This is a genomic window from Acidobacteriota bacterium (genome assembly GCA_016208495.1).
Lineage (GTDB): Bacteria > Acidobacteriota > Blastocatellia > Chloracidobacteriales > Chloracidobacteriaceae > JACQXX01.
Genome location: JACQXX010000007.1, coordinates 1 through 57,671 on the forward strand (window position 1 = coordinate 1; position 57,671 = coordinate 57,671).

Annotated in this window: 33 protein-coding genes; 28 read left to right on the top strand and 5 right to left on the bottom strand. The window is 51.4% G+C overall.

Annotated elements, in window-relative coordinates; all coding sequences use genetic code 11:
- Positions 1–1,035: 1,035 nt before the first annotated feature.
- The 9 genes from HY774_01055 (at position 1,036) to HY774_01095 (ending at position 19,919) form a co-directional block, all read left to right on the top strand.
- Positions 1,036–3,306: a hypothetical protein gene (locus HY774_01055; protein ID MBI4747050.1), complete on the top strand. Its 2,271-nt coding sequence runs from the start codon at positions 1,036–1,038 to the stop codon at positions 3,304–3,306.
- 284 nt (positions 3,307–3,590) lie between these two features.
- Complete coding sequence (locus tag HY774_01060; GenBank protein ID MBI4747051.1) at positions 3,591–6,665, top strand: hypothetical protein; 3,075 nt, start codon at positions 3,591–3,593, stop codon at positions 6,663–6,665.
- Between the two features lie 148 nt (positions 6,666–6,813).
- A complete protein-coding gene (locus HY774_01065; protein MBI4747052.1) occupies positions 6,814–7,332 on the top strand; it encodes a hypothetical protein in 519 nt (172 codons plus the stop codon).
- Between the two features lie 505 nt (positions 7,333–7,837).
- A complete protein-coding gene (locus HY774_01070) occupies positions 7,838–10,921 on the top strand; it encodes a hypothetical protein (protein MBI4747053.1) in 3,084 nt (1,027 codons plus the stop codon).
- Positions 10,922–11,271: 350 nt separating this feature from the next.
- Positions 11,272–14,247: a hypothetical protein gene (locus tag HY774_01075; GenBank protein MBI4747054.1), complete on the top strand. Its 2,976-nt coding sequence runs from the start codon at positions 11,272–11,274 to the stop codon at positions 14,245–14,247.
- A 251-nt stretch (positions 14,248–14,498) separates the two neighbouring features.
- On the top strand, positions 14,499–17,177 hold the full coding sequence (locus HY774_01080) for a DUF1016 domain-containing protein (GenBank protein MBI4747055.1): 2,679 nt from the start codon (positions 14,499–14,501) through the stop codon (positions 17,175–17,177).
- A gap of 45 nt (positions 17,178–17,222) precedes the next feature.
- A complete protein-coding gene (locus HY774_01085; GenBank protein ID MBI4747056.1) occupies positions 17,223–17,723 on the top strand; it encodes a DUF4365 domain-containing protein in 501 nt (166 codons plus the stop codon).
- 29 nt (positions 17,724–17,752) lie between these two features.
- Positions 17,753–18,673: a hypothetical protein gene (locus HY774_01090; protein MBI4747057.1), complete on the top strand. Its 921-nt coding sequence runs from the start codon at positions 17,753–17,755 to the stop codon at positions 18,671–18,673.
- Between the two features lie 70 nt (positions 18,674–18,743).
- Positions 18,744–19,919 carry a hypothetical protein gene (locus HY774_01095; GenBank protein ID MBI4747058.1) on the top strand — a complete coding sequence of 392 codons (1,176 nt, stop codon included), beginning with the start codon at positions 18,744–18,746 and terminating at the stop codon, positions 19,917–19,919.
- 153 nt (positions 19,920–20,072) lie between these two features.
- Here the strand turns inward: HY774_01095 and HY774_01100 are convergent, their stop codons facing one another.
- The 3 genes from HY774_01100 to HY774_01110 form a co-directional block, all read right to left on the bottom strand.
- Positions 20,073–21,764, bottom strand: coding sequence for an asparagine synthase (locus HY774_01100; protein MBI4747059.1), 1,692 nt, complete (start codon positions 21,762–21,764; stop codon positions 20,073–20,075).
- A 171-nt stretch (positions 21,765–21,935) separates the two neighbouring features.
- The gene (locus HY774_01105) at positions 21,936–22,658 is read right to left on the bottom strand and encodes a zinc-ribbon domain-containing protein (protein MBI4747060.1); all 723 of its coding nucleotides are present in this window, start codon (positions 22,656–22,658) and stop codon (positions 21,936–21,938) included.
- A 123-nt stretch (positions 22,659–22,781) separates the two neighbouring features.
- On the bottom strand, positions 22,782–24,053 hold the full coding sequence (locus tag HY774_01110) for a PilT/PilU family type 4a pilus ATPase (protein ID MBI4747061.1): 1,272 nt from the start codon (positions 24,051–24,053) through the stop codon (positions 22,782–22,784).
- A gap of 319 nt (positions 24,054–24,372) precedes the next feature.
- On the opposite strand from HY774_01110, the gene HY774_01115 reads away from it, so the two are divergent.
- The 8 genes from HY774_01115 (at position 24,373) to HY774_01150 (ending at position 30,935) form a co-directional block, all read left to right on the top strand.
- Positions 24,373–25,758, top strand: coding sequence for an O-antigen ligase family protein (locus tag HY774_01115; GenBank protein ID MBI4747062.1), 1,386 nt, complete (start codon positions 24,373–24,375; stop codon positions 25,756–25,758).
- Positions 25,759–25,872: 114 nt separating this feature from the next.
- Entirely contained in the window at positions 25,873–26,406 is a 534-nt protein-coding gene (locus tag HY774_01120) for an NADH-quinone oxidoreductase subunit I (GenBank protein ID MBI4747063.1), read from the top strand.
- A gap of 142 nt (positions 26,407–26,548) precedes the next feature.
- A complete protein-coding gene (locus HY774_01125; protein ID MBI4747064.1) occupies positions 26,549–26,992 on the top strand; it encodes an NADH-quinone oxidoreductase subunit I in 444 nt (147 codons plus the stop codon).
- Between the two features lie 29 nt (positions 26,993–27,021).
- Positions 27,022–27,846 (top strand): hypothetical protein, encoded by an 825-nt coding sequence (locus tag HY774_01130; protein MBI4747065.1) that lies wholly within the window; start codon positions 27,022–27,024, stop codon positions 27,844–27,846.
- Positions 27,843–28,712: a DUF3037 domain-containing protein gene (locus HY774_01135; protein ID MBI4747066.1), complete on the top strand. Its 870-nt coding sequence runs from the start codon at positions 27,843–27,845 to the stop codon at positions 28,710–28,712. Before HY774_01130 ends, HY774_01135 begins: the two co-directional genes overlap by 4 nt.
- A 12-nt stretch (positions 28,713–28,724) precedes the next feature.
- Positions 28,725–29,009: a hypothetical protein gene (locus HY774_01140; protein MBI4747067.1), complete on the top strand. Its 285-nt coding sequence runs from the start codon at positions 28,725–28,727 to the stop codon at positions 29,007–29,009.
- Between the two features lie 172 nt (positions 29,010–29,181).
- On the top strand, positions 29,182–30,225 hold the full coding sequence (locus HY774_01145) for an agmatinase family protein (GenBank protein MBI4747068.1): 1,044 nt from the start codon (positions 29,182–29,184) through the stop codon (positions 30,223–30,225).
- A gap of 311 nt (positions 30,226–30,536) precedes the next feature.
- Positions 30,537–30,935: a hypothetical protein gene (locus tag HY774_01150; protein MBI4747069.1), complete on the top strand. Its 399-nt coding sequence runs from the start codon at positions 30,537–30,539 to the stop codon at positions 30,933–30,935.
- A gap of 167 nt (positions 30,936–31,102) precedes the next feature.
- Here the strand turns inward: HY774_01150 and HY774_01155 are convergent, their stop codons facing one another.
- Complete coding sequence (locus tag HY774_01155; protein MBI4747070.1) at positions 31,103–31,306, bottom strand: hypothetical protein; 204 nt, start codon at positions 31,304–31,306, stop codon at positions 31,103–31,105.
- A 523-nt stretch (positions 31,307–31,829) separates the two neighbouring features.
- Here HY774_01155 and HY774_01160 point away from each other — a divergent pair.
- The 3 genes from HY774_01160 to HY774_01170 all read left to right on the top strand — a co-directional run bounded on the left by HY774_01160 (position 31,830) and on the right by HY774_01170 (position 34,740).
- Complete coding sequence (locus HY774_01160) at positions 31,830–33,116, top strand: 2-isopropylmalate synthase (GenBank protein ID MBI4747071.1); 1,287 nt, start codon at positions 31,830–31,832, stop codon at positions 33,114–33,116.
- A 211-nt stretch (positions 33,117–33,327) separates the two neighbouring features.
- Entirely contained in the window at positions 33,328–34,398 is a 1,071-nt protein-coding gene (locus tag HY774_01165; protein MBI4747072.1) for a hypothetical protein, read from the top strand.
- A gap of 144 nt (positions 34,399–34,542) precedes the next feature.
- Positions 34,543–34,740, top strand: a complete 198-nt coding sequence (locus HY774_01170; GenBank protein MBI4747073.1) for a DNA gyrase inhibitor YacG — start codon at positions 34,543–34,545, stop codon at positions 34,738–34,740.
- A 68-nt stretch (positions 34,741–34,808) separates the two neighbouring features.
- Here HY774_01170 and HY774_01175 read toward each other — a convergent pair whose 3' ends face one another.
- A complete protein-coding gene (locus HY774_01175) occupies positions 34,809–37,637 on the bottom strand; it encodes a response regulator (GenBank protein MBI4747074.1) in 2,829 nt (942 codons plus the stop codon).
- 216 nt (positions 37,638–37,853) lie between these two features.
- On the opposite strand from HY774_01175, the gene lnt reads away from it, so the two are divergent.
- The 8 genes from lnt (at position 37,854) to HY774_01215 (ending at position 57,343) form a co-directional block, all read left to right on the top strand.
- Positions 37,854–39,509: an apolipoprotein N-acyltransferase gene (gene lnt, locus HY774_01180; GenBank protein ID MBI4747075.1), complete on the top strand. Its 1,656-nt coding sequence runs from the start codon at positions 37,854–37,856 to the stop codon at positions 39,507–39,509.
- A gap of 127 nt (positions 39,510–39,636) precedes the next feature.
- A complete protein-coding gene (locus HY774_01185; protein MBI4747076.1) occupies positions 39,637–42,753 on the top strand; it encodes a hypothetical protein in 3,117 nt (1,038 codons plus the stop codon).
- A gap of 164 nt (positions 42,754–42,917) precedes the next feature.
- A complete protein-coding gene (locus tag HY774_01190; GenBank protein ID MBI4747077.1) occupies positions 42,918–43,922 on the top strand; it encodes a response regulator in 1,005 nt (334 codons plus the stop codon).
- Positions 43,923–44,193: 271 nt separating this feature from the next.
- Positions 44,194–44,955 carry a response regulator transcription factor gene (locus HY774_01195; protein MBI4747078.1) on the top strand — a complete coding sequence of 254 codons (762 nt, stop codon included), beginning with the start codon at positions 44,194–44,196 and terminating at the stop codon, positions 44,953–44,955.
- Positions 44,956–45,196: 241 nt separating this feature from the next.
- Entirely contained in the window at positions 45,197–48,325 is a 3,129-nt protein-coding gene (locus HY774_01200) for a hypothetical protein (protein MBI4747079.1), read from the top strand.
- 154 nt (positions 48,326–48,479) lie between these two features.
- The gene (locus tag HY774_01205) at positions 48,480–49,697 is read left to right on the top strand and encodes a hypothetical protein (protein ID MBI4747080.1); all 1,218 of its coding nucleotides are present in this window, start codon (positions 48,480–48,482) and stop codon (positions 49,695–49,697) included.
- A 164-nt stretch (positions 49,698–49,861) separates the two neighbouring features.
- Complete coding sequence (locus HY774_01210; GenBank protein ID MBI4747081.1) at positions 49,862–53,563, top strand: Ig-like domain-containing protein; 3,702 nt, start codon at positions 49,862–49,864, stop codon at positions 53,561–53,563.
- 324 nt (positions 53,564–53,887) lie between these two features.
- Positions 53,888–57,343: a carboxypeptidase regulatory-like domain-containing protein gene (locus HY774_01215; protein MBI4747082.1), complete on the top strand. Its 3,456-nt coding sequence runs from the start codon at positions 53,888–53,890 to the stop codon at positions 57,341–57,343.
- Positions 57,344–57,671: the final 328 nt, after the last annotated feature.

Below are 57,671 nucleotides of genomic sequence, written 5' to 3' on the forward strand. Positions count from 1 at the left end.
AAGGATAGAATTCATCAAAACCGAAACCTCTGATAGGAGTTGTATGAAGTGACAATACAACTCCCGAGAGAAAAAGAGGTTGCAAGCAGATTCTGCTCGCAACCTCTTTGCTTTTTTTGCTACTCTTACCGAACGTCCTCAGTTAATAACCATTGAACCATCTAGTTCCAAAGACAAACGGCGATCTCTTACGCCTTCAGCCAGTGTACCGAGAGGCTCGAATTGGGCTTCCTGCCTGAATACATTCGGCCCCTCCTCACAACCCAAGCATCAGCACGGTGTATTTTTCTCCCGGTCTTGAACCCGCGAAGCGGGTGGATGGCTCGTCGCCCAGTGTAACCCCATACGCCTCAAGCTAAGGAAAATTTGAACCATCCGCTTGCTTTTTATGTCGCCGTTGCAGGGCTTGGGTGTCTCGCCCTGGCCGTGACCGTGGGCTTCGCACCACGGCTATTACACAACGACCCTGCGGGCCTGGAAACCCTTAGGGAGCGTTAAAAAACAACTTCCCGTTTTGGTTTGGGGGCAGGTATTTGGATTGAGCATCCTGAAAGGCTGCCGTTCACATAGCCGGTGGTTGCGAGGTTTTGGGAGCTACCACCGGGAAACGATTGTCTCCCCGGTCCATCCCTCCCCGCTTCGCCCGCGCCCCGCAGGGCGCGGGCGAAGCGGGGAGGGATGGGGGATAGCCCGTGGATCCGGTGGTAGGCCCAAAGCGGCCAACCGACCGGCTATCCGAACGGCAACGCTTCGCGGTGCAAAACCAAAACCTGGACGTGACAGAACGCCCGCACCCCAAGGGATTTATTTTTTAAGGCTCCCTTAGCTTGATGCACATGAGGGCTCGAAGACTCACCCTGGGCTAGCGTGCCTTCGTCTCCTTCGTAGACTGAGAACCAAAAACTGCTTCAACTCTTAACTGACTACTGACTACTAACTACTAACGACTGACTGTCATTATTCATGATGTTTTATCTGATAACCCTCACAAAAAAGCGCGGCGTCATCAATTCAATTTCCGCAATACATCTGGTGATGAGCAGGTGGGTTGTTGGGGGATTTCTGGCTCTGATACTGCTGGTATTGATGACACCACATTCGTCAGGCAGCCAGTTGACCCAAAAACCACACCAGCTCGAATTACCCTTCAATGTCAGATTCAAATCTTCACTGATTCAACCCCAGGTGATTTCAAGGGCACAGGTTCAGTCCCTGACCAGGTCGTCCACAAACATCAATCTGGCACCTCAGACAATTCAACCCGGCACGGCTCTGGATAAGGTGACATTTTATGGGAATGGAATTACCTCGCTCATCGCGGCGGCTGACACCAATAATGATCGGATTCCCGATGGGAATGCCCGCGAGACCTTTACAACTGGTGACCCTGAACTTGAAGAATTTACAGCCCTTGCCGTGAGCTCTCAGACCCAAAGAGTCTATGCCGGCTCCCTCGTTTTTGAAGGACCTGCGGCCAATGAGGGCATTTTGACCGTGTTTGACAATTCGAATGGAAGCTTCAAAGGCACGGTCCTTCGAAAAATACCGCTAGGCAAAGGCATGCCGGTTGGGATTGTGATCAAACACTCAGGCGATGGGGATATAGTCATTGTCATGTCGGTTTACTATCAGGCCGCCTCCCCGTTTACCCTGACGGAAGGTGATTTTGTTTCAATTACTGCTTACTTGCCCGGCCCTGATGGTTCACCTGATGGCAACCGGAACGTAGATGTCCTCCCCGCCGGGCAATTAAAGCTTGGTCTGGATCTGGTGGCGTTTAGTTTTGGAGGGATTGCCCTCAGCCAGAACGGGAATTTGATTGCCAACCTGGTGGCGAAAAATGCCATAGACGGATTTGCTGGTGGCGCCGTCTTTGTTTTCACCGACAACAACGGAGATGGCATCCCTGATAACCTGGTTCCTCCAGCCCTGTTTGCCCAATTTAGTGACCAAAATATTGCCAATTTGATTGCTGCGACCAGCGTTGTGCCGCTGGCGGGCGGTAAAATTGGTGTCCTCAGCGCCGATATTTTTTCGGATTCGGAAACCGAAATTTTTGTCTTCAATGATGCTGATGGAGATGGAAAGGTAAGCGATACCGGTACCAAGATCTTTAATGAATCGCTGGCGTTTCCAGGGATTTTATTGCTTTTTGAGGGGACTTCCGGGTATGTGGTCAACCGCATGACTGGCGCCGGCGACAAGCTGATCTTCTCGTTTATCAATTTTCAAGGTGAACCGCGTGGTTCAGGGCTGGCTTCAGTTTCAATTGGTGGAAGCACCGCCGATAAAGCCTTTGATGTCAGCAATCCACAGGCCGAGATTGTGACGTGTGTGGCCAGCTTGTCAGGGAGCAGTCCTGATACGGTTCCTCCCACTGTGCAGGTGACCTCGCCAAACGGTGGCGAAACTGTCCGCCCTGGGACGGAACTGGAAATTCGATGGACTTCTTCCGATGACAAAGGCGTGGTGACCCAGGGCATCAGTCTTTCGGGTGACAGTGGTACCTCATTTGGGTTCACAGTGGCGACCGGACTGGCTGGTGAGACCACTTCGTTTCGGTTTGTGGTGCCAAATGGTCTTGGAACTCAAAATGGGCGGATTCGGGTTACTGCCCGAGATAGTGCCGGAAATATTGATGCTGACCTGAGCGACCAGGATTTTGTGATTTTGGGAGCAACCGGAGTTGATACCCGTCCCCCAGAGGTCACTGTGTCCGCACCAGCGACCGGAGCCGTTTTGACCGGAGGAACTTCCGCCACGGTTGCCTTCAGTTCAACTGATAATGTCGGGGTGAGTTCGCACAGTCTGGCGTTTGCCGCGGATGGTTCAACCTTTGATACACCGCTGGCGACTGGACTGCCAGGTGACATCACTTCATTTGATGTGACCTTGCCAAACCAGACCACCTCGACCGGGGTCATTCAAGTGCAGGCTGCCGATGAAGCGGGGAATGTCGGGGCGGGTTTCAGTGGTATGTTTACGGTCAATGCTGATACCGTAAAGCCAGCGGTCACTGTCATTTCACCCGGTACTACCCTCAAAAAGGTCAAGCGCGGCGAGCCAATCAACGTGACCTGGACTTCGACAGATAACGGACTCGTTGTCAGGCACGACATTGAGTTGTCCACTGATAACGGTGCGACGTTCGGGACGGTACTGGCGGCAGGCTTACCAGGGACAGCCCAGTCATTTCTGGCCACGGCGCCAGGTATCAAAGTCAAAAAAGCGATTATCAAAGTGATTGCAACTGATGGGGCTGGGAACGCGGGTGAAGGCCGTTCAACCCCATTTAAGGTGAAGTAGGAGCAGGAGTCAGGAGTCAGGAGTCAGGAGTCGAGTGTTGGGATTTTGAATTCTCTGTCAAGTGTATTTGGTTCGATTTGAGTCATTTAGGAACAATTCTTTTCAAGAATTCCATGGATTTAACGATTCGGGTTTGGACTACTGACTACTGACTTATCATCTACTGACTACTGACTACTGACTTATCAACGACTGACGACTGACTCGGTAGACGATACAATCGCAATTCTTCCAAGCAGAACTCAATCCCAAATTTCTGATTTTCATTTTGTGAAGGGGGATCTATGAATCGAGCAAGGTGGAGGTTTACCAGTATCCGACATGTAAGCCTGTGGATCTTGGCATGTCTGGTCATTGGAGCTGGAACCGCTGTCCTGCCGTTGAATTGGGCACAGGGCGACACATCCCAACAGAAAAAGGTGCGGAAATCGCCCGCTACCCATACTTCCCAGGCCGGCAAATCAAGTTTACGTCACACATCCAAACCATCCTCAGAAGGGACCCGCCTCCCAGTTTTCCCTGGTGGCAAACCAGGTTCCATTCAGGAGAATAACCAGACACCATTGAAGCCCGAAGAGCTTCCAGGCTATGGCGCCCGCCAGGTGTCTGGTGTGCCGGGTATTTCCACCCAAATGGCAGTTGATGATTTCCTGGAAATTGCCCAGGCGGAAGCTGAGGGCCGATGGGTGAAAAAACCTCAGGTGGTCAAACCCCGGGTCAAAAAGATTCCAACACTTCTGAAGCCATACCCGAATGATGAAATTCTGGTGAGTGAGCCGGCTGCGATTATGTCGCCCAATCAGCCCACTCGCGTTCCTTCACCCGCCCCAGCCTCAACCTTTCTGGCGCTGGATGATAACGGCGCGGGGATCCCTCCCGATACGCATGGTGCCGTTGGTCCCAATCACCTGGTTGTGGCGACCAATCAACAGGTTCGCATTCAAAGTCGGACCGGAAGCAACATCAGCACCGTTTCGCTCGATGCGTTTTGGCGATCTCTTGAACCCTTTAGTTTTACCTTTGATCCAAAGGTTTTATATGACCCCTTTTCCAACCGGTTCATGATGACGGTCATGATTGATTTTGGCTCACCGAATTCTTCGGTGTTGCTGGCGGTATCAAAAACCAGTGATCCAACGGGTCAGTGGAACTTTTACAAGGTTGACACTGACTCAACCGATGCCCTTTCAGCCGACTACCCGAGCATGGGATTTAACAAAAACTGGATTGCCGTCCAGGTCAATATGTTTAGCCCTTCCTCAGGCCGGTTTACCGAAGCCAAACTTTTTGTTTTTGACAAGGCTGATGTCTATGCCGGTGGTTCAGGTCGCGTCACCACCATTCGCTCGCCAGAGTTTGTGCTTGTTCCGGGCCTGACCTATAGCGATACCCAGGAAACCCTGTTTTGCGTTGGAGGGAGCTTTAATTCAGCGATTCGCATTTCAACGATCACGGGTGCCGTTGGGTCTGAAACCCTGACGGTTGGCCCGGTTGTGAACGGCGGGTCAGATGGCTGGTCTTTTAACCAACCAGGATTTCAGGATTCAGCGCCTCAAAATGGTACTGGGGTCAGAATTGATTCGGGTGATGCTCGAATGCAAAACGTGGTTTTCCGAAACGGTTCGATCTGGTGCGCCCATACGGTTTTCCGACCTGGAAATTCGGCTACGCGAGCGGCTGTCCAGGTCTGGCAATTGTCAACCAGCGGCAATGTGTTGCAGCGCATCATTTTGGAAGATCCAAACGGCACCATTTTCTATGCCTACCCGACGGTAGCGGTGAATAAGAACAATGACGCCTTGATTGGCTATTCAAGGTTTTCACCCAGCCAGTTTGCCAGTGCCAACTATGCCTTTCGGGCTGGTTCCGATGCTCCCAATACGCTTCGGGATGATACCGTTTTAAAGGCTGGGGAAGGTGCGTATGACAAAAACCCGACGTTTGGCGCCAACCGCTGGGGAGATTACAGCAACACGGTGGTTGATCCGGTCAATGACACTGACATGTGGACCATTCAGGAATTTGCTGCTCCTGGGAACCGGTTTGGCACCTGGTGGGGACGAGTGGCCCTTGATCCTGGCGCGGGTGATACCACTCCACCAACGGTTCAGCTCCAGTCTCCAAATGGCGGCGAGTCGGTGAAAGGGAGTGAACGCACCACCATCAAATGGGCTTCGAGCGACAACAATGGTGTGATCCAGCACGATTTACAGCTTTCAACCGATGGCGGAACCTCCTTTAGTGCTCGGATTGCCACCGGTGTTAGCGGTTCGGTTCAGGAGTTTTCGTGGTTGATCCCACTGGTTGAAACCACTCGCGCCCGGGTTCAAATTACCGCGCTCGACAGTTTTGGCAACGAGGCAACCGATGCCAGCGATGCTGATTTTTCGATTGCCCGCCCGGCACTTTCACCTGCCCAGAATGTAACGGCGACTGTCAACGGTCAGGCCGTCCAACTGGCCTGGGAAGCTGCCCGCCCAACGCCTGGCGCCAATATCACCGGGTATAGCATCTATCGGTCACGAACCTCCCCAGTTGCCGTTGCAGCGGCCAATCGGCTGGGGACGTTTAGCATCCAGACCCGGACATTTTCCGACCGTCCAACTCCGGCGGACGGAAAAACCCAGTATTTCTATGTGGTGACAGGGGTTTACAACACTGGGGAAAGCGGTCCATCCAACGAAGTCTCAGCTATACCAGAATCCAGCAACGACACCAAACCACCAGTGGTCCAGGTCATTGCTCCGAATGGTGGCGAGTCGGTCAACAATGGAGAGCCGCTCCAGATTCGGTGGCAATCATCTGATGCTGGCGGCACGCTGGCCTCGCATACGGTTGATCTTTCAGTTGACGGCGGCACCACGTTTGGCACATCAGTGGCGGCTGGACTTGGGGCCACGGCCCAATCGTTTGTGTTTCAGATTCCAACCACCATTGCTTCACCAACAGCCCGGATTCGGGTGTCAGCCCGCGACGCGGCTGGAAATGTCGGCACTGATCAATCCGATGCCAATTTCACGATCAAATCAACTGATGCGGTTGCACCAACTGTGACCGTAACGGCACCTGCCGCCGGTCAAAAGGTCAAGGTGACGGGCTCAAGTTCATTTACCGTCACCTGGACCAGCAGTGACAATATCGGGGTGGCGAGCCATGACGTGTTGCTGGCCAAGGATGGAACGACCTTCCAAACTCTGGCGACGGGACTTTCAGGTACAATCACGACCTTCAGCTTGACTCAATCACTGGTTGGACCTGCTGGAAAGAACAAGGCGGCGAAACTTCGGATTGTGGCCAAAGACGCTGGCGGAAATAGCGGCACGGGCGAAACCGGCGCCTTTAAACTCATTGTCAAATAGACAACACAGTTGAGAACTTTTGTTCATTCTGAGGAGGACACTCCAGGAACACAGAGGAAAATCAAGATCCCTCCGTCTTCCTGAGGTGTCCTCTCTTTCTTTTCACACTGTGAGGAGTCTGATTCTTCTGCTTGATGAAGGGGGTTATATGCGTCTTCGCTCGAATCTGCTGATTTGTTTTTTTGGCTATCTGGTGTTGATTGCCAGACTGGGATCAGGTGCGGTCAGTGCCCAGGAGAAAACAGCCTCACAACCGACACTGGCTGAACTGGCCTTCATTGCTGGCACCTGGCAGGGCGAATTGGGCGGAGGTGCGACCGAGGAACAATGGAACCCACCCTCGGGCGACAGCATGATGGGCATGTTTCGCTATGTCCAAAACGGTAAAGCCGTGTTTTACGAGTTTATGTTGATCGAACAAACACCAGATGGTCCGGTGTTGCGGCTCCGGCACTTCAACCCGCGACTGGTTGCCTGGGAAGACAAAACCGGCACCTTGAATTTCCCGCTGGTTGAATTTCGAAAAAACTACGCGGTTTTTGACCATGACAGCAAGGAACGCCTGATCTTTCACCGCAAGTCCGCTGATTCATTGACCATTACTCTTGAGAAAACCAAAGATGGTCAAAAAACAGCCGAAGCTTTCAATTACAAGCTCAAAAAATAGTGGATTTGGCGTGCGCCGACTGGTCGGCGCGTTCAATGGTGCCACCTTTCCGTTTTCTGAAAATCTGGAAAATATTGGCTGACCAGATTCGTCACATTTCCAAAGAATGTGTACAATACTGACGAACTGTTCTGTTCCCACCGCGCACAACGCTTTTTCTAAAAAAATTAAAAAGTTTTCTTGCTTTGCTTCCGCGGCAAGCAGCCAAACAACCCAACCCAACTTTTCTGCTACCGGCTGACTCTCAGCCAATGAAAATTTGCAGCCGGGCGGAAACAGGATCTTTGGCAGATGAGGAAACCCAGGCCCTCTTCAACCGGTGTGCGACCATTCAAAACCAAATCAAATCTTCAACGTCATTGACTGACGAGCACAAGGTACCAAAACCATACTCTAAAGAGCATCTGTGATCTGAGTTGTTAGAAAAATCCCTGGTTCAGATCCAGCATTGTCACCAAAACAGTGGTAACCCGGCTTGTCTCATTTCACAAGAAAGAGGTGCAGTATGAATCAAGGGAAGTGGAGGGCAACCAGCGGTCTTCGGCTCATTACCCTCACGTGTTTACTGGCACTTATTGCCATAAGTGTCTCAATCCGGATTGGTCAGTCGTTGACGGCGTTTGCCGACCAACAGCCAGCCAGTCCTCAGAAAAATCCAACCGCCACCAGTGCCCCGAGTCAGTCGTCGCCGAATGCAATTGTGCCGGTTGGGGCTTTATCGCGTGTCCCGTTGCGTCCGGGTGAAATGATGCGCCGTCAGGATGGCGCAAAATTTATTGAGATTCGACAGGAAGAATTTCCATCAACCGGGCAGCAAATCAAAGGTGAACCTGGAAAAGCCACGCGTAAAGCGGAGATTGATTTTTCTGAAATTGCCCGTGAAGAAGCTGCCGGATTGATTCAAAAGATACCGAAGCCGAAAAAGAGTACGGTCCGCATTTTCCCGGTGACGGACCCACATCCGGATAATGAGATTATTGTCAGCCCACCTGCCACCATTCTTCCTCCGAATCGTGAAACTGACAGCAAATTGAGCGTGCAGCCTCAAGTTCCATCCCCTGAACTGGCCGCCAATTTTCAGGCGTTGGGTGACAGCAATACCGGGATTCCGCCTGACACCCACGGGGCGGTGGGGCCAAACCACCTGATGGTCACCCTCAACACGGATGTTCGAATTCAGGATAAAACCGGGCGTCCCTTGAGCACCTCGACGCTGAGTGCATTTTGGGGCCGCCTGGGCAATCTTTCGACCTTTGACCCCAAAATTTTGTACGATTCAATTCAAAATCGCTGGCTGTTTGTCACGATGGCGGATCCGCTTGAGCCCACGGCAGCCATGTTGATCGGTGTTTCTCAAACCGATGACCCGACGGGCCGGTGGAATCTCTACCTGGTTCAGATTGACAGCAACGGCCAAAACTGGGCGGATTACCCGAGCATCGGTTTTAACAAAGACTGGATTGTGGTGTCGTGCAACATCTTCCCCAATCAGGGAGGCGGGTTCCGTGGCGCCAATATCTATGTGTTTGACAAAGCGGACCTGTATGCCAATGGAACCGGGAAGTTTACGTTGCTGCGTGGGCCGGATTTAACCCCCGTCCCAGCCATTACTCACGATCCAACCCTGGCAACGATGTTTGTGGTCACCAATCTCAATTCAGCCATCAAGGTTTCGACGATCACGGGCGCCGTTGGTTCAGAAGTTCTCACCCAGGGGGCAACCATCACGGGTGGCTCTGATACCTGGGCGTTTGCCACCTCAACTGACATTGGCCCGCAAAAGGGGACTTCAGTCAAACTGGATACTGGATTTTCCTGGATGCAAAACGTGGTGTACCGCAATGGGACCCTTTGGGCCTCACAAACTGTCAATCGCCCGGCCTCAAACCCAACCCGATCTGGTTTGCAGTTATGGAATCTTTCAACCAGTGGGGCGGTTTTGCAGCGGATCATTGTCGAAGACCCGACCAATGCCGTGATGTTTTGCTATCCAACTGTCGCCGTCAACAAAAACAGTGATATGTTGATTGGATATTCACGGTTGGGCGCGGATGAATTTGCCAGTGCTCATTATCGGTTCCGGGGCGGAACTGATGCGCTGAACACGCTTCGTGATGATACCCGGCTCAAGGTTGGCGAAGCACCCTACGACAAAACGTTTGGTGGTCCAGTGAATCGCTGGGGTGATTACAGCAGCACGATTATGGATCCCAACGACCTGGATATGTGGACGATCCAGGAATATGCCGTTCCCGCTAGCGGCGGATTCGACCGCTGGGCAACCTGGTGGGGGCGGGTCAATGCGCCACAAGGAAGCGACACCACGGCGCCGACGGTTCAGTTGACCTCACCCAATGGCGGCGAAAGTCTCACTGGGAGCAACCGGGTCACCATTAGCTGGACTTCCTCTGATAATTCGCTGGTTCTGTTTCATGATCTCAATCTTTCGACCGATGGCGGCGCGACATTTCCCGTGACGGTGGCTTCGGGCGTGGTTGGAACGGCAAAAACATTTGAATGGACCGTTCCACTGGTTGAGTCAACCCAGGCTCGCGTTCGGGTGACAGCGGCGGATCCGGTCAATAACCGGGCCAGTGATGCCAGTGACGCCAACTTCACGATTTCCCGTCCGGCGTTATCTCCACCGACTGATTTGAGTGTTGCCATCAATGGTCCTCAGGTCCGATTAAGTTGGAAGGCAGCCGCCAACACCCCAGGCGCCAGCTTAACTGGATACAGTATCTATCGGTCCCGAACCTCGCCGGTGTCTCCGATTGGCTCAAATCGCCTTGGAACTTTCCCGGCGTCGTTGCTGGCCTTTACCGACCGACCAAATCCAGCGGATGGAAAAACACAATTCTTTTATGTTGTGACGGCAATGTACAACACCGGGGAAAGTGTTCCATCCAATGAAGTTTCAGCTATTCCGGAACCCAACAGTGATGCCACTCCTCCACAGGTAAGAGTCGTTGCCCCGAATGGTGGAGAAACGGTCAACAATGGTGAACCACTCCAGATTCAGTGGCAATCGTCTGATCCAGGAGGCGGTTTGGCCTCTCACAACGTGGATTTGTCACTGGATGGCGGAACGACGTTTGGGACGTCAGTGGCAGCCGGTTTGGGAGCCACGGCTCAATCATTCGTGTTCCAGATCCCAACGACGATTGCTTCGGCCACGGCTCGAATCCGGGTAACAGCTCGTGACGCGGCTGGAAACAACGGCACGGATAGTTCCGATGCCAATTTCACGATCAAGTCCAGTGATGCCAGTCCGCCAACGGTGACGATCACGTCGCCAACGGCTGGACAAAAGGTGAAAATCACCGCCAGCGCCGGGTTTAACGTGACCTGGTCAACGGCGGACAACGTGGGAGTGACCAGCCAGGAAATCTTTGTGGCCAAAGACGGAACGACGTTCCAGAGTCTGGCCAGTGGGTTGTCGGGTAGCACAACATCATTTACCTTGACACAGGCACTGGTTGGTCCAAAAGGCAAGAACAAGGCCGCGAAGGTTCGGGTTGTGGCCCGCGATGCCGCCGGCAATAGCGGCACGGGTGACAGCGGCACCTTCAAGCTGATTGTGAAATAACCCTTTGAGCAAGTAGTGAATAGCGAGTCGTCAGAATGAGCAAGTCGCGAGTCGTCAACCTGTGACAAATTGAATTTATGGTTTGATTGCTCAGTATTCCATCGTTACCAAAGCGATAAGCTTAAATGACGTAACAGAAAAGAACCTCTTCTGACTACTCGCTACTCGCCACTCACTACTCGCTCTGGTTCACAACTTTGCTCTCTTCAATTCAATTCAGTTTCAAAAACGACACAGTGACACCAGGATAAGGGTGGTAAAAACACCTGTATTCTGAACCAGGGAGTTGTACACACATGAGGAAAGGTATTTGCTTTGCTCATCTTGCACTCATTTTCGTGAGTGTGGGGATGTTTGCTGCTGGAGTTGGGTGGACGATTGCTCACGCCGACTGGCAAAAGGTCAGAGCCCAATCGGGTCAAAAAAAATCGAAGGCACAGCGGTCTGAACCTCAGTCAAAAACCGCTCGCGGTGCCAACGCGCCAGCTTCAATCTTGAAACCCAGGTCAACCCGGCAGTCGTCTCAGGCTGATTTTCCGCCAGTCAAATTGCAGGATTTACCAGGCTATGGCCAAAAAACCATTGCTGGAATCCCTGGAGTTGCAATTCGGGCCGCCGAAGTGGATTTTACTCAGCTTGCGCTTGAAGAAGCCCGACGCCCGCTGGCACGTCGTCCAAAAATTGAGCGTGAAAAAGGACCCGTTCCGCTTGATGTCATTCGACCCGACGAAACTGTGGTTCCCAGTCCTCCCGCGACAAGTGTGACACCTGGTACCAAAGCCCTGGCACCCTCGCCAACCCCCGCTTCCAGTTTTCTTGGGCTCGAAGATAATGGTCCTTCGTTCCCACCTGACACGCATGGCGCCGCAGGCCCCAATCATTTGATGGTAACGCTCAATACTGAGATTCGAATCCAGGACCGCAAGGGGAAGGCCCTGCGAACTGTTTCCCTCGATGGATTCTGGAGTGCTGTCGGAAATCCTAACTCATTTGATCCAAAGGTATTGTACGACCCTTATCAAAACCGCTGGATGATGACGAGCACGGCAGATTCATTCTCGCCTACGTCATCGGTTCTGATTGGTGTAACCCAAACGGATGATCCAACCGGAAAATGGAATCTTTACAATATTGATGCCGACTCGACGGATGTGGCCTGGGCTGACTACCCCAGCTTTGGGTTTAACAAAGACTGGATCGTGGTCACGGTCAATATGTTTGGGAATGAAAGCGGTGGGTTTCGAGGGACAAACGCGTTTGTGTTTGACAAGGCGGATTTGTATGCGCGAGGCACTGGTCGCCATACCTTGCTCCAAACCCCAGCTTTTACCTTGACTCCAGCCATTACGCACAGCGATACCCTCGATACCATGTACCTGGTTCAAAATGTGGGTTCCGGACTCCGCTTGTATTCAATTACTGGCTCAGTCGGCGCCGAGCAACTCAATACACTTTCGATTGTCAGCACCGGCGATGGGTGGTCATCTTCAGAGCCAGGGTTTGAAGATTCCGCTCCTCAAAAAGGCACCACTCGCAAAATCGCGGCCAACGATGGTCGAATTCAGAACGTGGTCTTTCGCAACGGCACCCTCTGGGCAACCCACACGATTTTCCTTCCGGCTGGAGACCCAACCCGGGCCTGTGTTCAAATCTGGCAATTTGCTCCGAGCGGTGGCGTGATCCAGCGAATTGTTTTGGAAGACCCGACCAGCAAAATGTTTTTTGCCTTTCCATCGCTGGCGGTGAACAAAAACAATGACGTGCTGGTGGGCTATTCGCGGTTTTCTCCAGACCAGTTTGCCAGTGCGAACTTTGCCTTTCGGGGTGGCACCGACCCGCTCAACACCTTGCGCGACGATACCGTGTTGAAGAATGGCGAAGACGTCTATATCAAGTCCGGCGGAGGTGAGAACCGATGGGGAGATTACAGCAGCACCGTGGTAGATCCGGTCAATGATCTGGATATGTGGACTGTTCAGGAATTTGCCGCCAAACAAGCCAGTAACACCAGTAAATGGGGCACCTGGTGGGGGCAAATCCCGGCGCCGGTGAGTGGTGGCGATACAGTTGCACCGCTGGTCGAAGTGACAACCCCCAATGGTGGTGATCAGGTGAAGGGTGGCGACCGGCTGCGAATTGCCTGGACGTCAAGCGATAATCTGGGGGTTGTGCTCCACGATGTTGCGCTTTCAACCGATGGCGGCACCACGTTCACCACAAACATTGCGACGGGGTTGCCAGGGACAGCCAGCGAATTTACCTGGGCGGTGCCGTTGATCGAAGTTCCACAGGCCCGGATTCGAGTTTCGGCCTTTGATCAATTTTTCAATCAGTCAACTGACACCAGCAACGCCGATTTTACGATTGCCCGCCCACCATTGGCGCCGCCAACCAATTTGAATGCAACGGTTTGTGGTCAGGCTGTCGCGTTAAACTGGGATGCGGCGGCCAATACGCCTGGGGCGATTTTAACCGGGTACAACGTGTATCGGTCGCAAACATCCCCCGTTTCAACCCTGCCACTCAACCGTCTGGGAAGTTTCAGTGCTCAAACCAGAGCGTTCACCGACCGACCACCGATTGATGGTCAGAGTCGGTATTTTTATGCGGTGACTTCGGTGTTTAACACCGGAGAAAGCGGCCCCTCCAATGAAATTTCGGCCAATCCAGATGGTCGGAGCGACACTGAATCGCCAAAGGTTGTTCTGGTCAGTCCAAACGGTGGCGAAGTGGTCGAAGCGGGAAGTCAGCTCCAAATCCAATGGGAAGCTGACGATGATTTGTGTATCACATCGCAAAATATTGATCTTTCAACTGATAGCGGTGCGACGTTTACCCGAATTGTTGCCACGGGTTTGGCTGGAGCGGCACGGACGTTTGCTTTTCAGGTACCAACCGCGCTTGATACGACCACGGCGCGAATCCGGGTGATTGCCCGTGATGCCAGCGGAAAAACCGGTCAGGACGTGTCAGAGCGTGATTTTACGATCAAGGTCAATGACACGATTGCCCCAACCGTGACGATCACGTCTCCGAGTGCCAATCAAAAAGTGAAAATTCGCTCGACGACTCCATTTTCAGTGACCTGGAATTCATCGGACAACATTGGATTGGCGAGTCACGACGTGTTGCTGGCGCGGGAGAGCACAGCCCAGTTCCAATCCGTGGCAACTGGTCTGGGCGGTACAACTCGTTCATTTTCACTGACATCGGCCATTGTCGGAAGCGCGAAGAGTAAAACAGCCCGCATCCGTGTGGTGGCCAGGGACACAGTGGGGAATACTGGAACCGGTGACAGCGCTCCGTTCCGAATCAACTCGAAATAAAATCATACCAGTCCGTAGTCCGTAGTCCGTAGTCAATAGTTCACTAAGTTTATTTGATTGAATCACTTGACTATGCTCTAACACGAGGGGGGGGATTGCAAACTGGTATCATTCAGGGTTTAGAGATCTGAGGTTTCGAGGAGTAAGCCTTCCTAAACCAAAAAGGGCAGCCTGCCTGATAGCACGGTTGCCCTTTTTTCTTTGGTGTGGGAAATTCAGGAGCAGTAAATTCAAAGCAGACGAGGAATCCAATGACAGACGATTTGATCCCTGTAAATAGTGAGTACGAAACGTTTTTCCACGATCTCAAAGCACATATTCAGCAATCGCAAATTCGCACTGTCCTGGGTGTGAATCGAGAACTGGTTATGCTGTACTGGCACATTGGGTGTGAAATTCAGGAACGGCAAAAACGACAGGGGTGGGGCGCGAAAATCATTGATCGTCTAGCGGCGGATCTCAGCCGTGAATTCCCGGAAATGAAAGGCTTTTCGTCGCGAAACCTGAAGTATATGCGTGCTCTGGCGGAGGCTTATCCTGACGAACAATTTGTGCAACAGCTTGTTGCACAAATTCCCTGGGGGCATAATTTGCGCATTTTGGAAGGAGTCAAATCCCCGGTTGAGCGCGAGTGGTATGTCCGTCAAACCATTGAAAATGGATGGAGTCGCAATGTTTTAACTCATCAAATTGAAAGTCGTCTCTATCACCGCCAGGGACAGGCCATCACAAATTTCACGCACGCTTTACCCGCGACTCAATCAGAACTGGCACACCAAATTCTCAAGGATCCGTACAATTTTGATTTTTTATCACTCGGGAAAGACGCTTATGAGCGTGACCTGGAGCGTGGGCTGCTTGAATACATCGGAAAATTTCTGACAGAACTTGGCGTTGGATTTGCTTTTGTCGGCAGTCACTATCGTCTGACAATCGGCAACTTTGATTTCTATCTTGACCTGCTGTTTTATCACACCAAATTGCATTGCTATGTGGCCGTGGATCTGAAGATTGGTGAGTTTGAACCTGAATTTGCTGGCAAGATGAACTTCTATCTCTCGGCTCTGGATGATCGGGTCAAAGGGCCGGAGGATAATCCTTCCATTGGGCTCATCTTGTGTAAATCCCAGGATAAAACCATTGCTGAATATGCGCTTCGGGATATGGCAAAACCGTTGGGTGTTGCGACGTACCAGATTGTCGAAGCCATGCCGGAGCAATATCACCGATTACTCCCACAAGTTGAAGAAATTGAGCAGGGGCTGACTTCAGAAATTGACTGGGATGTATTTACACCTCGGCCAACTTACTGGTTTGAATCGGAAGTGGCATACGAAGGTCACGGTGAGGCGATTTTTTCAACCCCAGAAGGGAAAATCGAAGGGCCAGTGATTGTGCGGTTCAATGAATTTGGCCAGCCGTACGTCGAAATGAAGGTGGAAAAGATCGAAACTCCAGTTCCATTGACCTTTGGGTTACATGAACTGCTCAGTGGGCAATCTCCCATCCATCGCCCCAAAAAGATCATTTTGATGATGGGGGCACAGATCAATAATGTTTGCGTTCAACTGGATGTTAAAACAGCGCATGGTTTGTTCCATGCTGATGGGAATGTTCGGTATGGATATTCATCAGGTTTGACCGGAGGGACTGGCAAGGTCATTTTTTACCCTTCATGGTCACAGTATGATTCTACAACTGCTTCATCTCCAAGATATTGGGTGCTTCCACTCATCAATTTCCTGACAGATTTTGGACAACACCACGAAGCTCTTGACTCTCATCCACTTCGGGTTTTTCCCACTCCCCGTATTCCACCAGGGCTTTCAGCTCACGAGAAAGCAATGGCTCAATTTCAAGCCAATTCAAAAAACAAACTGGTTATTTTTGAATTCAGCGGAAGTTTAGGTTTTATCGAAGCATTGCCTGAGTACCAGGAAAAAAGCGATCAGCTTCTTGCCAAACAGGTTCCAATGGCGGTGACGGCCATGATGGTTGGGGAGCTTGGAACCCATTCAATTGACTTCCCAAGAACAAGTGAACAGAAGGTTGAATGGTTTCCAGGACGATTTCTTGATTTGCTTGGGCTCGCAACCGGTGTACAAGTTGGGATTCCCTGGGTTGAGTTTCGAGACTCAAACGGCAAACTGATCCGACGACTTCACCTGCCAGTCAATCCGGGTGCCTATCAAAGAGGTCAAAATGTCCTTGGACCACATAATTACCAGGGATTAAGTCATTTATTGACCAGGAGCTGGCTGGCAACGGATGTCCCAGGGGCACTGATCCATGTCAGCATCAGACACATTCTTTTGGGTGGAAGTTATGAACAACACCTTGAGGAAAAGATTCTCTTTTTACACCGTGCTGTCAGAAGTTTATATGACGGACTTTTGAAGTCTTCGGTCCCTCTGGTTGAAGCTCTTGATCCAAAGCAAAGCCAGAAGATCCAAAAACTTCTGGTTTCGACAGCAAAGAAAATCCAGTCAATGACCGATTCAGAGAGTGACCTCTCCAACCAGGCACTCACTGCGCTTGCGGCTTATCTGTTGGATATCAAAAACTGTAAAGAACCATTGGAACTCGTTTTAGCCCGGTTATTTGAACACTTTGACATTCCGGATGTTGAAATCTTAAACCGACACTATCAGGAAAACCCCCGTCCTGACGGTTTGCAGTGGCTCCAGGTTGTCGCCAAATACTGCATGGCCCCACTCGAAGACGGGTACTTTCACATTACGGAAAAGCGACATGACCTTGAGGATGTAGTGAAAATTGGTCAACACCTCCACGATATTCTGGTTCGGATCATGCTCAAGCTTCTGAAATATGACTTTGAGTACAACCCAACAGTCATCGCCAGCGTGGCTCGATTCCCTGTTGACTGGGTGAATGCTGAGACCACAGCCGAGGACCTCGGTTATGAATAGGTGTTTGGTTGTGTTGTTCTGTATTTGTTTGGGGGGAGTGTCGTTGTGTTAAACGAAAATGAACAGAAGGAAGAATTTAGCTTTGCATATATTCAAGCCATTGCTGCGACGGCTGGATATCAAGTTGAACGACCACAACGTGATAAACAAAGTGTTGATTTGAAAATTGTAGCTTACAGTGCACAGGGGTGGCCCCCAGATCTAGAAATTCTTATTCAAGTAAAATGTACCGCTTCCCAGACCGCTTTAGGTGATAAAGAGGTTAAATTTGTATTGAAAGCCAATAATTACAATGATTTGCGCAAAGATGGAATTCTTCCTCGGATTCTGATAGTTGTTTTAGTTCCTCAAAATATGGCTGATTGGGTTGAACCTTCAGAACAACAACTCATTTTAAGGCATTGTGCTTATTGGATAGATCTTCGAGGACGAGTGGAAATAAAAAACACTGAGTCAATAACCATTCATATCCCTCGCAAAAATCAATTTACAGTTCAATCTTTACAAGAAATAGTAGCTCGCTTTCAACAAGAGATGCAGGGATAATAGACTTATCAGGTGGAGGAAGACCGGTTATGCAATCAGCCATATTACCCAGTGAAATCCAAAATGTTGGGCCGCTCAATTTGAGTGACTATCTGAAAAAAACTGGATGGAAACAAGAGCGTGAACTCCCAGAAAGAGTGTCTTTTTGGGTGAACCATGATCAGGGGGCAACCCAACGTAGAATTTTACTTCCTTTGCAGGAACACTTCTTTGATTTTGAAATGTGTATAGAAAAAGCTTTAAAAACCTTGGAAGCCTTTGAGCACCGCCCTCAATCTGAAATTCTGCAAGATATTGTGTCACCTGGAATTGATGTGATTCGCATTCGGCTGGATCAACCTGTAAATTGGAGAAATGGTATTCCACTCCAGCAAAGCCTTGCACTCACACAAACCATCGAGAAAATGCTCAAGATAGCAGCTTTACAGGTAGTAGATTCTCAGATGGAAACGTCGTCTTCTGGTTCTGTACTTGCAAATGAGTTTCTGGATAGAATTCAGATCCAGATACACCATAATGAAAAACTCGAAATTGAATTAGTCTCTCCACTTCCTAAACCAGATTCTTCAATTCCCCAGGCAGTACCATTTGAGCGCAAGGTCGTGGATGTGCTTGCTGCGCAACTGACTACTTTGCAGGCTGGCATCACTCCATTTCCACCTCCTGAGCTTTTCCAAACTCTAAATGAAATGAGAAAAGTGGGTGTCACTCGCAACCTATGTGAAACCATTACTGGATTGGGAAATTTCAGTAGGGATGAGGTTGAGTTTGGTATATCCAGATCAAGAAAATTACCCGCCGAGAGCTACGTCAAAAAAACAATTCACTTTTCGAGTGATGATCTCCAAAAAATCAAAGAGTTGAATTCCTGGTTTGATTTATTTGAAAGAACTGCTTGCCCCAATAGTTTTCAAGCTGGAATGCCAAATGAATTTGGAGTTACTCATTAATGGTGGTTTAAGTTAGACATCAATGCCCCTTTAAAATACTACTTCCTCCAGCATAACTATTTAATTTTCTATGAAATGCAGCCGATGCGCGGTTGACAACAATCTACAGGACCGAACGGCTTCAAACGGGAAATGCAAGTCCTGTCAGCATCCCTTTACCTTTGATCCAAAGCAGCCGACGGCACTGAGTACCACCAACACTGAACTCCATTTTACTGATCCGTTTTTTCAAACAGCCCTGACCACTATTACTGCGAATGAATCACTCTTTTTTACCGTCAAGCAGTTCTATTACCAGATGAATCAGCGGTTTATCCGAAAGTCGCACCGTGAAACCGGCTGTCTGATCAATGGTTTAATCGTTGGGGGTGGGTTCTTTTTGTTCTTTATCTTCAGTGGTTTGGCGAAGGTACTGATTCCCGTTACGATTGTGCTTTTGATTTTTGCCCTGATTGGGTTCAACGTGTACTGGAGAACTCCCCACGTCAAACGGAAGTTCTTTTCAAATCGGAAACAGCGTGACCTTCCAGCCGCCCCCAAACTGGTCAAAGGCTGGCTTGATGCCTGGGCCCGAAACAACGGTCCGATTGCAAAATTGCTTCCGCCGCCGCCGCCGCCGACACAAATCATTGCTCCCGCCTCGGTGAATCCTGAAGTGACGGTCTATAGTTTTGACCGACTGGTGGTGACCGATACTCCGGTGATGGCTCAATTTTTGCTGGCCAACAACTTTCATTTTGAAAACAACTGCGCGGTACTTTGTATTGATAAATACCCGTACGACCTGTTCTGGACGGTGATGAAAATGCTGCGCCGCAACCCGGAACTCAAAGTGTATGCGGTCCACGATGCGTCACCGTTTGGGGTTCACCTGGTTCATCGGCTTCGCACGGAAGCTGACTGGTTTGCCAACCAGCCAAACGTCACGATTTATGATTTAGGAATTCTACCCAGGCAGGTGTTAGACCGCCCCGTGTTTGTCCAGCAATCTCCTGAATCGGCTCAGGCTGGTCGGAATATGGCTCAGCCAGTGCTGGCAGCCCTTGATGTGACTGAAATTCAATGGCTACGGGATGGGTATTTTGTTGAATTGGAATCATTTGCGCCGCAGGCGCTCTTGCGAATGATCACGATGGGCATTGCCCGGAGCCGTGATCCACGAGCTGGTGATTCATTGGTCCCGCTTGACCAGGATCCGCACTACACCGGCACGACCATGGTCTATGTGTCGGATTCGTTTGGCTAAGACACGAAGAAGCGGTTAGTGGTTAGTGGTTAGAAATCAATACTTTCGAAGACGAACCAAGAACCAAGAACCAAGAACCAGGAACCAAGAGCCAGGAACCAGGAACTAATCACTGATCACTAACCACTAACCACTAACCACTAGATGATTTCTTCATTCATTCACTTGCAGCCAGATTTCAAGCGTGACCAGCAGCCATAATTTCACACCGTAGCGATGCCAGATATCGCCCTGATAATCCAGCCATTGTTGAATTACCTGTGGATTCAAATAGTTGCGAATTCTGGCCTTCCGATTCATCAGCAGCGCGCGCGCGCGGATGTGCCATTTCTCGCGAAACCAGTATTGAACCGGCACCATCATTCCACTCTTCGGGCGATCAAGGATGCTTTTCGGGATCAAATCCGCCACTGCCGCTTTTAACACTGCCTTTTCTTCAGCTCCGTCCAGCTTGAACTCCGGCGGAATGTCCAGACTCATCTCAACCACCCGGTGATCAAAAAGCGGCGAATGGCCTATCAAACCCAGTGCGGTGGTGATGTTGTTGACTTTGGTGAGGATATGGTCGGCGCCTTTAAACTTGATGTTGATCATCAGCAACCGGTTGAGATAGTGCGCGGATCCAAACAGATCATCGGCAAAGACGGATGGTAACTGACTGGCAGCTTTCCAAACCTCTGGTAACAATAAAGTTGACAAATCGGTCGAACATTTTTGAAATGAAGCCAGATAGGCCGCCAGTTGATTTTCAGGTTTGTGTCCACCGGCTGGTCTGTACAGTTGATTGAGCAACATCGGCTGGTTTTTGGGGCCGCCGAAGCACGGGTCACCGCCTTCACCATTTAAAATGACGCCAACATCCTGTCGGGCAGTCTGCCCTAAAATCAGATTCGGAATGGTTAAGGGGTCTCCGACCGGGTCATCCATTATCGCCAGTGTTTGCGGGAGCAAATCCCACATCTGATCGGATGTAATTTCAATAATGTGGTGTCGAGTCTGGCAGTGTTCGGCGACGGCGGATGAAAACTCAAGTTCGTTGGGTGTTTCCGATCCGAAGTGGATGGAATAGGTATGAATCGGATCTGGATGCAGTTTTCTGGCCAGTGCCGTGACGCAGCTTGAATCCAATCCACCTGAGAGATACACCCCAACCGGCGATTGATCCGGCAAACAGGCTGAGACAACTGCTTCCAGTTTGCGGCGTAATCGGGCGGCATGCCAGTCAAGTGATTCAGTCAGAATCGGAAGTTCCTTTGCTTCCCAGTACTTCTGAAAGGTGAAGGCCGGTAGTTCAAGGATTGTTCCCGGACGAAGTTCAAGCACATCTTTCCACAGCGTCCGCTCTCCAGGCACAAAGGCACAGCATAAATAGTCGCGAAGTGCCACTGGATCAAGAATTCCTGAATGAAATGGACGGAGTTCACGCAACCGGGGTGAGAAGTGCCACAAGTCACCCGTGCTGGTGTAATACAGCGTGCGACCACCTGCCGGGTCACGAACCGCCCAGGCAGTTGATGACGCCGTCTCCCACACGACAAAGGTGAACATACCCTCAAGCAAAGACACTCCGGCGGGGCCCGTCTGCTCCCACAGATCAACCACTAGCTGTAAGTCCGATTGTTGGTGGGGATTGCGGATATCGAGTTTTCGGCACAATTCAATCCGGTTTCGAAGACACACTTCACCCACCACTGCATATTTCCCGCTCAAACTGGTCACGGGAGTGGTGTTCACCAGGCTGATTTGATGGCGAATTGTATCAATTGAAAGGTGCCAGGCTGGAGGAAATAAAAGCGGGGGAAGGCTGGGTGTGGGTAAAAACCTGGTCAGAAGGGAAGACCACATGGTTAAGGGCTGAGGGTTGAAGACTCGCAAGCTTGGGGCTGCAAAATCCAGGGTTTAGGGCTTGGGGCTGAAGACTCGCAAGCTCGGATCGCAGAAAGGGATGAGGGATGAAATAAAACCAATGTCTTCAGCCCTCATCCCTGGTTTTCTCATCCCTGGTTTTCAAAACGATTAGAAAGGTGAAAGTCCGGCTGCGGCGTTGTAGGGGCGATACAATTCGTTGAAATCTCGAATACTGCGGTCCAGAACATCACGAAAAGTGTCCAGGTCGGCTGAATTTACCGTCAGGTTCACCCCGTTGAGGAAGGCCATGTAAGTATCAAGCGTCTTAATCTGCGGTGAGACCAACACCAAATAAATTCGGCGGCGATATTTCGGCATCATCGAGCTAACGTGGCGCAATACGGTGATGCCTCCCTGGTTATTGGCGTCAAACTGAGGGTCAAGGATCACGATGTCCACCCGAATATCACGCATGATCTCGACCGCTCGGGTGGCCGCTTCACAGACCGTAAGTTCAAAATGGGCGGTATCAAGCTGGCTTTGCATTTTGCGGATGCTCTCGGCATCAGCCATGCAAATGATGGCATGGCGACGTTGCCAGCTTGCAGGTGCGGCTGATCCATCTGCCGCTCGACTGGCATTTAATCCCATAGCTGAAGAAAGTAAAGCCACTAACTGAGCCACCGCATCATTTCCAGCCGGAGCCTCTGAAGCTGCGGCTGGCCCTGGTCCTGGACGAGCCGAAGCTGGCAGCGCTGGATCGACTTTGGGCGGAGGATTCACTGTCAGTGTAAACCGGCAATTTGGGCAATTGACATTAAATGCCTGCGTCGGAAGATTGTGTTCCTCAAGGTTGAACTTGGTGTGACATTGGGTGCAGGTGACTTGCATGGCAAATCCTTTGGTGACAAGGGTTTGGGGTTTTAGGTTTGGGGTTCGGAAAAAGAGGGAAAGGACAAAAAGGACTCAAAGGACTCAAAGGACATAAATTCGAAAACCCTCAACCCTGGATTTCTAGCGTTCGATCATATCCAAAATGGAATTGGTCTTAATGGCTCGGGTGCTGCTTCGGTCTGGGGCGCCGGTTGATGGCATATTAAAGCCGCCCATTCCTGGTCGCGCCTGACTCTCACGCTCACGTTGCTGGCGCTGGATTTCCGATCCGCCTTTGCCTATAAAGTCGTCTGAAGCTCCAAGGCCAGACAGCCGGAGCATCAGGTTACTCTGGTTGGTGGAAAAGGCGACGCCATCTTCCTGGCTGATAATGCCCTGACGGATATAGCGTTCGATCACTTGATCAAAGTGTTGCATGCCGTCGAGTTCCCCGTCATTCATGGCGTCAAGCAGGCTCTTGCCTTCAGTTTCACCTTTTTCAATATATTCGCGGGTACGTGGGGTCGCTTTGAGGACTTCCACCGCCGCAATTCGGCCTTTGCCATCAGCCCGTGGAATCAAACGTTGGGAGATGATATAACGGAAGCCTTGTGCCAGACGGACGCGGATGACGTGTTCTTCGTTTTTCGGGTAAAGACCAATGATACGGTCAACTGTTTTGGAGGCATCAGTGGTGTGGAGCGTCGAGAACACAAGGTGGCCTGTTTCAGCCGCTTCAAGGGCAATTTCAGTTGTTTCCAGGTCGCGCATTTCCCCAACCAGGATGACTTTGGGGGCTTGCCGCAACGCCGCACGGAGTGCAAGAGAAAAGCTTGGTGTGTCGCTTCCAAGTTCACGCTGATTGATCGTGGAGTTTTTGTGCGAATGCAGGAATTCAATCGGATCTTCAATCGTGACAATGTGATAAAACTTTTCACGGTTGATTTTGTCAATCAAGGCCGCCAATGTTGAAGATTTTCCACTTCCAGTTGGTCCGGTCAGAAGTACGATGCCATTCTTCAAATGAGAGATTTCACCCAGTTGAGGCGGCAAAAATAAGGATTCAATCGTGGGAATATCGGTCGGAATGACGCGCATCACGATTGAAAGCGTACCGCGTTGGGAAAAGATGTTGACGCGAAAGCGAGTGCGGGAGGGAAGACTGAACGACAAGTCAACTGACCCGGTATGGACCAGTTTCTCGGCTGATTCCTGATTTCCGCCCATCAACGACATCGCGATGATTTCGGTCTGATAGGGCGTCAGGCTGCGCAGGCCCTTGATCTCAACCGGGGTAAGCTTCCCATTGATTTCCACTTGCGGTGGACGCCCGACTGAGAAATTCAGGTCGCTGATTTTGTCGTCAACGGCAAGCATCCGTTCAATAACTGGAGGCAAGTCAAAGTACGTCATGCGAGAAAGTCCTCCTGGCTCGATTCACTATGCATTTTTGAGTTGAAGATGGGGATCCAGCCGAAATGATGAAGAGTTGGCAGCCAAACGGTACACCAGAATCCACCGAAGATGCAAGCATGGGGTTGGCTTCCCACGGCGTCAATCCTATCCTGACTCAGGTTATCCAAATGCTTCTGGATTTTACGTTTAAAAGGCTGGACAAGGTCTTTCTTGACAGAGGCTGGCAACCAGTTGTCCAATTTAGGGTGTGCCAAATTGTCGGCACTTTTCCTCTGCTCAACTTGTCGTCATATTCGCAATCTGGAACAAAACACTGATGTTGGAACCCTGTGTTGGTTTTTTGCTGTTTATTGCCCTTTTGGTGGTCACACGTGGCCGAACGACCCCGCTCTTTCTCGCCTGGCTGGCCACTTCGCCGCTGCTTTCATTCTGGGCACGCTTTCCCTGGGAAAAGTCGGTGGTTACCTTTGACCGACTGATGATTGCCGGTTTGATACTGTCTTTTCTCTGCGAGGCTTCGGCCCGGCGCGTGCCCGGTGGATTCCGGTGCGGACTGTTTGAAATAACCTGGGCCGTGTTTGCCGTGTTTGTCATCCTTGATCTCAGTCTGCGGGGAGGAAGTCAGCTCTTTGCCTGGAAAACTGGAATTGACGGGTTTGTACTGCCCCTGGCTGTTTTCGTTATTGCCCGGCAAGGTGTTGATATCAAACAGCTTGGAAATGGGTCGGTTCTGGCATTGAGTGGGTTGACGGTGTTTCTGGCGCTGGTTGGACTGGTCGAACTGATCACCCATCAGGATTTCATGGTCTATGCTGGGGGAAATCTCTATCGGGAAGGCATGGTGCGCGTCAATGGCCCCTTTCTGGCGGATCATTCCTATGCCCTGGTTTCGCTGCTCATTGGATTGTGGTTGTGGTACTGGCCGCGAATCTCACCCGTTACGCTCTCCCCAACTCTGCGGAAAATTCGTCAGGCCGCCAGTCTGCTGGCTTTGAGCGCGAGTACCCTGCCGCTCTTTCGAGCTGTTTGGGCAACCGCTTTCGGATGTATGTTATTGCCGGCGCTCTGGTCTGGGACCACCATCCGCCGGCGGCAACTGGTCATTGCTTCGGCGGTGGTCGGCGGTATTCTGGCTGGCGGGACGTTGGTTTTGTCCGAAACCTCGTTTTTTCAGGAACGAGTGGCCAATCCAGACAATTTGTATACGCGGCTGGCAACCTATCAGGCAGCCTGGATTATGTTTGAAGATAACTGGCTGACGGGAGTCGGGTTGACTCGCTACACGGATGAATACAACCGGACTTACTATAATGAGGATGACTATAACCGAAAGTATCCGACCGTCCACGGCGAAACCCCACGCAATAGCCCCCATAATACTTTACTGGCGATTTGGGCTGAACTAGGTCTCATTGCCGGCACACTCTATGTCGCGGCGTTTCTTTTGCTCCTGGTGGAAGGATATTTGATGAGTCAATCATCGGTGGCAACCGTGCGTGAAGCCGGGCAATTGTTGGTGACGATCTGGTTTGCCTACTGGATCCCCGGTTTGTTGCTGGCCAGCGGATACTATGCCGATTTAAATTTCTATTTTTTTGCATTGTCCGGTCTTCTGCTTGGTCGAAAACGTGACTTGCACGAACCGGCACTGGAAGGTAAAGTGGACGCAACGCCCCTTCAAGCGGGAACCCAATTTGCCTGATCCATAAGTCAATTCTATACTTTAGCCATATCCAGGACAGCTTTATAGAAAAAATGCGCAGTGGGGTTCCATCGTGCCTGGGGAACGTGCCGTTTGTGGTGGAGGGATTTCAATATGCAAGCCCTGAGACCAAACTGGAAGCAACTGATTGCCCGCTTTTTATTGCTTGATTTGATCAACGGATTTCGGTTGACGATGAAATACAACCTGAAGTCCTTGCTTGAAAAACGTGAGGGCGGAAACCCGCTCCACGGAGTTTACACCGAGTTTTATCCGGAAGAGCGTCCACGTGTCAGCGAGCGGTTTCGAGGCGCGCCGCGCCTCAACCTGGACCCTGAGACGGGCGAGACGCTCTGCATTGCGTGCAACCTGTGTGCGCTGGCCTGTCCGGAAAACTGCATTCATGTTGGCTCAGCCAACCGCGAAGTCCAGGACGGCGACAAGCGGCGCAAGAAAAAAGTCTTGACAACCTATGTCTATGACACATCACGGTGCATGTTCTGTGATCTGTGTGTGGAAGCCTGCCCAACGGATTGCATTGAACTGACCCAGGAGTTTGAACTGGCTGTGTACTCGCGTTCCGGGATGGTGTGGGATCGCGAATTACTCGAAAAAGGCCGTGAAATTGTTCGCCATGGGCAGCCCTGACGTGGTACGAAAGAACCATATGCTCTTTCGAATCAATTGTTTTTGAAGCATTCTTTAGCCTTTGGAGAAGTGGGGAACTGGTATGTCCATTATTGCTGAGTTCGTTGATGCTGTAAAAATTCTTAAAACAGCCGTCGAGGGAATGGCCATCACGCTGAGTTATGTGCCGAAAAAGAAACTGACCCGTGAATACCCGGATGTGCCGGTTGAAGTCTTTCCGCGCTATCGCGGAGAGCATTACCTGGCCCGAGATGAAAATGGCAAGGAACGGTGTGTGGCCTGTTTCCTGTGTTCAGCCGCCTGTCCAGCGGATGCGATTTACATCGAAGCGACCGAAGACCTGCGTCCGTATGAAGATCGGCCAGGGATCGAAAACCGGTTTGCCAAAGTCTATAACATTGATTATGGCCGGTGCATTTTGTGCGGATACTGTGTCGAAGCCTGTCCGAAAGATGCCATTAAACACGGACATATCTTCGAGATGGCCGTCACCAACTTTGCCGATCTTGTTCGCAATAAAGAGTTTCTGCTGGCCAACCTGGAACGGGAAAAAACCACCAATCAGGTCGTGCTATCGGATAATTAAAGCGAAGAAGTTATGAAAGGAATTGTTGGGTGCTACACACTTGGAAAGCTCAACGGCTTGAAAAGATACTCACAACCGGACGGACCAAGCCATTGGTCATTGAATGTGAATATGTTTCCTCTCAGGCTTTTGGTGACAACAACGAGCAAGCCCCAAAACCGTCAGAGCGTCGGTTGTTCGTTGTTAAATCACCTGGGCATCCAGACGTAACAGATCAAGGTTTATTTTCTGAGCTTTTTGGGAATCTGCTTGGGCGTCAATTAGGGCTTAAAACACCTGAGCCTGCTTTGGTAACCTTGAACCAAGCTTTTGTCGAAGCCACAAAACCAAGTGTTGTCGGGAATAATATCAATTTATCACCTGGGCAAGGTGTTGGATGTGAATACCTTGCCCGAGGCTTAACTTCTGTGGTTCCTTGGGTTGATTTGCCAAATACCCAGATACAACAAGCCGTAATTTTGTACGCATTTGACCTTTTAGTCCAAAACCCAGATCGTCGGCCTAACAAAGTGAATTGTGCGATTCATTCTGGTGATTTGATCGCCTTTGACTTCGAACTTTGCTTCAGTTTTTTGTATCCGCTACTCGGAAAACAGCTCGTCCCTTGGGAAGTATCAACGCATGGAATTGCCCCTCAGCACTTGTTCTATCCCGTACTGAGAAAGAATCAACATATTGATTGGAAACCATTTATCGAACGCCTTCAATCTCTTACTGAACATCATTTTGATCAACTGGCACAAGTACTGGTCCCAAACTGGCAAGATTTTGCAGAGAGAGTGCGAACTCATGTATTTGAGGTTATACTTCATGCCCCTCAGTTTGAGATGGAATTACAGAGGAGCCTGTTATGAGCGAGCTTTCATATACCTATAGCATCATTCGGTACGTTCATGACCCGGCAGTGGGTGAATCTCTAAACATTGGCGTTATTTTGTGGGCACCATCGGTCCGTTTTTTGGATGTCAAGTTTGAGCACCGCTATCATCGTCTTTCCAAAACCTTTATCGAATTTGACGGTGAGCACTACAAGGCAACACTGTGTCAATTTGAACAGGCATTGGAAAGGGTAAAAGATCAACTTCGATGTCAAAGAATGGGACTATTTGAAATTCACAATGTCCCAACCAACCTGACCGGAATTGTTTCCCAAATCTGGCCAGATGAGGGATTGAGTTTTCAATTTGGGCAGAGTTGGTCGGGTATTACATCAGACCCACAATCAGCACTGAATGAGATCTTTGAACGAATGGTGGCCTCACAGTGCCCAATCACCAAGGCTGAGACCCGCACAGATGAAGACGTCTGGATAACTTATAATCGCTCGCTAACAAATCTCAATTTGCATAAAAGGTTATCGTCATACACCTTAACCACAGATGATATAACCTTGAGATATAACCATGCCTTTAAAAACGAACGCTGGCATCTTTTAGAACCAGTTTCAATGGATTATACCACTGCAAGCCGCATTCAGACGAAAGCCACACACCTATTAGGGGATGCGACAGCAATTGAAGGACATCCAGAAATAGGCACTTTATATTTATTACTTGGTCAACCCCGTGAAGCAAAACATTGGCCAGCTTACATCAAGGCAAAAAATCTCCTTCATAAGAAAATCCCTCTTGATCATAAACTGATTGAAGAAAATGAAGCTGACGATTTCGCTAAATATCTTCAGGCATATATGATTGAGCACGGCTTAATTGAGAAATAGCCAAAGAGAACAATGTCGTTGTTGCCCACTCCTGATCTGAGCAGCCTCGAAAAAATCCGTGCCGAACTCAGCCAGTATGAACACCCACTGTTCGATTTTATAGCGGAACTGGCGCCAAACGGGGTTCAGGTGGAGATTCGCCTGAAATCTGAAAATTCCTGCGAGCCCTATACCTTTCTTATTACTGATCGAGATCTGGCTGATACTCGCTATGGCTGGCGGTTTCAGCATTTGTTGTTCAACTACTTGCACGACTACGTGGTGGAACTCTTCATCCGAACACCACAGCGGCAATAGCGATTTGGGGCTGAGGGTTGGGGGCTAAGGGCTGAAGACATCGGGCTAAGGGCTGAAGACATCGGGCTGAAGAAAAACTGGTGTTTGGTGCTTCGAAGATATTGATTTCTAACCACTAACCACTAACCACTAACCACTAACCACATTCTTCATTCTCAATTCTTCATTCACCATGTCACTCCATCCAATGTTTGATCCCAATGCGGCGGCGGTCGAAGGGTCTGGTGTTTTTGGGCTGCCGTTCACCCGTGATGACAGCCGGTTTATTTTGGTCCCGGTGCCTTATGAGGCGACAACTTCTTATCGTGGTGGGACTTCGCTGGGGCCGGAAGCCATTCGCCAGGCAAGTTATCAGGTTGATTTATTTGATTTAGGAACGGGGCGTCCGTATGAAGCCGGAATCTTTATGCTTGAGGACCCGGACCTGATTGGTGAGTACAACCAGGCGGCCAAACCAATTGCGCAACAGGTGATCCAGGAAGGCCCAGATCTGGATGACGCGACGCTGGCTGAGTGTCTGGCACAGGTCAATGACTACAGCGCCAAAGTCAACGAGTGGGTGTATCAAATTGCCCGTGACATCCTGGATGAACGTCGCATTGCTGGCATTGTCGGTGGCGATCACTCGGTGCCGTTCGGAGCGATTCAGGCGTATGCCGAGCGTTTTCCGGGCCTTGGGATTTTGCACATAGATGCTCATGCTGATCTTCGCGACAGTTATGAAGGGTTTACCTGGTCGCATGCTTCGATTATGCACAACGTTGTGACCCGACTGTCAGGGGTTTCCAGGCTGGTGCAGGTTGGAATTCGTGATTTCTGCGAAGCGGAACTGGAGTTCATTCAGCAATCGAATGGACGAATCGTGACCCATTTTGATGAACATCTGGCGGCACGCAAATTTGAAGGCGCCTCGTGGAAATCATTGATTGAAGAAATCATCGTGCCGCTCCCAGCCGAGGTTTATCTTTCTTTCGACATTGACGGATTGGATCCAGCCCTGTGTCCCCACACTGGAACACCCGTTCCGGGCGGACTGAGTTTTCAAGAAGCCGTCGCCCTCATTGCCGCTCTTGCCCGCTCAGGTCGAAAAATTGTCGGATTTGATTTAAATGAAGTTGCCCCCGGTCCAGAGGGGGATGAATGGGATGCCAACGTCGGGGCACGACTGCTCTATAAGATGATTGGGTATTGTCAACTGAGCCAATCTGCTACCTGACAAGGTGACAGGTGACAGGGTGACAGAGTGACAGAGTGAAAAGGTGACAGGGTGACAAGGGATTTTCTTCATCCCTCATCCCTCATCCCTTGGTTTCGGCTCGGAACCCGAGGTTTTAAACTACTTGCTACTCGCTACTCGCTACTCGCTACTATTTCGCTATTTCACTATTTCGCTCAAATTTATCTTCTTTTGCGACTGTGGGACATCGTGGTACACTCCGCGTCGTTTCCGCTCCTGCAACTGTCCTGCACCTTGATTTCCAATACAACATACCGTAATTAAAAGCTTTATCCCACAGCGAGGATTGTATGCGATCAAATCAATATGTCACTGACGAACAAGCACGGGTTCATATCAATATTCCAATTTTGATCAAAGGGAAAAATGCGGAGGGCAAGGCATATGCCGAACGGACGATGGCGGAAAACATGACCCGCCGTGGGGTGTTTATTCGCACCTCCCAGCCCCTGGTAATTGGCAATATCCTGCGATTGTATTCGGCTGAAGATGCCTCTCACGCCATTGCCAAACTTGAAGTGGTATGGGTCCGGGATGCTGATGACACTCAATCCCAGGGGATTGGGGCAAAATTGCTTGGCAGCAACCGGCAATGGATCAATTATCTGGTTGATAACTCAATGACGCTTGAATCGGCTGAAGGCGAAGGGGCTGACGAAGACGGCGAAATTGATGAAGAAGATGAGTAGTCGCAACGGCCAGCGACCTCTGTGGCTGGTACTGCCGGCATTAAAAATAGAAAGACTCGCCCAGTGTCAAATGGCGAGTTTTTTCGTGTTCAGTCAGGCAGAAAAAAGGCAGGATCGCTTCAATAGAAGCGAATTCCTGCCTGATGGTACGTGGTAGAGCGAAGAACCTATGCGTGGGTGGCCATTTGTTCCAGGTTTTCGACGGCTGGTTGGGCTTCGGCGGCTGGTGTGTAGTGGGCCAGCAATGCTTTGCCTTCCTGGCTGCGAGGGTCAATTGTACGAACGTGTCTCCGTCCAACCATTTCCCAAACCGCCGTCACGACTCCATTATTTTCGACGGCGTGATAGGTCTTCTGCGTTTCTTCTGACATGTAAGCTAAACCTCCGGGTCTATAGTGAATCAATCATGAAAATTTGACTTTGGGACTATTGTGGCACGCCCGGCTGGCGCTGTCTACCATTTGCTGGCCAGGAATTGCAGTTTTTTTGCTGGTATCTGGTTTAGATCCGCTGGTGATGGGGTTGAAGGTGGCGGCGAAATGGGGGAAATTTTTTAAAGTGAGGTGTTTGTTGGAAGGCCAATTGGGGGTGCCAGCCTGTAAACTGCGGAAATGCAGTTCGATTTGAACTTCAACCGTGGTTGACTTTCAATGATGAAACGAGTTCAATGCAGACAGTATTCAATTCGATTGCAGCCGGACATCCCACATCAAACAACCGCCAGGTACAAGGAATTTTGGTGAGTGTTTCATTCCCGAGCTGGTTCCCAGCACCTGGGCCAATTCTCTATAACTTGTTGACTTACTTTGCATTGGTGACTTTTACTAATTCGGCTGTAAATTCAAGCTTGATACTTGATCTGTTCAGACCTACTTATTCCACCCAGAGGTTGTTATGTCAGAGGGTATTCACCATTCAGCATCCATTCCTTCATCCGCCCAGGAAGACCAGTTTCATGAACTGATTTATGACTGGAACACTGTTGGGATCACCGCACCAACTCGGACGGTTGATTTCGACGATGAAACCCTGCGCGATGGGTTACAGTCCCCTTCGGTAACTGATCCGTCAATTGACAAAAAGATTGAGATTTTGCATTTGATGGAAGCGCTCGGTATCAACACGGCTGACATTGGGCTCCCTGGTGCCGGTCCACGAGCCGTGGCTGATGTGACCCGTCTCACAACTGAGATTGTCGAAAACCGGTTGAAGATTCGTCCAAATGCCGCCTGCCGAACCGCCAAAGCCGATATCATTCCAATAATTGACATCGCCAATAAAGTTGGGACCCCGATTGAAGCCGCCATGTTCATCGGCTCCAGTCCCGTGCGACAGTACACCGAAAACTGGTCACTTGATCATATGCTCAAATTGACTGAGGAAGGCGTCAGCTTTGCTGTCAAGAATGGTATTCCGGTGATGTATGTCACCGAAGATACGACGCGGGCGCATCCTGACACGATTCGGGCACTCTATACCACGGCCATTCGCGCCGGTGCCTATCGCATCTGTGTGTGCGATACGGTCGGCCATAGCACACCCCACGGCGTACGAGCCCTGGTCAATTTCGTCAAACAGATCGTTGCCGAATCAGGTCAGGACATTAAAGTTGACTGGCACGGTCATCGGGACCGGGGACTCGATGTGATTAACTCATTGACAGCGGTTGAAGCCGGGGTTGATCGAGTGCATGGCGCCGGTTTGGGAGTTGGCGAGCGAGCCGGAAATACACCGATGGATCAGCTTCTGGTCAATTTGCAGTTGATGGGATACATCAACCGCGACCTTTCGATGCTGAAACGATACTGTGAAACCATTGCTGAAGCCTGCCAGGTGCCGCTTCCCTATAACTATCCGGTGTTTGGCCGCGATGCGTTCCGGACCGCGACTGGCGTTCACGCGGCGGCGGTGATTAAAGCCTTCCGCAAGGGAGACCACACGCTGGCGAATTTGATTTATTCTGGTGTTCCAGCGCATCAATTTGGGTTGGAACAACAGATCGAAATCGGCCCAATGAGCGGCAAGTCCAATGTCGTCTATTGGCTAGAACATCGTGGCTACACGGCTGATCCCGAACTGGTCGAACGAATTTTCAACGTTGCCAAGCAATCTGACCGGGTTTTAACCGATCAAGAAGTCCTGGCGTTGTGCCAGAGCACCCAGGCGGCGAGCGGCGACTAGCATTCGGTTTCCGCGCTTCCGGGTTCCGGGTTTTCAGAAGGGATGAGGGATGAGGGATGAGGGATGAAAGACATCACCCTCTCACCGTGTCATTCGGTCATCTGGGCTGGGTTCCGGGTTTTCGAATGTATGTCCTTTTCGTCCTTTTCGTCCTTTTCCAAACTAAACCCTAAACCCTAAACCCTGAACCCTAAACCCTGAACCCTACACAATGACCGAAGAGTACCCTTACGAAATCCACCCACGGCGATTGGTCTCTGAATTTTCAATGCTGTGGACCATGCATCAGTTTTTTGCCAGCTTACAGGCTACCATGTTAAAGACTGACCGCGGGCTGACCGTGGATATGATGGAGCTGTACCAGCGCATGGAAAACTGGCGTTCCGCACGGGAAGTGGTGACGATGCCTGGGCTACAGGACACAGCTCAAAAACTCAACCAGGCACGGGTTGAAATTTCGATGATTGACAACCAGTTGCCGCCGGCAATGTTCCGGCGGTTTTTCGAGCGCGTGCCAAATTATGATCGCTCACTGTTGCATCAAATTGTCCGGTTTTACATCACGAAAATTCCAAAAGATGGCCAGGATCGTGACAAACTGGATTTACTGGCGACGCGACTTTGCACCTACATCACCCAAACTGAGCATGGGACAAAAGTGATGTCGGCGATTGAAAATACACCTCAGGTCCTGGAAGAAGTCTTTCCTGGAAATGCGGCTGACTACCCACCGGCTTCAATCCAGGAAGCCACCCTGACCAGCTTGCGCCGCCTGGCAAAGTCCGTTTCCGAGGTCCGCAACTTCAACACCTTGATTGATGGTCGGTTGGTGACGCAACTGCGTCAATGTAAAATTGATCTGGGCGAATCTTTTTATACACCGTCCATTTTGACGGAAGTCATCCTGATCAATGTCATTGTTCACAACAAGTTCCAGGAACTCTACGGCATGGAGCAGGCCCGACTCCGGATGGAAAGTGCCCGGTTGATGCGCAGTTCACTGACTACTGGACGCTATCCGACGGCTGGGAGTCAGGATCGTCACCCGACGCTTGGGCAACTGATTGAGTTAAATCTGCAGATGCAGCGGCTGATCCAGGATTTTAAACAGGAAATCGCCGCCCGTGCGCTCAACGACCGTCAAACCCGTGTCAACCTCGAAGACGAAGGTCTGGCTGTGACAAACCTCGTGCGAACGGTTGAAGACGCATTGCGCCGATCACGGGAGCTGGTTGATGAAATCCAGGGCCGCCTGAACCGGATGAGCCAGGGGGAAGAGTGACAAGGTGACAGAGTGACAAAGTGACAAGGTGACAAGGTGAGAGGGTGACAAGGTGAGAGGGTGACAAGGTGACAAGGTGACAAAATGACATTTATTCGAAAACCCTGAACCCTGAACCCTGAACTCTGAACCCTAAAATTGCCTATGAAATGTCCAAATTGCGGTAAACAAACAACTTTCAAGGATAATCCTTTTCGTCCATTTTGCTCTGAACGCTGCCAGATGGCTGATCTTGGCAAATGGGTGACAGAAGGCTACCGAATTCCTGCCACGACACCTCCAGATTCTGAATTTGAATCTGCCGCCACGACACAGCCACTACCTGCTCCTGAAGATGACTAGATGACAAAGTGACAAGGTGACAAAGTGACTACTGTTTTGAACCCTGCCCTCCTTGAAAACCCTGAGCCCTATCCTGGCTCTTTTTCCAGCAAGGCAAAAAGTTCATCAAACCGATACTGTTTGACCAGTCGGCGGAGCGTTTCTGCCAGAGACTGGTGATGTGGTGGGAGTTGTTCGATCAACTCCAGGGCTTTCGCCGTTCGACCAGTGGTTAAACTGCGGTGAAATGCCGCTTTCCATTCCTCGTCTAACCCATTTTGCTGAGTGAGGTTTGAAGATTGATCGAAGCTTGATGGGGTGATCGGTGTCACTTCTTCCTGGAATTGAACTTTCAGATGGTGGCCAATCATTTCAAACAGCATCTTTTCAGTAAATGGCTTGGCCAGATAGTCGTCAAATCCAGAAGCCAGAACGGCCAGGCGGTCTTCTTCAAACGCGCTAGCGGTCAGGGCAATGATTGGAAGCCGTGTTGAATGGTGTTCGGTTTCAGTGGCCCGTAAGCGCCGCACCACTTCAAATCCATCCATCCCAGGCATTCGCAGGTCCAGAAACATCATATCCGGACGATTGACAGCACACGTTTCAAGTGCCTGCTCCCCACTGCCAGCCGTCTGAACATCAAATCCGACCGTTTTCAAAAACGCCTCCATCACGCGCCGGTTTTCCAGGCGATCATCCACCACCAGAATCCGCCAGTGGGGTTGATTGGGCGCCAGTCCTGTCACTCGTTGTTGGACTGAATTACTGGCTGAGGTTTCGGCGGCAAGTGGAAGCCAGAATGAAAATATACTGCCAGCGCCCGGCTGACTTTCAACCTGGATTTCACCGCCCATCAACTGAACCAGGTTGCGGCTGATAGCCAAGCCGAGTCCGGTGCCCTGTTCTTTTCCAGCCAGTTCCCCCACTTGTGAAAACGGCTGGAAGAGTTTTTCAACCTCCTCGGGAGCCATCCCAATCCCCGTATCCGCCACCTCAAATCGAAATCCCGTGTCCTGGGCGTCAATGCGCACTGTCACTGAACCCTGGCGGGTAAATTTGACGGCGTTGGCGATCAGGTTCATCAAAACCTGCCGCAGTTTGCCGGCATCTCCGCGCACCAATGTCGGAATGTTTGATGAGATTTCAACCTGTAATTTCAATCCTTTATCACTGACTTGAAGGCGAAAAACATCCTGCAAACTGCTGACCAGTTCGCGGAGGTCAAACGGCTGTTCGGTTAGCGTTAACCGACCGCTTTCAATTTTGGCAATCGAGAGCACATCATTGATCAACCCCAACAAATGCTCACCGCTATGGGTGATGTAGCTGAGGTGTTCACGATCTTCGGCTGGGCGGTTGGCTTTGCGGTTCATCACCTGGGCAAACCCCAGAACGGAATTGAGCGGGGTACGGAGTTCGTGGCTCATATTCGCCAGGAAAATGTCTTTTGCCCGGTTGGCGCGCTCTGCCTCGGCTTTGGCTTTCAAGGCTGAAGCTTCAGACTCACGCAATTGTTCGACGGCAGTTTCAAGCTGGCCATTGGCGACAGCCAGTTCATGCGTTCGGGTTTCAACCTTTTGTTCCAGTTCCTGGTTCAGGACATCGAGTTCGGAATACACCCGATTGAAGCGGTTGGCGAGCGCCGCAGCCATTGAAAACATAAAAACGGCCAGGCCCACATATTGCAGAATGAAAAATGGCAAGATCCCAATCGGTGCCAGTAAGAGATAAACTTCGACCAGAGTTGCAATGCTGCCGCCAAATAAAATTGTTTGAGCCTCACGATTCCCACGCCAGCTTTCGCGGATGACAAGTCCAAGGCACCCGACCATAACCGACATGAGGAGGCAGAAGTCAACTGTCGCAGCTCGCGGGTTGGTAACAATTGAAGCTGGAAAGAGAAGGGTAAGGGCAAAACACAATCCCAAGGCAGCTTCGACGATGTATGCCAGCCGGTTTAATCCGAGTCCCAAAAAAGACAGGGTAAATGGCACCATACACATAAAGACCAGATACAGCGTGCAGTTGGTGAGAATGTTGCCGACAAATGGAGGCAGAAGAAACTCTGCCCAGGGCGTTAGCGCCAGGTTATTGATTGCCGAAGCCAGCAGAATCAACCCAAACCAGAGATACTCGCGGAGTTGCCGTCGTCGCCAAAAAAGCAACAGGTGATAGAGCCCGGCCACAACAAAAATCGCGGCAAAGATGAGTTGGGGCAAATGATTGATCAAACGGTTTCGTTTGTGAGCAATAGCCAGTTCGGCCAGCAAGGTTGTTTCACCCAGTTGAAACCGACCGCCTTGAAACCCACCCTGTCGCGGAAAATATTGGGCAGCCTGAGGACTCCAAAAAAAGCGAACGGCAATGACCAGTACCCCATCTGCCGGGATGAGTTCCGGCGGAACTGAAAACACCTGGGGGCCTTCCAACCGGTCAAGTGAAAAAAGTGGCGGTGGCGATTTCCCCCAATTTCCGACCGTGTGCCCCTGGATAAACACCTCACCTTCACTGGTTCGGGGCGGTGTCAGTGTGATTGCAAATGAGTGTTGAGGCGCTGTGGGTACCTGATCCGTCAACAGTTGTACTTTCAACCGATACCAGCCATATCCGCTATATCCCGCATATCCCTGTTTGACCCAACTTTCAGTGGTTGAAATTTCCTTCCAGGCTGAGTCGTCAAAACGGCTGTCTGCCCAGGTCGAGTTATCTCCAGGCTGAAATTTCCATTTGAATTCATTCAGATCGGCTTTGGCATTGATGAGCCTGACTGAAACTGGCTCGGTGCGTGCCAGCAGTGTTTGAGGTGAAGCCCAGACGAACCAGAGTCCAACCAATCCACTGAGGATGAGACGAAACAGCGACAGGAATTTCATGATGTTGACCGATGAAAACCGCAGGTGGGCGACGAAATGTGCCATCCACAGAATAAAGATTTTCGACAAGCCGTCAATGAATCACATTTTCGATGGCATAGCATTTCAGAAAAAGGTTCAGAGTCCCGCCTTTAGGCGGTCTTTTTTCTAAAGCACACATTTTCAATATTTTCCAAATCATTCCGCCTAAAGGCGGGACTCTAAACAATATCCGAAAAGCTATAGCAGGGGGATTTGAGATGATGAGGAAGGGGTGAACACATGTCGAAATCACGGTTCATCACACACCTGTACCAGTTGCGACCTTATTTGCTGAGCGGGCTCTTGTTCAGTCTGTCCTATCCGTCATATCCGTGGGTTCGGCTCGAATTACTGGCCTGGGTCTGTCTGGTGCCGATGCTGTTGGCGCTCCGGTCGGTGACTTCGTTTCGCAAAATGTTTGGTCTGGCCTGGGTCACGATGTTTGTTGGCTGTCTGCATACAATGACCTGGTGTATGTGGGCCAGTCCGTGGCTGATTGGCGGTTTTGTGCTGGTGGCCGCGTTCATTTTGGCCGCACCGTTTGCCGTTTTTGGGGTGATTCAAAAGCGGCTGAATCGTCGGGTTGCGCTCTGGACATTGCCCGTGGTGTGGACGGCCTCAGACTGGATTCATCACAGTCTGGACGGAACCTTCGGGGGGTTGGGGTTTGGGGTCACCCAGCACAAGTTGACGTGGCTGATTCAATTTATTGATGTGACAGGAGTTTGGGGGCTGACCTTCTGGCTGGTTTTGATGAATGTCGCCATGACCGTCGCCATCGAGGAATTCCAGGCCCGACAGCAATCTGCAGGTGAAACGATGGCGCGGCAATATCTCGTCCGGCGGCTGGCTCTGACCGGCGCCACATTGCTGATAGTTCCGCTTTTGTATTCAGCCTGGGTTTTTTCACAGCCTGAACGCTTTTCAAATCGCGGTCAGCTTTCAGTCATGCTGGTCCAGCCCAATGTCAACCCGTGGGTTCGCCTGACGCCGGAACTCGCCACGCAGGTCATTGGTCAGACCGTGGTTGTCACCAACCACGCGCTCAAGGATTCCAAACCGGATTTGATTGTCTGGCCTGAAGTCGCCGTGCCGTCCGTGCTGCTCCACAATCAATCGGACCGTGAATTTCTCGCGCGACAGGTCCGACGCTGGAACGTGTCGCTGGTGACCGGGACGCTTGATGTGCCTTCTCAGGAGTATTCGTCATCAGCTTCGAAATCAGAAAAACGTCTGGTTTGGAATAGCTCGGTGATGGTGTCGCCCGAGCGGAATGTCAGCGGGCAGGTCACCGGAACCACGATTTCAACGCCATATCACAAACAGAAATTGATGCCGTTTTTTGAGCGGGTTCCGCTGGTGCAATGGGTTCCCTCGCTAGAGCGTTTCACGTCTCATCCCACAATGGCAAATCGGCTGATTCCAGGTCGCACGACAGGCACCTTTTCCTTCCAAACCACCACCCAGCAAACAGTTACGGTCGGAGCACCAGTTTGCTATGAACATTTCTACCCTCAGGTGATGGCCGATTTTGTGCGCAACGGCGCCAATCTGCTGGTTCTGCTTTCCAACGACGGCTGGTTTGCCAAAACCCACGGCGAGTATCAGATAGCTGCTTTTACCGAGTTGCGGGCGATTGAAACCCGGCGGGCGATTGCCCGATGTGCCAATACCGGGATTACCTGCCTGATTGATCCGTATGGGCGCACGTATCAGGCGCTTCCGTGGTGGCAGGAAGATGTTCTGGTTGGGGTCGTTCCGCTTTCAACCCAGTTGAGTGTGTATGTCCGCTACCCGGATGTTTTTCCCAAAACCTGTGTATGGCTGGCACTGGCCGTGGTTTTCGGTGCGTTTCGAGGCTGGGCCAAAGAATGCGGGCTGAAGAAAATGGGCTGAAGAAAACGGGAATTTTGTCTTGAGCCCGAAGTCTTCAGCCCCAAGCCCGTAGCCCTGGTTTTTTCAGCCCTGTTTTCTTCAGCCCGACTTCTTCAACCCCAAATCCTTATGTTCCAGGAGAAAGAGTATGTCCAAACGATTCCTTTTCATGATGTTTGTTATCACGGTGCTCTTCGGAGGGCTGATGGTTGATGTGTCATTGTCATCAAAGAATGTTCAGGCCAACACAATAACAGTCACTGACAAACCTGATGCTGACCCCACACCTTACCCTGTTGTGGAGATGGCAGGTCAGATCAAACGGGAAGCGGCCTATTTTTCGACTTCTGGCTCAAGTCAACTTTCCAACGCAGCCCATCTGGTTGAGAACCACAAGGGCGGGGCATCGCAGGCCGTTGGTTCCATGGTTTTTTCGCTGGGTCTTCTGGCTGGCGGACTGATACTGGCAATTTCGTTGGTTTCTTTGCCTGGAATGGGCCCCAAGGCTGGCGTGCTACTGTATGGGAAGTGGGGGGCTGGCATGTGTGTGCTGGCAGCGCTGGTCGGAGTTCGCGGCGTGGTCGGCGTGCCTGATACTGCTCGTACCATTTCAAAACCGATATCGGCGCCCGTGAAACAAACTGGAAGCGGGACACCGGATTTTGTCGCTTCGCTGGAAATCGGTGGACGCGGGACCACTCAAATTGGTGGAGCTGCCGTGGATGAAGCCGGCAATTTGTATGTCACTGGGGGTTTTTCAGAACATATCTTTTTTGCCACCACGCCGCCCACAAAGCTGACTTCGACGAAGGGCTATGATTTCTTTATCGCCAAATACAGCCCGGCCCGAAAGTGTCTGTGGGCCCGCGTGGCCAATGGAACGAGTGAAATTTCTTCAGAATTATCCCTGGATGGCGGATTGACAATCGCGACTGATGGTCAGGGGAACTGTTATGTCGGAGGTGGGTTTGTTTCGTCGCTGGTATTCAAGACGGAAAGCGGCAGCACGGCAGTGACGTTGGCGGCTTCTGGCTCGGGGCTCAACACCGAACCGTTTGTGGCGAAATACAACACTGACGGCACGTTGGTATGGGCAAAAGGAGGGAACAGCGGCAGTCCTCAGTCAACCGATTCGTTAAATAACAACATCAACAGCATCCTCAAGCTTGTGGTTGACCGTCAGGGAACGCCCTATGTGACCGGCCATCTGACTGGAAATTCCTTTCTTGGAAAACCGGCTCAGATTTCCGGAGTGCAGGATTCAATTGTGGCCCGGCTCAATCCCGCGACTGGCGATCCGGTCTGGGTAACGGCGCCAGTTTCGACTGGTTCAGAAAGCATATTTGATCTGGCACTTGATGGAGTGGGAAATCTGTATCTGGTCGGAGCTTTTTTAGGACAGCCGATCACGTTTCCAACGCCCTCATCACCAACCACCTTCGCGTTGAGTGACCATGATGCAGATACCTACGTCGCGAAATACACTCCGAATGGCCAGTGTCTGTTTGCACGACAGATCGGCGGGGGCAGAATTGTCGGGTTTGACATTGCGGCTACCAGTGCCGGTGATTTTTATGTCACCGGGGCTTTTATCTCACAGGCGGTGTTTGGTGACGTTACGCTGACGACTAATGCAGTCAGTATTTCCGGGTTTTTAGCCAAATACAGTGCCAGCGGCACCCTGTTGTTTGCCCAGGAATTTGGGAAAAACCTCTATACCAGTGGCAACCGGGTTGAGGTGGATGCCAGCGGTACGGTGTATGTGGTTGGGTATCTGAGAGGCGAAGCAATCTTTGGCGGCATTGGTCAAAACGCCCAGACACTCAGTTCAAGCAATGTCAGTATGTTTCTGGCGGTGTATAACGCGGCTGGAGCTTTCCAATATGCCAGATTGCTTCAGGGGGCGAATAACCTGAGTTTGAATTTGCTGTTTAAAAATCCAAACACCCAGGTCAACGTCGAACCGATCAACCTGATGGTCAATCAGGTTTCCGGGCAGTTGATGGTTTCAGGAGATTTTAGTGGAACACTTGAAATTTCCCCAATCCTGGAAATTGACACCGAAGACTATGATTTTGACGGAGATACCGAAGAAGACAGCACCGATTTTGATGGCGACGGTGATGATGATGCGGATGACAATGACGATGACGATGACGACGATGATGACGACGATGATGATGACGATGGTGATGGCGACGGCGATGGCGACGGCGACGGTGAAGGTGAAGGTGGTCGCCAATCCTCAACCCCAAATCGAAATGGCTTTGTAGCCTTCATTCCATTGTTCCAGGTCACGGTTGAGGCTCCAACGGCCCAACTGACCTTCCCCAGAGGCGGTGAAACCTTTACTGCGGGCCGTACCTTGAACCTTACCTGGAATTCAAATGACCAGGCCGGTGTGGTGTCGCACGATCTGGCGCTTTCAACCACCAGTGGTCGGGATTTTACCACCACGATCATCACTGGTCTGTCAGGTCTGGCCCAGAGTTTTGACTACCAGATTCCAGATTCGCTCAGAACCGATACCGGACGGATTCGGCTGACAGCCGCCAATGCTGCCGGATTGACAGCGCAGTCCGTAACACCAACGGATTTCCGAATCGTGGCCCCGAGCAACGACCGTGAAAATCCAACCGTAACCGTGCAATCGCCGGTTGCTGGTGCGACATTCAGTTCCATCGCCGGTGCGCAGGTAAATGTGGCCTGGACGTCAACCGACAATGTTGGTGTCGTATCCCACACGGTGAAGTTCTCTGGCTCACGCAACGGTGCCACCTTTACTCAAACCGTGGCTTCCGGGTTACCTGGAACCGCCACGAGTTTTGTTCTCCAGATTGTAAAAGACGATGTCGTGGCCAATGGTCAAATGCTGATTGAAGCCACGGATGCGGCTGGAAATACTGGTCAAGGACGTTCCGGTATTTTCACCATTACCAAGGCCGCAAGCGACACCATCGCCCCGGTTGTGTCTGGGGTGACCCCATCCAACACCAAAATCAAGCGCAAGAAGAACCCGAATGTGACCATTTCGTGGACCTCAACCGACAACGTGGGTGTGGTGTCGCACGACCTGTCTTTTGCCGCAAATGGTTCTGATTTCTCGACTTCAGTGGTGTCCGGATTGCCCGGAAGTGCTCAATCATTTGTCTGGAGCATTCCTTCCAGCATTCCAAAAACCAAAACTGGCGTGGTGAAAGTTGTGGCGAAAGACGCGGCTGGAAATTCTGGTGAAGCCCGATCAGGCGCGGTGTCAATTAAGTAATCAGGGGTCAGGGGTCAGGGGTCAGGGTTTCGAGTTTTGGTCCTTTATGTCCTTTATGTCCTTTTCCTGATCGGACCCCCGACCCCCGAACCCTGACCTCTGACCCCTAAAATGATATGATTCACCACACCGTTCAACCTCGCCAATTTCGGTTTTCTGGTTTTATGTCCAACGTTGCGCTTCCACATTTGAGATACAAAGCCAGCATTTTGGCGGTGGATGACAACCCGGCGAATCTGGACGTACTGGCGCAAATGCTGGCCGGGGCGTCCTATGAGGTGCGGTTTGCCACCAGCGGTGTGATGGCCATTGGCGCCGTGCGGGCTGAACTTCCAGACCTGATCTTGCTCGATGTGAAAATGCCGGGGATGGATGGGTTGACGGTGTGTCGCGAACTCAAAACTGACCCGACCACCCGTGATGTGCCGGTCATTTTTATCAGTGCCCAGGATGCCGAGGATGATAAACTCCGGGCGTTTGAAGTCGGTGGGGTAGATTATGTGACCAAGCCGTTTCACCCTGCCGAAGTCATTGCGCGGGTTGAAAGCCAGTTGAAAATTGCACGGTTGACTGACGAACTCCGTCAGCAAGTACTGCGCTATCAACTCAATCCGCATTTCCTCTTCAACTCATTCTTGTCCATTCGCTCATTGATTGATGAAAATCCAGAGGCAGCGCGAGAGATGGTAACCCAGCTTTCTGATTTCACGCGCTACCTGTTGATGCAGCGTGGTTCAAGTGATATTCCTCTCTCTGAAGAACTTGAAGCGATTCAGAACTATCTGGCAGTTGAAAAAATCCGGTTTGAACACAAACTGCAGCTTGAAACTGATCTCGAACCAGGGATGGTGGATGGCTTGATTCCACCCTTTTTGTTTCAGCCGCTGGTGGAAAATGCGTTGAAGTACGGGGCCAAAACCAGTCAGCTTCCATTACGAGTTCAGGTCACGGCCAGAGCGGAGGCGAAAGGGCTTCGGTTTCGAGTTTCCAACACCGGGAAATGGATTGAACCAGAGGCCAATCTGGATGGTCGGTCACTTCGCGAAGGACTCGGCGTCGGGTTGCAAAACGTTCGTCAGCGACTGAGCCGCAGGTTTCCAGGCCAGCACGAATTTCTGATTTCAGAAAAAGACGGCTGGGTCCACGTTGAAATTGTGATTACCTTTTAGAATGAAGAATGAAGAATGAAGAATGAAGAAAACCAGGGTTCAGGGTTTTCAAAGGAAAAAAGCAATTTTGAAATTGTAAAGTACCGATGCCAGATAGGGTTTTCAGACCCGCAAGGTCGTCGTTCAATAGCCGTGGTGCGAAGCTCACGGAAAGAGAATAGAAAAGGAATTGATTCGAAGACCCTGAACCCTGAACCCCGAACCCTGAGAACCCTGAACCCTGAACCCCGAACCCCGAACCCTGAACCCTGAACCCCGAACCCCGAACCGTATGACTGAGATTCGAGCTGTGATTGTAGATGATGAACGCCTGGCGCGCCGTGATTTGCGGGTGTTGCTCAAAGCTCACCCGCAGATTTCAATCATTGGCGAAGCCGACACCCTGGAAACAGCGATTGAAGTGATTGGTCGCCTGGAACCAGATGTTGTGTTTCTGGATATTCAAATGCCTGGAGGGTCAGGGTTTACCGTTTTAAACTCTATTGATCCAGCGATTCAGGTGGTGTTTGTCACGGCCTTTGACGAATATGCCGTCCGGGCGTTTGAAGTGGATGCCTGTGATTATCTGCTCAAGCCGGTCAACCCCAAACGGCTGGCCAAAACGGTTGCCCGGTTGCAATCTCTGTCAGAACCTGTTGTCACAGGAGAACCCGAAAAATCGTCTCCACTGGCTCTTTCCACTACCAAACCTTTGACCTATGAAGAGTATATCTTTGTCCGGCGGCCTCCGAATGCCGGGTTTGTAAAGGTCAAATCGGTGCTCTTAATTCGGGCGGCGGGAGATTATTCAGAATTGTATTTGTCAGATCAGACAACGTGTCTGCTCAAAAAATCGCTTCGTGACTGGGAAGCGATTTTGCCCCAGCCTCAGTTTTTGCGGGTCCATCGGGCGGCAATTCTGAACCTGGAATATGTCGAACAGATTGAACCCTCTCCGGAAAATACCTATCGGTTCACCCTGCGGGGACTCAACGAACCGGTTGTTTCCAGTCGAAGTTACAGCACCGCGCTTCGTGAGCGGTTTTGCCCATAGTTGAGGGCCGAAGATCGTGGGATATAAGCGCCCTTCTTTTGTCATTCACCGACGAAACCCACCTTCTGGCGACGAAACCAACGCTTCATGGAAAAAACGTAGCCAGCTTGCCAGTCATTCGGCTTCACTATCCTCACGAAGCTGAATGTGTTGTTCAGCCTCCCCTGATCCCATGTCGTGTCTCCCCTAAAAACTCAATTGTCCATCCACATCACTGATATTCCACAGGTAGGGCCTCTCTATGTCACACAGAAACAATCCTCCGGTGTTGCCGCATCTCTTTGTGTATGTTCGAACCGTTCTTTTGAATTTCTTCCTGGTCGTGGTTGGAGTCTGCCTGTTCTCATCTCCGACACTGGCCCAATCCGTGGCTGATGACTTCAATCCTGGAGCAGATGGGACGGTTCAGACAATGGCCGTCCAGCCAGATGGGAAAATCCTGGTTGGCGGGGGCTTCGGCAGCTTGGGAGGACAACCTCAGGCAAATATTGGCCGACTCAATCCTGATGGGACGCTGGATATGATGTTTCGTCCTGTTGTGTCTGGACCAGTTCTTGCACTGGCAGTGCAACTGGATGGGAAAATCCTGGTTGGTGGAGCCTTTGTATTTATCAACGGTGTGGTTTGTCCTGGTCTCGGACGGTTGAACCCTGATGGAACGCTGGATCAGACATTTACAAGCCCTCAATCGCTGAGCATTTTCGCCATCGTCCTTCAACCAGACGAGAAAATTGTGATTGGGGGAGATTTCACCTTCGTAGCTGGGCAACCAGCTCAGCGGATAGTCCGGTTAAATTCTGATGGGACACGCGATACGTCGTTTAACTCCAGCGCCAATGACCTTATCTGGACGTTGGGCCTTCAGGCGGATGGGAAAATCCTCGTTGGAGGAGATTTTTCCATGCTGGGTGGGCAGCCGTGCAGCCGGATTGGTCGGTTGAACCTGGATGGAACCCTGGATATGTCGTTCACTGCGAGTGCTGATAGTACGGTGAGAACGGTGCTGGTCCAGCCAGACGGAAAGATCGTGGTTGGCGGGGCGTTTACGACGTTGAGTGGACAGCCGCGCAACCGGATTGGTCGGTTGAACCTGGATGGAACAGTTGATATGACGTTTAATCCTGGTGCCGATGGCCCGATTGTCTCATTGGCAATTCAGACGGATGGAAAAATTCTGGCTGGAGGGAATACCTTCTCCACACTCGGAGGGCAACCTCGATTTGGTATAGGCCGACTGGAAACCGATGGAACTATAGATCCGATGTTTAATCCTGGTGCATTTGGCATAGTCAACTCCCTTGCGATCCAGACGGACGGAAAAGTGATTGTGGGCGGAACCTTCTTCTTACTCGGAGGACAACCTCGCAACCTGATTGGTCGGGTGACCAATCCAGATGCTGCCATAGAATCGCTGTGGCCAAATCCTTTTGGCACTACACTGACCTGGCAACGGAGCGGCAGCAGCCCCGAAGTCCAACGGGTTCTCTTTGAACAATCCACCGATGGGATCAACTTTACCCCACTTGGAAACGGGACCCGCATTGCCGGAGGCTGGCAACTCACGGGATTGACAATTCCTTTTGAGCAGCTTCTTACGCTGAGGGCGCGTGGCGCCGGCACAGTCGCCTCCTCAGGTTCGCACTCTCTGTATGAATCAGTCGTCAATGTGTTTCTCATTTGTGCCCGACCCGCAACTGTCAGCGGCGGCGCGACCATCTGTCCCGGCGACACCTCCACGGTCACGGTCACGGTCACAGGCGGGGTCGGCCCCTATACCGTAACCCTGAACAATGGCGGCGGCACCCAGACCGGGAACGGACCGGTGTTCACATTCCCGGTCAGCCCAACCAGTACCACGATCTATTCGCTATCCGGAAGTGATTCAACTGGATGTGCCATTTTGGGGACCGGAAGCGCCACAGTGACGGTCACCCCGACACCAACCGTCAACCCGGTTACGCCGCCCACGATTTGCGGAGGAACATCAACCAATATTCCGCTCAACAGTACCCCCGGTGGAGCTACCTTAAGCTGGACGATTGGACCCGTAACCGGCACGGTGACCGGACAGGCAGCGGGGTCAGGCAACACAATTGCCCAGACACTCAACGGCAGTGGAACAGTCACCTATCTGGTCAGTGCGACTTTAAATGGATGTCCCGGTTCACCAACCAGCATCGTGCAAACCGTTGAACCACGCGCCACGGCCAATGCCGGACCAGACCAGGTTGTGTGTGTCAGCAGCCCGGCGGTAACCCTGGCCGGTGTGATTGGCGGCAGTGCCAGCAATGGCACCTGGAGCGGTGGTGCTGGTGTCTTCAATCCAGGTCCTGGCACCTTGAATGCAATGTACACCCCATCAGCCGGAGAAATCGCCGCTGGATCAGTCACCCTGACGCTCACGACGGATGATCCCGCCGGAGTGTGTGGCGCCGGCACCGACACCATGACGATTTCCATTCTGGATTGCACGGTTTCCAGCCTGCTCATGGTGGCCGACACGACCAACAATCGTGTTCAGCGTTTTGACGGCACGACCTGGACGGTTATCGGCGTTGGAACAGTCGGGTCTGGAAACGGCCAGTTCCGGACCCCCGAAGCCGTCGCTTTTGATAGCACAGGCCGGATTTATGTGGCCGATACCGGAAACAACCGGATTCAATGGTCAACCGATGCCGGCACGACCTGGGTCAACTTTGCCACGCTCGGTTCAGCTCCAAATCAAGTTCGCGCGCCACAAGGACTGGCGCTGGACGTGGCAGGCAATCTCTATGTTTCAGACACTGGAAACGGTCGGGTGCTGCGCTTCAACGGCGGTATTCCAGGCACTGGCGTGGTGATTGCCTCAAATGGCATTGCCAGTGGTCAGGTTGGAAGCCCTCGCGGACTGGCGATTGATTCAGCCTTCCGTTTGTTTATCGCTGATGAATCCAACAGTCGTATTTTGCGCATTTCAAACGCGAATACTGTCCTCATCGCGACAACCGGCACGGTCATCGCCACCAAGGGGACGGGTCTCAATCAGGTGATGAATCCCCAGGGGCTGGCGCTTGAACCAACCGGCACGCTCTATGTCGCTGACACCGGGAACTCACGGGTGTTACGTTGGATAAACGCGAACCCAAACAACAGCAGCACCATGGCGTTAACTGGTTCACAACTGGGTCAGGTCAACCGTCCCGAAGGCGTCACGGTCAAGTTCTTTCAGAGTGGTTCGTTTGCTGGAAACCTCCTGCTGGTGGTCGGAGACACACTGAACAACCGCATCCAGGGTCGGTTTCTCCCCACTGGACAATGGAATTTGATTGGTGCGCCAAACGGCCCTGGCACAACGGTGGGTCGTTTCCGCAACCCGTCGAAACTCCAATGACCGGGCGACCCCGGCTTTTCCACAATAGAGATTCTGCCTCCTCCAAAAAATTCTTCGTCTCGCCTGACAATTTTGCGTTTTTGGCTGCGCGTTTCGAAATGGGGGACACATTCAGATGTCATCCCCAGTTAAACAGCGATTTTGGAGGATTTTTATGACAACCAAAACGACCTTCACCGTGAAGGGCAAAAAACGCATTGTGACCTGGAGCCTGGCGCTCTGGATGCTTTTAATCTCCGGTATTTCCATTCAGGCACAAGGGCCGCAACGGCAAGAAATGTCACTGACACAATTGCCTGGGACTGTGGCCACAATCAATGGTGATCACTTTCGATTGAGCACCGGTTTTTCATCGAAACTGGCTGAAAGCTCAGGTCTTCCGGGTCACGGGGGGCAGGTGCTTGCGGCTCAGTTCAACGAATTTCCAGCCTTTACCAAAAAGAGCGAAGATGGACTCAATTCGATCTTTCGCAGTAAAATCACAGCGATCAGTGGCAACACGCTTGAGTGCGAAGGCGGCGTCACCGCCAGCATCGCCTCGGCTTCGTTGTATCATTCGGCATTTCGGGCTACGTCACGAGCTGAACTGACCGTCGGCACTCACGTCTGGCTCAATGGAAAGTTTGTGACCTCGCCTCAGGGGAATGCTTACCTGGACGCCGAATATTGTTTGATCGAAACCGATACCACGATGGTGATTCGAGGAATTGTGCAAAAAGTTGATGCCAAAAATCAGACCCTCACCATTTTGAATCAAACTATCAAAGTCAGTCCTCAAGCCGACATTCAAAATGTCATCAATCCGAAAAAACTGAAACTGTCGAGCTTCAAACCCGGCCATGATGTTTTTATCGGTGGCGAAGTCATCTCTGGAACGCTGGTGGCAAACAGTCTGGTGTTGCGCGACAAACCGAAAGATCCAGATGATGGCGAAGGCTATCTGATTGGGACCATTCGGGAATTGAATGACGACATTGCCCGATTTGATGGCGGCTTTACGTTTGATGTCACCAAATTTAATGCTACCAACGCACCACTCTTAAACCTGCAGGCTGGACGTCGGATGGAAGTAGACTTTAATTTCAATGATGTTCCAACCACAGTCGCGCCGATTACGGTCGAAAATGGAGTACTTCCACAGGATCTGGATCACCGCCTGTTTGGGTTGGTTCAGGATGTCAACGCCGCAACCAGCACGGTCACGGTTTTTAACCAGAGTCTGATGATTCCAGACGGTGTGTTTTTATTCTTCCCGCCGTTGCCGCAATCCGTCAGCCAGTTAACGGCTGGGCAGGATTTTATCGGTGTTTCTTTTGAGATTACCGATGCCGGGTTTGTTGGAACTTCGGTGTGGGGATACGGACGACGGTAAACAGGCAGAATCAAGAATGAAGAATGAAGAATGAAGAATGAAGAAACTACCTGGTGTTTGGTGCTTAGGAGTCAGTATTTTCCAAGAACCAGGAACCAGGAACTAAAAAAATTCTTCATTCTCAATTCTTCATTCTCAATTCTTCATTCAATTTGGTGTGAAGTATGCGACTGCGAGTTTTCAAGCTCTTTATTCTGAGTGTGGTTTTCGTGATGGCCGGGCTGTGGTGTGGGCCTCTCACGGGAGTTGCCTCTTCTCGCTTATCTCCCTTGGATTTCTGGAACCCGGAACCCGGAACCCGGAACCCGGAACCCGAGCGTTCGTCCCTCAAGATCAAGCAACGCAATCCAGTCACCAACGAAGGCAACCAGATTACCCTGATGGCACTGGATGCCCAGGAGAAGCCAGCCAGCGGTGTGATGTGGAGTTCTGGCAGCCCTGACATTGCCGAAGTTGACCCACAAACCGGACGGGTTCGAGGTGTCCGTCAGGGATTTGCCACTGTTACGGCTTCAAATGGCAACACTACGGATTCGGTATTTGTCGTCGTCACGCGAGTCAAAAACGGACCGGCTGAAAAAGTCCCCGGTGAAACCAAAGTTGATCAAAATGGACGACTCTATCTGACCAACCCAGCCCAAAACACTATTTTGCGAGCGACTGATGCCTTGAACGCGTCGCTGAAAGTTTTTGCCGGTCAACGCGGCGCCCGTGGCTTGCAAGACGGAAGTACCACGCACGCACTTTTTGCCGGACCAACCGCAATTGGCATTGATGGGCGGGTTCAAGGTGGGGTGTATGTCGCGGATACCTTAAACCACTGTGTTCGAAAAATCGGATTTACTAATCAGGTTGAAACTGTGCTCGGAACAGGTGATCCCGGAACACCAGTCTTTGACAGCCAGGGAAGTGCTGCCTTGAACCAGATGGTTTTTCGTAGCCCACGCGGCATCGCGGTTGAAAGCGGCGGCAACCTCTTTCTGGCGGATACCGATAACCATGCGATTTACTTTGTGGACCTGGGCGCAAAACGCGTCTGGCTACTGGCTGGAAGACCTGGGCAATCAGGCGTGCTTGATGGAACTGGTATCGAAGCCCGGTTTTCACGCCCGGCTGGGCTGGCGTTAAACTCAACTGGACGAGTCCTGGCCGTTGCCGATCAGGACAATAACCGCGTGCGATTGCTTGAGTTAACCCAAACCGAAAGCGGTAGCTTGACTTGCCGAGTGTCAACCGTCGGTACTCAATCTGCTGCGCGGGCATTTGAAACAACACCGCAATCTGGCGAGCCAATTGAGTTTTCAAAGCCGGGTTCACTCAGTTTTGACAGCGTAGACAATTTGAATGTGGTTGATGAAACCGGCGCCTTCCTTGTAACCCAACCCCTTGGACAATATTCGAGGAAAATTGATCTTGCCCAGCCGGAAGTGACTTTTAATCAACCGTTTAGCGTTACGATTCGCGGCACGGATACGTTTGTCCTGGATCCGGGAGCGGCTGAAGACAGACAGGCTTTGAAAATTGTAACGGTTGGTGGTCCTGAAATCACCGATGTCAATCGTGAAACAGTTCGGGCCGAAGGTGGCGAAGAAGTCATTGTCACCGGCAAGAACTTCGCCCCGGAATCAATTGTCAGCCTTGGGGATGCTCCGGTGGAAGATTTACAGATTGAGAGCGCGACCCAATGTCGGTTTCGAGTCCCACGACAGCGCGGGTATGGCAACCGGACACTTACCATTCAGACCCGAGGTGGCCTGGTTCAACGCAGCCTGGCGGTCATTCCAAAACCACTTTCTGAACTGGCGGTAGGTGAAATCACCACAGTCGTTGGAGGCATGCAGGGAGTTGGCGATGGGAGATTGGCAACCGCCGCCACCGTAAATTACCCAACTTCAACCGCGATTGATAGTTCCGGCAATATGTATGTAGCGGATACTTCAAATCGGATTCGCCGGGTGGATGCTCAAACCGGCATCATCACAACCATTGCTGGGACAGGGCGCGGAGGGTTTAGTCCAGATGGCACCCTGGCCGTCACGGCTGATTTGGCCGCCGACAAAGTCGTGATTGATCAGGCGGGAAATCTGCTCATCAATGACAATTACCGAATTCGGCGGATTGATCTTCGAACCGGAGTCTTAACCACAATTGCTGGAACTGGTTCCCCGAACTTTCGTGGCGATGGCGGACCGGCCATTGAAGCTGGAATCAACCCGGATAGCTTTGCGATTGATCGGGTTGGGAATCTGTTTATTGTTGATCGCAGCAGTCGGATTCGCCGGGTGGATGCCCAAACCGGCATCATCACCACGGTGGCTGGTACTGGAAAACGTGAATACAGCGGGGATGGCGGCCCGGCAACACGCGCTGGACTCTTTCGACCATCAAATGTCGCGGTGGATGGTCGTGGGAACCTCTTTATTGCTGATCGCCAAAATCACCGAATTCGCCGGGTGGACGCCCAAACCGGCATCATTACCACCGTTGCCGGGTCTGGAGCTGAAGGATTGAGCGGGGATGGTGGTCCGGCGACTGCTGCCCGGTTGTCTTATCCACTCGATGTCGTGATTGATGCTGATGAAAATTTGCTCATCACTGATTCGGGAAATCAACGCATCCGCAAGGTGAATCAAATAACCGGGATTATTTCGACTCTGGTTGGAAGCGGGCCGGCAGGGTTTGGCGGATTTGAGTTTGGTGGTGACAATGGACTGGCAACCCAGGCACGGCTGGGATATCCGCATGGGATTGCGATTGACGGGGCGGGAAATCTGTTCATTTGCGACAGTTTCAATCACCGCCTGCGGCGGGTGGATGCCCAAACCGACATCATTACCACTGTGGCTGGAAATGGCATTGCCATTGAACGTCGTGAAGGTGATCTGGCCACCAGCTATTTTCTCCAAATTCCAACCGATGTGGTTGTTACTTCAGCGGGAGATATTCTGGTCTCTGATTTGGTAACCCGTCAGGTATTTCGGGTGGATGCGCTCACCGGTCGAGTCGCTCTCTTTGCTGGAAATGGCAAAATTGAATCAAAAGGTGATGGCGGACCAGCAACGAAAGCTTCCTTTGATACCGTGAGCCAGCTCGGAATTGACGAAAAAAACAATCTGTATATTGTTGATAATCAGTCACTTCGAGTCAGGAAGGTAAATGCGCAAACTGGCGTGATTACAACGATTGCCGGAAATGGCACGTCTGGTTCCGCTGGGGATGGCGGACCAGCCACTGCCGCCAGCCTGGAACCCTGGGCGGTGTTGCCTGACCTGCGCAACAATCAACTCCTGATCACTGACCCGAATAACAGCCAGATTCGTCGGGTTGATCTTCGGACCGGTCTCATTTCCACACTGGTTTCAGCCAGACAGGTCGGAAGCGAACTGGTCAAAGGGAAACGGTTCTCACCTGGATCGTTAGCCACTGATCAGGAAGGGAATCTTTTCATTTCTGATCCGCCAAATAACCGCATCCGCCGCCTTGATGCCCGAACCGGAATGGTAACCACCGTGGTTGGCGGCAATCAGTTTGGCTATGGTGGGGATAACGGACCAGCCTCAGAAGCATTGATCAACCAACCCGGCCCGCTGGTCATTGATGGTGCCGGGAATCTCTTTTTTGTTGATTCTTCAAATCGGGTTGTTCGCAAAATCGAAGCCCAAACCGGAGTGATTTCAACCGTGGCCGGTGGCGGTTTGGTTGATCAATCAGGATTAGGCGGCGACGGTAAATCAGCCGTAACTGCTTCGTTTAGCCTTATTTCCGGACTGGCTCTGGATGCGGCTGGCAATCTCTATCTGGCAGAATATCGCACGACGGGCGAAAGTAGTGCCGTCCGAGTCGTGAAAGGCATTGCCATTCCTTGAATGAAGAATATGGTTAAGTACCTTACCGAAAATTCCAAGACATTTTGAACCACGAAACACACGAAATACACGAAAAGAATCAAACATTTACCAAATTCAATATCTCAGGAAACTTATGACAAAGTACTTAGTGGTTAGTGGTTAGTGGTTAGTGGTTAGAAATCAATACTTTCCAAGAGCTAAGGATCAAACCTGAATTTCGCCCAAAATCGAGCCTTTACAAGAATCAAACTGACTTCCACCTTCTCCTTTATGTCCTTTATGTCTTTTATGTCCTTTGATTTGGGCGCAATCAACCATTAGGCGAAATTTAGGGAATGAAGAATGAAGAAAACAATACTGGTTCTGGCAGTTTGGTTTGTATGGTGTGGCAGCACATGGTTTGCTGGAAAGGCGGTTGCCCAAACCGTGACTGGAACCATTGCCGGGCAGGTCATTGACCAGCAGCAAACTCCGCTGGCTGGAGTTTTGGTCAGGTTTATCAATCTTGAGAACGGGTTTGACTACGGCAAGCGAACTGACCGATTGGGAACCTATCGCATCGAGTTTCTGCCAGCGGGGGCCTATCAGATTGTGGCCGAGAAAGACGGGTTTCGCCCAACCGTTATTGCCCAGTTTTTGGTCGAAGTCAACCGCCAGAAAATCATCAAACCCCCACCCATCCAATTGATTCCACTCAATCTTTCGCCGCCTGCCGTATCGCCTGACCAGGATAAATCCCGGCTGGCTCAGGTCAATGTGACTGACGCGGCTTTGCGCGGAAGCCTTCCAGCCGGTTTTTTGAATGCGCTGCCACTGGCAGGGATCAGGAATTTTGATCGGCTTGCGCTGCTGTTTCCTGGAATTGTCCCGCCGCCGGCAACAACCGGCGCCAATGGTCCAGGGATTGGCCCCGGCGTCGGAACGGCGGGCCAGTTTTCAGTCAATGGGCAACGCGCCCGGAGCAACACGTTCACGGTCAACGGTTCGGACAACAATGATCAGGAAGTTGGTGTCCGCCGTCAGGGATTTACCCCGGCGATTCCGATTCCAGTCGAAGGCATTACCGAATTTCAAATCACGACGCTCCTGGCGGATGCGGAAGCCGGGCGCAACACGGGCGGTCAAATCAATGTGCTGTCACGGTCTGGTTCAAGCGCCGTTCACGGTGAATTTCACGATTTTCTCACTGGTTCAGCCCTGAAAGCGCGTGATTTTTTTGACCTGAGTGGTCCCGGCAATCCTGCCAAAAACTCAGCCATCCAAAATCAAATCGGCGCCAGCCTTGGGTTTCCGATTGTGGCCAATCGGTGGCACATTTTGACCGCGTTTGAACACCAGTTGAGTGTTCGTGACCAGGAAAGCCATTTTGCTGTACCGACACAACTTGAACGCAACACCGCGCTGCAATCAGCCAGACGACGGAGCCGACTTGGAATTGATGTTTTAGATTCAACGTTTTACCCGTTGCCAAACAATCCCGGTGGACCCTATGGCGGCAACACCCTGACAAAAATTTTGAGCGCGGATGGAAATGGAGTGGTCTTCAATCTTGGTCTGGACGGACAAACAGCCATTTGGGGAAGACCAACCACGGTCAGCCTTCGCTACCACATAACTGACGATGATACCCGGATTCCAGTCGTGGACGATGCGATCAATTCGAGTGTGACGGCGCTGACCCGGACCCACAATCTGGCACTGGTCGCCAGTACTGAACTGTCTTCCCGGCTGGCCAATCAGTTCCGGTTTTCGTTTGGTCGAACGGCTTTGCGTTTTGCCCAGGTTGCTGACAGCCCGTTTGTTTTTCAATCTCGCCTGACCAGCCGCGACCGAACCGGAGACGGAACGCCAGACGGACGAACCGGCCCGATTGGGCGGCTTCTTTTGTCGCCATACAGTCCGCTTGGCGTTGACCCCGGAACGTTTCCCCAACGCCGGGTGAATAATACGTTTCAAGTCGCTGACACGCTGGTGAGGGAATTCAGCCGGGTCACGCTCAAGGCTGGCGCCGATGTGCGCCGGGTTCAAATCAACAGTGCCCTGGATCGAAACTACCGGGCCCAGGTCGCCTTTACGCCAGGATTTCTGGTCAGGCGCGATGGCTTGCAACCAGGTTCTGGCGCCGATTTTGCGGCCTTTGGGTTGCCGTCAGATATTTTTCAAGCCCTGGCGGTGACACCTGATTCGTCGCTGGCACTTCGCTTTACCGAAATCAACCTGTTTACTTCAGCTCAACTGCGGATTTCCCCCAATTTTACCCTGGAGTTGGGGCTTCGTTATGAACGCAACACCGTTCCGACTGATGCCACCGGGCGACTTGAACGCTCACTCACGATTCAAAACTCTGAACTTCCACCCTTTGACCCTGAATCGGCGTTTGCTCAGATTTTTCTGGGAGCCCTCGATGCCCAGCGGAGTTTTCTGGGCGGAAGACGCAAAATCATTCGGGGTGATGGTGACAATGTGGCCGTTCGGGCCGGGTTTGCCTGGGATCTTTCAAAAACAGGAAGGATGTCGCTTCGGGGTGGGTACGGGTTGTTTTATGACCCGATTTTGGGCACCGTGGTCAGTCAATCGCGCAACGCATTGCCGGGTTTCATTCCAGTGAATTTTGGTTCTTCGGTCTTGTTTCCCAATGCGTTAAGTGCCAATCCGGCCTTTCTCAGATTTGGAGAGCAACTTGACCAGTCGCTGATTGTCCCTGGCACCCTCAACACGATTTCATTTGCCCCTGAAGACTATGTTTCCGGCATTGGCAGGTTGCTCACGATTGGTGGTTTTTTTGTTGGATCAGGATTTGGGGCGGCAATTACCTTGCCGGATCAGAATCTGACCTCGCCTACCGTGCATCAGTATTCGCTCTCACTTGAACGAACTCTGCCGAATGGTTTTACCGCCAGTCTGGCCTATGTCGGAACAACTGGAAGAAACCTCCTGCGAGTGCGAACACCCAATGGCGGCCAGTTGACGCCACTGGCCATTCGGGTGCTGGCGGGCGGTGTTCCAGCCGTGATTCGGCTGCAAAACCGGCCTAACCCTGACCTGGGGGCCGTGACCGTGTTTGAAAGTTCGGCGCATTCCACCTACAACGGGTTGCAGGCTTCGCTGGTGCGCCGGTTTACCACCGGGTTGGCGGTGCAGGTGAGTTACACCTGGTCGCACGCCATTGACGATGTTTCAGATATCTTTGACACGTCGGGCGCCTCGGCACTGGCTCAAGATGAAACCGGGCGCCAATCATCGCTGAAAACCGAGCGTGGAAACGCCGCTTTTGATGTCCGCCATCGGCTGACGTCAGCCTGGAGTGTTCCAATATCATTGAAGAAATTGAAGTTGGGTGACTTTCAGTTTTCAGGAATCGTGACGTTGCAAACCGGCCAACCATTTACGGTGACTTCTGGTTTTGACACCAACTTTGATGGAAACCTGACGGATCGAATCAACACCACGACTGGATTGCTGATTTCAAACCATGGCCGGACCCGCCTTCAGGTTTTACCGAATATTGATGTTTTTCAATTTTTACCGCCGATTGACAGCGACCATCCGGCGAATGGTCAGGTTGGTCGGAACACTTTTCGTGCCGCAGGGATTGCCTCGGTTGACATGGCCCTGACCAAAAAGATCAGTTTTCGCAATGAGCAAGCGCTGGAGCTTCGCCTGGAAGCCTTTAACCTGTTGAACCGCACCCACTTCGGGATTCCAGTGCGTGTGTTGAATGCCCCCGGATTTGGCTCTTCGGTCAACACATCACTCCCGGCGCGAACGATTCAGGCCGCTGTGAAATTTCAGTTCTAAGGGAGTCGGATGGAAATATCATACCACCAGGGTTTCGGGGTTCAGGGTTTCGGGGTTCAGGGCAGGATCATCCAACTTGCATGGTCACTGCTGGTTTCTCAGCACTTATTTTGAGTGGGATGAGTCAATTCATCACCGAAACCCCGAAACCCCGAAACCCCGAAACCCCGAAACCCCGAAACCCCGAAACCCCGAAACCCCGAAACCCCGAAACCCCGAAACCCTGAACCCGATTTTAGTGGGATTTTATTTTCTTCTGGGTCCCTAATACTACAACGAGGTTTCGGTTTTAACCTGCGAAGCGGGTGATGGCTCGTAGCCCAGGGTG

Excerpts from the sequence above, each read along its gene's own strand:
- HY774_01075 (MBI4747054.1), top strand. The coding sequence starts at position 11,272 with ATGTTTGCTGCTGGAGTTGGGTGGACGATTGCTCACGCCGACTGGCAA.
- HY774_01115 (MBI4747062.1), top strand. The coding sequence starts at position 24,373 with ATGTTGGAACCCTGTGTTGGTTTTTTGCTGTTTATTGCCCTTTTGGTG.
- HY774_01210 (MBI4747081.1), top strand. The coding sequence starts at position 49,862 with ATGCGACTGCGAGTTTTCAAGCTCTTTATTCTGAGTGTGGTTTTCGTG.
- HY774_01135 (MBI4747066.1), top strand. The coding sequence starts at position 27,843 with ATGAGCGAGCTTTCATATACCTATAGCATCATTCGGTACGTTCATGAC.
- HY774_01120 (MBI4747063.1), top strand. The coding sequence starts at position 25,873 with ATGCAAGCCCTGAGACCAAACTGGAAGCAACTGATTGCCCGCTTTTTA.
- HY774_01165 (MBI4747072.1), top strand. The coding sequence starts at position 33,328 with ATGACCGAAGAGTACCCTTACGAAATCCACCCACGGCGATTGGTCTCT.
- HY774_01080 (MBI4747055.1), top strand. The coding sequence starts at position 14,499 with ATGACAGACGATTTGATCCCTGTAAATAGTGAGTACGAAACGTTTTTC.
- HY774_01215 (MBI4747082.1), top strand. The coding sequence starts at position 53,888 with ATGAAGAAAACAATACTGGTTCTGGCAGTTTGGTTTGTATGGTGTGGC.
- HY774_01170 (MBI4747073.1), top strand. The coding sequence starts at position 34,543 with ATGAAATGTCCAAATTGCGGTAAACAAACAACTTTCAAGGATAATCCT.
- lnt (MBI4747075.1), top strand. The coding sequence starts at position 37,854 with ATGTCGAAATCACGGTTCATCACACACCTGTACCAGTTGCGACCTTAT.
- HY774_01055 (MBI4747050.1), top strand. The coding sequence starts at position 1,036 with ATGAGCAGGTGGGTTGTTGGGGGATTTCTGGCTCTGATACTGCTGGTA.
- HY774_01125 (MBI4747064.1), top strand. The coding sequence starts at position 26,549 with ATGGCCATCACGCTGAGTTATGTGCCGAAAAAGAAACTGACCCGTGAA.
- HY774_01195 (MBI4747078.1), top strand. The coding sequence starts at position 44,194 with ATGACTGAGATTCGAGCTGTGATTGTAGATGATGAACGCCTGGCGCGC.
- HY774_01095 (MBI4747058.1), top strand. The coding sequence starts at position 18,744 with ATGAAATGCAGCCGATGCGCGGTTGACAACAATCTACAGGACCGAACG.
- HY774_01205 (MBI4747080.1), top strand. The coding sequence starts at position 48,480 with ATGACAACCAAAACGACCTTCACCGTGAAGGGCAAAAAACGCATTGTG.
- HY774_01190 (MBI4747077.1), top strand. The coding sequence starts at position 42,918 with ATGTCCAACGTTGCGCTTCCACATTTGAGATACAAAGCCAGCATTTTG.
- HY774_01065 (MBI4747052.1), top strand. The coding sequence starts at position 6,814 with ATGCGTCTTCGCTCGAATCTGCTGATTTGTTTTTTTGGCTATCTGGTG.
- HY774_01070 (MBI4747053.1), top strand. The coding sequence starts at position 7,838 with ATGAATCAAGGGAAGTGGAGGGCAACCAGCGGTCTTCGGCTCATTACC.
- HY774_01200 (MBI4747079.1), top strand. The coding sequence starts at position 45,197 with ATGTCACACAGAAACAATCCTCCGGTGTTGCCGCATCTCTTTGTGTAT.
- HY774_01140 (MBI4747067.1), top strand. The coding sequence starts at position 28,725 with ATGTCGTTGTTGCCCACTCCTGATCTGAGCAGCCTCGAAAAAATCCGT.
- HY774_01155 (MBI4747070.1), bottom strand. The coding sequence starts at position 31,306 with ATGTCAGAAGAAACGCAGAAGACCTATCACGCCGTCGAAAATAATGGA.
- HY774_01100 (MBI4747059.1), bottom strand. The coding sequence starts at position 21,764 with ATGTGGTCTTCCCTTCTGACCAGGTTTTTACCCACACCCAGCCTTCCC.
- HY774_01160 (MBI4747071.1), top strand. The coding sequence starts at position 31,830 with ATGTCAGAGGGTATTCACCATTCAGCATCCATTCCTTCATCCGCCCAG.
- HY774_01145 (MBI4747068.1), top strand. The coding sequence starts at position 29,182 with ATGTCACTCCATCCAATGTTTGATCCCAATGCGGCGGCGGTCGAAGGG.
- HY774_01090 (MBI4747057.1), top strand. The coding sequence starts at position 17,753 with ATGCAATCAGCCATATTACCCAGTGAAATCCAAAATGTTGGGCCGCTC.
- HY774_01060 (MBI4747051.1), top strand. The coding sequence starts at position 3,591 with ATGAATCGAGCAAGGTGGAGGTTTACCAGTATCCGACATGTAAGCCTG.
- HY774_01105 (MBI4747060.1), bottom strand. The coding sequence starts at position 22,658 with ATGCAAGTCACCTGCACCCAATGTCACACCAAGTTCAACCTTGAGGAA.
- HY774_01110 (MBI4747061.1), bottom strand. The coding sequence starts at position 24,053 with ATGACGTACTTTGACTTGCCTCCAGTTATTGAACGGATGCTTGCCGTT.
- HY774_01175 (MBI4747074.1), bottom strand. The coding sequence starts at position 37,637 with ATGGCACATTTCGTCGCCCACCTGCGGTTTTCATCGGTCAACATCATG.
- HY774_01150 (MBI4747069.1), top strand. The coding sequence starts at position 30,537 with ATGCGATCAAATCAATATGTCACTGACGAACAAGCACGGGTTCATATC.
- HY774_01185 (MBI4747076.1), top strand. The coding sequence starts at position 39,637 with ATGTCCAAACGATTCCTTTTCATGATGTTTGTTATCACGGTGCTCTTC.